Source organism: Brevundimonas aveniformis DSM 17977 (genome assembly GCF_000428765.1).
Lineage (GTDB): Bacteria > Pseudomonadota > Alphaproteobacteria > Caulobacterales > Caulobacteraceae > Brevundimonas > Brevundimonas aveniformis.
This window is the reverse complement of the sequence record NZ_KE386797.1, coordinates 101,628-155,333: the sequence shown is the minus strand read 5'-3', so window position 1 is coordinate 155,333 and position 53,706 is coordinate 101,628. Positions and strand designations below refer to the sequence as shown.

The window sequence follows — 53,706 nt, the reverse complement described above, 5'->3', positions numbered from 1 at the left end:
CGGCCAGAACGACGGCGCTGGTGATCACCTGACCGTTGTCGCCATTGGTCATGATGACCACGCCCTGGCCTCGGTCCGGTAGGCCAACGACGAGGGCGCGATAGCCTTCGTTGGCACCACCATGGCTGAACTCCAACTCGGGGGCATCCCTGACGACGAGGCCTAGTCCCTGGCCCCACGGGTCCCGGGTCAGCATGGCGCGCGCTGTCTCCCGTTCCAGGATGGCGTTGGAGCGGCCATTGAAGGCATCGCTTATCGCCAGCACCCATCGGGCGAGATCGGTCGGCGTGGTCCACAAGCCGGCTGCAGCCAACTCTGGATAAGTGTGGAAGCGTCCGGCCACTGGCTCTCCTCGGTCGTCGTAACCGGTGGCGGCCAGGGCGCGTCGGTCTTCAGCCAGCGGCTGATCGAAGGCGCTGGCGATCATTCCGGCCGGGCTGAGAACCCTTGTCTGAATAAGGGCGGGAAAGGCCAGGTTCTCGTGCTGGCTCATCAGCAGCTGGAGCACGGTAAAGCCCCCACCCGAGTAGCGCCTTGCGCTGCCCGGCGTCTGGTCGACCTCAACTCGAGGTGTGTTTGCGGGCGGAACACCGTCAAGGATTTGCTCCACATTCGGCACGGGCGCGTCCTCGGGATAGCCGGGGAAACCGCCGACGGTCAGGCCCGAGGTATGAGCCAGCAAATGGCGTAAGGTGACGGGATGGCCTTCGGTGAGGTCGTTCTCGGGAATCGTCCAGCCGCGAAGTGCGTCGTTGACTGGTGCATCGAGCGACAGTAGCCCGTCCTCGACCATGTCCAGTGCCGCCGTCGCCACCACTGCCTTGCTGATTGAGGCAGCCTGGAAAAGGGTGTCCGTTGTTGCGATCTGACCAGAGGCTGCATCGGCAAGGCCCCACGCTCGGGTCCACTCAATCCGGCCTTCATTGATGACGGCAATACTGACGGCCGGAACGCCCGTTTCAGCCATAAGGTCTTCGAGGGTCTGGGGCTCGTAGTCGCGACCGGCAACTCGCGTTGGGGGCAGCAGGCCCTCGGTGACGCGCTGGATGCGTGCGTTCGTCTCGGGCGACTGGGCCAAAGCCGGGCTGCCCATGGTCGACAACAGAAGGCAGAGTGCGACCGTCTTACAGACCAGGTTCATACGGCAGTCCCTTTTAGTCGGGAGCCTACCTGCCACCTGATGTGGCGTATTTCAACAGCTTGACCGTAACCTGGCGATCACCAGACCCCGATCTTCTCGGCCTGTTTGTGGGAGATCTGGTGGCCCTCGGCGGCGTGGTCCTGCTCGGCCAGGAAGCGGGCGGCTTCCAACGCCGCCATACAGCCCATGCCGGCGGCGGTGACAGCCTGGCGATAGACGTCGTCGGTGACGTCGCCGGCGGCGTAGACGCCGGGGATGGCGGTCTCGGTCTTGCCGGGAACGACCTTGAGGTAACCCGAGCCGTCCATCTCCAACTGGCCCTTGAACAGCTCTGACGCCGGGGCGTGGCCGATGGCGATGAAGACGCCGTGGACGTCAATGGTCTGGGTTTCGCCGCTCTCAGTGTTCTTCAGGCGCACGCCGGTCACGCCCAGCGGGTCCGTCTCACCGATGACCTCATCGATGGCCTGGTTCCACATGACCTTGACCTTGGGGTGGGCGAACAGGCGTTCCTGAAGGATCTTCTCGGCCCGCAGCTCGTCGCGGCGGTGGATCAGGATCACCTTCTCGGCGAAGTTGGTCAGGAACAGCGCCTCTTCGACCGCCGTATTGCCGCCGCCGACCACGGCGACCGTCTTGCCGCGATAGAAGAAGCCGTCGCAGGTGGCGCAGGCCGAGACGCCGAACCCTTGGAATTTGCTCTCGCTCTCCAGACCAAGCCACTTGGCCTGGGCCCCGGTGGAGATGATCACCGTCTCGGCCAGCATCTCAGCCCCGGAATCCAGCTTCAGCCGGAAGGGTCGCTGGGACAGGTCGGCCTCGATGACGATGTCGTGCAGGATCTCGGTTCCGACGTGTTCGGCCTGGGCCTTCATCTGGTCCATCAGCCACGGTCCCTGGATGACCTCGGCGAAGCCGGGATAGTTCTCGACATCGGTGGTGATGGTCAGCTGGCCTCCGGGCTGGAGCCCGGCGATGATCACGGGCTTCAGCATGGCGCGGGCGGCATAGATGGCGGCGGTCCAGCCGGCGGGACCGGAGCCGATGATAGCGACGCGGGTGGTTCTGGATTCGGACATGACGCTAATCTAGGGACGATTCCTCAGTTACGCGATGGGAGAGCAGTCGGATGAGCGAGCAAAAGAACGGACGCGCGGCATTCCTGCCGGTCGGCATGGGGGCCGGTATCGCTATCGGGGTGGCCCTGGGGCTGGCCCTGGACAATCTGGCGCTGGGGATCGCGCTCGGGGTCGCCATCGGCGGCGGCATGGGCGTGGCCGGCATGGGCCTGGCCGGAGCAAAGCGCGACGGGCAGTCAGGCGGCGAGGGCGCGGCACCCCACGTTGACGGCGGGCGTGACCGTGCCGACGACTCCTCGGACGGTGGCGATGCCGGCGGCGCGGACGGCGGGAGCTAGGCGCGCCGGATGACGGAGCTGCGCGTGCGCTGGGGCGAGGTGGACGGCCAGGAGGTCGTCTTCAACGCCAACTATCTGATGTACGCCGATGTCGCCGTGACCGAGTTCATGCGCGGCAACGGGATCATGGACCACTGTCGTGATGAATTCGGCCACACCTTCGTCGTGGACGCCCACCTGATTTTCAAAGGCTCGGCGCGGTTCGATGATGTGCTGGATCTGTCGGTGCGGTGCGAAAAGATCGGGACGTCGAGCTATGTGCTGAAGGTCGAGATGCGCCGAGACGGCGAGGTGCTGTGCGTGGCGGACATGACCTATGTGCGGGCGGTGGAAGGCAAGGCGGCGGCTCTCTCGGAGGGGTTCAAGGCGCGGTTAGGCCTCGGCGACACCTGACGTGGCGCTTGTCCGGGACAAGGGTTCGATCAGGCTGGATCGCGGGGACGAAGCGGGGTTGCCGGAACAGGGCGCAGCGGGCGGACCGCTTGTCCCGGATAGCCGCTGCGCGGCTCCCGGGATGACAACTTTAGAGAGCGGGTCGTCCCCGCTCTTCGTGCTACGCGCTTTGGCGGGATGACAAGGCAGGGGAAGAAACGTCACCGCGGATTGAGAATCGCGCCGGCCTAGCTGATCACGCCAGGCCGAGCGACATGGTCCCGCCGATCCATTCCACGCTCCCGGCGGCGCGGGCGCGAGCCGCCGCCTCTTGCTCGCCGAGGGCCGCATAGGCCTCGGCCAGGACGAAGTAGCTGTAGGGATCGCTGGGCCAGTCCTCGAGAAGTTCGAGAACCTTGTCACGCGCGCCTGCGGCATCGCCGGAGGCCAGGAGCGCCGCGGCCAGGCTTCGCCGGGTCGGGAACCAGATGATCGGCGGATCGCCGCCTTCCTCGCCTTCGCCCTGGAGGGCGGCGGCGCGGCCATAGGCCGCGATCGCAGCCGGGTAGTCGCCCCTGATCATGGCGGCGCGGCCCTCCAGCACCTTCTGGAAGACCTCGCTGAAGGTGCTCGAGAAGGTGTGATCGGCGTTCTGAGGCAGGGCCGCGCGCAGACGAGCGATTTCGGCGGCTTCGCGGTCCACCGCCTCGGCATCGCCGCGTCGGGCGGCGGCTTCGCCCCGGCCATAGCGCCAGCCGATCCGCATCAGGGGCCGGTTCTCGGGCGGTTCAGCCAGGGCCGCGATCTGCTCGTCCGAGCCGTAGCGACCGAAAAGGGCGTAGGCGTTGTTGGCCGTCGCCTGGCCCCAGGCGACGTCGGTTCGCGGATGGCGCGTGTAGATGCTGAGGAACCGCTCCGCCAGCCGCAGGCCTTCGTCCGCCCCGCCGGCCATCAGGGCCCCGCCCATGCCGAAATGGATGTTGTGGCCGTGCAGACGCACACCGCGAATGCCGCCGGGCGGCGACGCCAGGTCGACGTAGCGGGCATCCAGCGCCACGGCGTTGACGTTGGACATCATGGCGTCCCGGTAGCGCCCGACCCGGAAGAAGGTGTGCGACGGCATGTGCACCAGATGGCTGGCACCGGGTGCCAGGGCGGCCAGCCGCTCGCCGTAGGGAATGGCGCTTTGCGGGTCATCGGACCATTCCGTTAGGTGGATGTAGAGGTGGATGGCACCCGGGTCATCGGGCGTGTGGGCCAGCGTGCCCTCGAGGATCTGCATGGCTCGGGTGATCGCCGGATCGGTGGCCTGGCCCTCGTCGTCCCACCATTGCTCGACCTGCATCATCAAGGCGTCGGCCGTGATGTTGGCGATGGCAACATCAGCCGGATTGTCACGGGCGATGCGGTCCATGCGCTCGGCGAAGCGCCGGGCCCGGCTGCTCTCCCATCCCGAATAGCGCTGGATCAGGGCGTCGATCATTTGCCGCTGGATCGGGTCGGCGTCGCGGGCCATCCTGCGGGCCTCACGCGCGATGCGAAGGGCGGCGCGGCGGGTGTCCTCGCCGGTCCCGCCACCGTTCAGGTTCGGCCCCATGGCCCAGGCCTCGCCCCAGGCGCACATGCCGCACGACGGGTCCAGAAGACGCGCCCGCTGAAACGCCCGGACCGACTCGGTGTGCTCGAAGGCCCAGCGCAGACGGACGCCGTGATTGAACCACGCCTGGGCTTGCGGGTTGGTGGTGTCGACTGCAAAGCCGCCCGTGCCGAAGCCCTCGACCATGACCATTTCGGCGACGGGGGCGCCGGCGATGTCCGCCGCCTCGTCCGGCGAGGCGCAGATGACCGGGTTGTCGATGAGGTCCATCAGGGAGCCTTCGACGGTCGCGTCGGCCACGGCCGGGGCCGCTGCGGCCATCGCGATAGCAGCGACGGCAGTCATGGTCAGGCGCATGGCGGTTCCCCCCGGTTACCTGAGGGCAGTGTGCCCGTCGGAGCGACGTTCGCCAAGCCGCGGTTGATCCTTCTCCCGCTGCGGGAGCAGGTGGCAGCCGAAGCCTGACGGATGAGGGGTCGCGCCGACGTGTCCGAAGATCGCTTGCAAAAGCTGGCAAAGCGCATGCGTCGTCAGTCGACAACGACGGAGCGGAAGCTCGGGGCGATCCTGCGAGATCGGCGGCTGGAGGGCCTGAAGTTCCGCCGGCAGGTTGTCATTGGGGCTTATGTCGCGGATTTCGTCTGCATGCGACATCGCCTGATCGTCGAAGCGGACGGGCCGTTTCATGACGCGGAGCGGGACGCCGTTAGGGACGGTTGGCTCAAGTCGCAGGGGTTTCGCGTCTTGAGGTTCGAAAACCAGCAGATCGAACTGCGGGACTGGGAGGTCGTCGGGGCGATTGTGGAGGCGGTGGGTCCGAACGGCGGATAGGGCGGCGCGACCCCTCATCCGACCCGCTTCGCGGCCCACCTTCTCCCGCAAGGGGAGAAGGAAGACTAGACCGGATTGCACACGGGATAGGCCATTTGCCAGTTCGCCACTGAGAACGTAACGAAGGCCGACACCATCAGGAGAACCATGATCCATGTTGTCGGGGAGCGGGGCCGAGCTCGGGCGAAGCGGAAGGCAGCCCAGAGCCAGATGAGCATCAACACGGCTGGTATGATGGTGAAGCTCAGGCTCGCGAGGTCTTGCCCCATCAAAATGCCGTGGGACTCCCCGCCGACGACCTCGGGAAGATTCCGGACGGCTGCGTCCCTGTCCGCCCCAAAGACGTCGAGTTGCGCGAAGAATACCGCCGGCTCGGCGACAATGTTTCGGACTGCGCATCCAAACGTCACGCCCGCGCTCGCCATCAGCCCGGCCATGGCGAGGATGATGCCCTCAAGGACACGTTCACCGACCGGGCTGAGGCGGGGCAGCATCAGATCAGCTTGCTCATCGCCAGCGCGGTGTCGCTCATGCGGGTCGCGAAGCCCCACTCGTTGTCGTACCAGCTGAGGACGCGGACCAGCGAGCCGTCGATGACCTGGGTCTGGGGTAGGGCGACGGTCGAGGAGGCGGCGATGTGGTTCATGTCGGAGGACACGACCGGATCGGTGGTGGTGGCCAGGACGCCCTTCATCGGGCCGTCAGCGGCGGCCTGGAGGGCGGCGTTGACCTCTTCGACGGTGGTATCGCGACCGGCGACGATCTTGAGGTCGACGACCGAGACGTTCGGGGTCGGGACGCGGATCGAGGAACCGTCCAGCTTGCCCTTCAGCTCCGGCAGCACCAGGCCGACCGCCTTGGCCGCGCCGGTCGAGGTCGGGATCATGGAAAGGCCGGCGCCGCGGGCGCGGTAGAGGTCCTTGTGCATCGTATCCAGCGTCGGCTGGTCGCCGGTGTAGGCGTGGATCGTCGTCATGTAGCCGCGCTCGATGCCGACCAGATCGTTCAGGACCTTGGCGACCGGGGCCAGGCAGTTGGTCGTGCACGAGGCATTGGAGACGATGACGTCTTCGCTGGTCAGAACGCCGTCATTGACGCCGAAGACGATGGTCTTGTCGGCGTTCTCACCCGGCGCCGAGATCAGCACGCGCTTGGCGCCGGCCTTCAGGTGGGCCTCGGCCTTGTCGCGGGCGGTGAAGATGCCGGTGCACTCAAAGGCGATGTCGACGCCCAGATCCTTGTGCGGCAGGTTGGCCGGATCGCGCTCGGCGGTCACCTTGATCTTCCCCGTCCCGACGTCGATCCAGTCATCGCCCGCTTCGACCGTGCCGGGGAACCGGCCATGGACCGAATCGTAGCGCAGCAGGTGCGCATTGGTCGCCACGGGGCCCAGGTCGTTGATCGCCACCACCTCAATGTCGGTGCGGCCGTGTTCGGCGATCGAGCGAAGGACGAGGCGGCCGATGCGGCCAAAACCGTTGATGGCGACGCGGGTGGTCATAGATGAGGCTCCTGATGCGTAGGTCGAGCGCGCGGGGGAGCGCGCGGCGCGACCCGAGAAATAGGGATGGCGCGGTATCGGGGCCAGACCCGTTTTGGTCAACCCCCGGTCCGGTCACACGGGGTGAGGGGATGTTGCGGAGCTTGCGGCCTTCTCCCCACGGGAGAGGGATCAGGGCGAAAGAGGCAGCGTCAGCCGCGCCGCCAACCCACCCCCGTCACGATTGAACAGCACCACGTCGCCGCCATGGGCACGGGCGGCGCCGCGCGCGACGGCGAGGCCGAGGCCGGTTCCGCCGGTGTCACGGTTGCGGCTCTTTTCACCGCGGTGGAAGGGCTCGAAGACCGTCTCCAGCTCGTCGGGCGATAGACCGGGGCCGGTGTCGAAAACCGTAACGACGCCAAGGCCCGGTTCGGTCGTCACCGTGACCTGTGCGGACCCGGCGAACTTAACGGCGTTTTCGACCAGATTGGCCAGGGCGCGGCGCAGGTTGAGGCTCTCACCCATGACCCGAACGCCGGGGCTGGCCTCGACGGAGGCGTCGGCCCCCACTTCATTGAGGTCATGCACGACCGAGGCGGCCAGGGCCGACAGATCGAGCGGGACGCGGTCTTCGCGCACCGTCTCGCCGCGCACATACGATAGTGCCTGGGAGATCATGCCGTTCATCTGCTCGATGTCCTCGGCCATGCGGTCGCGGATCTCGGGGTCGGCCTGCTCGGCGCGGAAACGCAGGCGGGTCAGCGGTGTGCGCAGATCGTGGGCAATGGCGGCGACCATCTGGGTCCGGCCCTCGACATAGCGGTTGAGCTGGGTCTGCATATCGTTGAAGGCGTGGGCGGCGTTGCGGACCTCAGCCGGCCCGGTCACGTCAAGCGGCGGGGCATGGGGATCGGACCCGAGGCGTTCAGCCGCCTGGGCGAACAGGCGGATCGGCCGAGCCAGCCGTCGGGCCATCAACCACGCCAGCGGCAACAGCAGGGCCAAGGTTCCCAGGAAGGTCAGCAGCATCCGTGTATGCCACGGCGACCATAGACCGCTCGGCGGGCTGACCGTGGCCCAGCGGCCATCCTCCAGGCGGACGCTGGCAATGAAGGGCGGAAAGCGAAGCTCTTCGGTGAAGACCGTGATCTGCTGGCGGGCGTGGCCTTCTGAGGTGCCCCGGATGTCTTCCGTCAGGACCTGAACGCGAGATCCGGGCGGCGGTACGGTGGGCGGCGCTGCGTCTGTGGGTTGCTGCCCGCCGGGTCCCCGCCGGATGATGATGGTTTCGGTGCGACGCTGCTGGCCGAGCGAGAGGGTTCCGCCTCCGTCCTGCGGCGACCAGCGGCCCCCCAGTTCGTTGTGAATGCGGCGGTGTTCGGCTCCGTCGACGACAGGCACGCGGACCCGCACGGCGTCGGCTTCGAGATTGAGGCGTCTTTGGAGGGCCAGGGATATGACCCGCGCCAGGGGGTCCTGATCGGCCTGGGCGGCGACGGGTGCCGTATCGGAGACGGTTCGCTTGAGCGAGCGGCCCTCGGCGGTTCGAACCGTTTGACCTTCGAGTGCCGAAACGGCTTCGTCGATGGTAAAACCCGGCTGCGCCGGCGGCGGAGCGTGCAGGATGGCCGCGAAACAGATGGCCATGGCCAGGGCAATCGACACGGCGACCAGGGCTGCGATCTGAACAAAGATCGGGAGCGACAGACGCGGCGACGTCATGCCGGACGCACCTGAACAGCTAGGCGATAGCCTTCGCCGCGCACGGTTTCGATGACGTCGCGGCCCGTGCCGTCGTCGAGCTTTTTCCGTAGGCGGCTGATCTGAACGTCAACGGCCCGATCGAAGCTCTCGGCGGTGGGGCCATGGGCGAGGTCGAGCAGCTGATCGCGGGTCAGGATGCGGCCCGGCCGTTCCACGAAAACCTGCAACAGACGAAATTCACCCGATGACAAGGCGGTCATGGAGCCCTGGTTGTCGGTTAATTCGCGCCGAACCAGATCAAGTCTGAAGGCCCCTAGCCAGACGGCCTGGCCACCTGTTTGGGGCCGGTCGCCGCCCCGACGCAGGACGGCGCGGATACGGGCCAGAAGCTCTCGCGGATTGCAGGGCTTGGGCAGATAGTCTGCGGCCCCCAGTTCCAGTCCCACGATCCGATCCGTGTCTTCGCCCATGGCTGACAGCATGATGACCGGCGGTCCATCCTCGGCCAGGCGACGACAGACGGACAGGCCGTCTTCTCCCGGCATCATCAGATCGAGCACCACAATATCGGCAGAGGATCGGGCCAGCAGCCGGTCCATTTCACGCGCATCAGCGGCACCTTCGGCCTGAAAACCCTGGCGGATCAGATAGTCGGTCAGGACATCGCGGATGCCGGGGTCGTCGTCGACAACCAGGATCCGGGCCTGGGCGGGGGCGGGGGCTTTCATGTGACCAATCTGACCGGAGGGCTTGGCGAAAAGATTTCACCGCTGAAATATGCGCGCAAGACAGGCCTGTTGAAACTGCCGGGACAGGGCGGGATCGCCCGAGGGTCTTGAGGAGACATGAGATGAAAATTCTGTTCGCCGCCGCCAGCCTGCTCGCGCTCGTTCCCGCCGCCGCTCAGGCTCAGGAAAACGTCCGCCGGGAAGAGCGGGTCGTTGTCATGGCCGGGCCGGGTGGTCCGATGCAGATCGGGGACGAGGGCCTGAGCCGCGAGGCCTTCATGGCTCGCCACACCCAGATGTTTGACCGGATGGATGCCGACCACAACGGCACGGTCACGCGCGAAGAAATGGCGGCGATGCACGGCGCGATGGGCGGTATGGAGCACGGACCTGGCCATGGCCCCGCCATGGCTATGTTCACCGGAGATGACGGCGAACAGGTCGTTCTGAACGGCGACGGTGAATGGACCTCAGAGGACGGGTCACGCCGTATCGTCGTGCGTCGCCACGGCCCGGACGGTGCGCCGATGTCGATGGCGGGTGAAACGATCAATATCGAGGCTGATGCTCAGGGTGAGGGCGGCGAACGCCGCATCGTGATCCGTCGTCGCGGACCCGACGGTGAGACGGTGGATGTCCACGAAGGGCCGGGCGAGTGGATGTCAGAGGGGGGCGAGCGCCGCATCATCCTGGGCGGGCCTGGCGACGAAGGCGGTGAGCGCCACGTCATGGTCTTCCGCCACAGCGCCGAGGGCGGCATCGACGCCGATGGTGATGGTCGCTGGAGCTTCGAGGAAATGGTCGCGCCCATGCGCGAGCACTTCAACCAACTGGACGCCAACCACGATGGCTTCGTCGATGAGGCCGAGCGGGCGCACTAACCCCGACGCCAAAGCGCCCTTCTCCCCCTGTGGGGGAAGGGAACTATCGGCTCACCACGCGGACTTCGCCGGCGGCTTCTCGCGCGCGTTCGCGGGCCTGGTCGGTGTCGTTGCCGGTGGCGGTGGCGACGCCCATCCGGCGATGGCGGAAGGCTTCGGGCTTGCCGAAGAGGCGCAGGTCGGCGGTCGCGACCGATAGGGCGTCGGCCACGCCCTCATAGGCCACCCCGTGCGCCTCGATGCCGCCGTAGATGACGGCGCTGGCCCCGACGGCGCGGCGGGTCACATCGACCGGCAGGCCGAGAATGGCGCGGGCGTGGAGCGCAAACTCGGACTGGACCTGTGTGGCGAGAGTGACCAGGCCGGTGTCGTGCGGGCGCGGGCTGACCTCCGAGAACCAGACCTGATCGCTTTTCACGAATAGCTCAACACCGAAGACGCCCAAGCCCGCGAGATCATCGGTGACGGCGCGGGCGATGCGCTGTGCTTCTGTCAGGGCGGCGTCGGTCATGGGCTGGGGTTGCCAGCTCTCGACGTAGTCGCCCTTGTCCTGGCGATGGCCGATGGGGTCGCAGAAGTCGGTGACGACCTCGCCGTTCCTGAGCGAGCGCACGGTCAGGAGGGTGATCTCATAGTCGAAGTCGATCCGGCCCTCGACGATGACGCGCGCCGTCTCGACCCGGCCGCCGGACTGGGCGTAGGCCCAGGCGTCGGCGATCTGGTCGGGCGTCTCGACAAAGGATTGGCCTTTGCCCGACGAGGACATCACCGGCTTGACGAAACAGGGGAAGCCGACCGAAGCTGCGCCCTCGGCCAGTTCTTGTTCCGAGCCGGCGAAGGCGTAGGGGCTGGTCGGCAGGCCCAACTCTTCTGCGGCCAGGCGGCGGATGCCCTCACGGTTCATGGTCAGCTGCACGGCGCGGGCGGTCGGGATGACGCGGGCCAGCCCGGCCTGTTCGATCGCCACCAGGACTTCGGTCGCGATGGCTTCGATCTCGGGCACGATGATGTGCGGGGCCTCGGCCAGGATGACGCCGTTCAGCACCTGGGCGTCGGTCATGGGGACGACGTGGCTGCGGTGCGCGACCTGCATGGCCGGAGCGTTGGGATAGCGGTCCACCGCAATGACCTCGGCCCCGAGGCGTTGCAGCTCGATGGCCACTTCCTTGCCGAGTTCGCCGGCGCCCAGGAGCATGACTCGAACGGCCGTGTCGGAGAGCGGGGTGCCGAGGCGGGGGGAGGTCACTGGGCAGGTTCCGTCGGTGGGTAGGCCTGGCGCAGGAAGGCCGGGCCCATCTGGGCAAAGATGGTGGAATGGGTCAGGTCGTGGCGCGGCTCGTAGGTCCAGAGCAGACCCTCGGGCGGCGCTTCGGTCAACGCTTCGATGAGGGCGTCAAGACCCGCCTGCATCTCTCCGCCCTCGTCGCCGATGGTCAAAAGGAGCTGTCGGTCGCCAGTCGGGTGCTCAGCCAGAAGGGCGGCGGCGTCTGCACCGAGCGAAGCGTGGTCCCACCACATTGACGGGCTGACCGCGAGATACCGGTCGAACAGGTCCGGCGTGTTGAGGAAGGTTTCGACGATGAAGAGGGCGGCCGCGGATTCGCCCATTACGGCATCGTCGCCGCTGGTTCGGTAGTGGGCCTCGACCCACGGCTTCACCTCAAGTTCAAGGAAACGGCGGAAGCGGTCGGATTGGCCGTGGTTGGGCCATTGGCGAAGGATCCGCCGGTCGGTGGAGCGCCAGGTCAGCTCATTCTGGCGGTCCATGGAGGCGACGCCGACGAAGATGACGTCGGCCATCTCGCCATTCGCCATGAGGCCGGCTGCCGTGTTGGCGTAGGCGGGGAAGTCCTGGGTCTGCCCGCCATCCAGCAGATAGACGACCGGCCAGACCCGATCGGGCTGATCGGCGTAGCCTTGAGGCAGCAGGACGTTGAGTTCGCGGTCCATACCCATGAGGGGGCTGGCGAGGGTGAAGTTCTCGCCGATAGCGGCTGTGGCCTGAGGCGGGGCGTCGGCTATCGTCTGGGCTTGGGTCGGAGACGCCAGGGCCATGACAGCGGCGACGGCCAGAAGCAGACGGCGGATCGCCGTGTCAGAGTGGAGCGTGCCGAGTTTCATCTTCCTATCCTCCCATGTCGCGAAGCGACGGGGGGAGGGGACCGCGAAGCGGTGGAGGGGGCAAGCCCCGTGCACCCTGTCGGCCGTCGCCCGCTCCACCATCCTTCGGATGGTCCCCCTCCCCCGCTGTCGCGGTGGAGGATCAATCAGAGTCGCGCCTTCGCCGCAGCGACAACCGCCTCAGCCGTGACGCCGAACTTCTCGTACAGCACCTCAGCCGGAGCCGACGCCCCGAAGCCGGTCATGCCGACGAAGCCGCCGTCCTCACCGATGAAGCGGTCCCAGCCCTGGCGGATGGCGGCCTCGACAGCGACGCGGACGGTGCCACGCCCGAGAACCGAGGCCTGGTATTGGGCGTCCTGCTGTTCGAAAAGCTCGAAACACGGGACCGAGACGACGCGAGTCGGGACACCTTCGGATTCGAGCGTTTCGGCGGCCTTGAGCGCCAGCGCCAGCTCCGTGCCGGTGCCGAACAGGGTGACGCGGGCTTCGCCCGAGGCGGCCTTGATTTCATAGGCCCCTCTGGAAGAGAGGTTCTCCCGTGCGGCTGCGGTGCGAACGGCTGGGGTCTTCTGGCGCGAGAGGGCCATGGCCGAGGGCGTGGCCTTCGATTGCAGGGCGATCTGCCAGCATTCCATCGCCTCGATGGTATCGGCCGGGCGGAAGACGTTGAGGTTCGGAATGGCGCGCAGGGCCGCCAGGTGTTCGACCGGCTGGTGCGTTGGGCCGTCTTCGCCCAGACCGATCGAGTCGTGGGTCAGGACGTGGATGGCGCGCACGCCCATCAGGGCACCCAGGCGGATGGCCGGACGGCTGTAGTCCGAGAAGACCATGAAGGTGCCGCCATAGGGGATGACCCCGCCGTGCAGGGCCAGACCATTCATCGCCGCCGCCATGCCGAACTCACGGATGCCGTAGTTGACGTAGCGACCCGCGTAGTCGGGCGCGTCGAAGATCGGCGTGCCCTTGACGTAGGTGTTGTTCGAGCCGGTCAGATCGGCTGAGCCGCCGATCATTTCGGGGATGGCGGCAAACAACTGATCCAGAGCCGCGCCGGATGACTGGCGCGTGGCCTGGGCGGGTTGGGTCGTGACCAATTCGGCCATGGCGGCTTCGAGTTTGTCGAAGGCGTCGGCGGGCAGGTCACCCTTCATCGCGCGGGTGAACTCGGTGGCCTGGCCGGAGGCCGCAAGACGGGCTTCCCAGGCCTTGCGATGCTTGGTGCCCCGGCGACCGACGGACTTCCAGGCCCTTGCGATGTCTTCAGGCAGGTCGAACGGCTCATGCGTCCAGCCCAGGGCCTGACGGGTGGCCGCGATCTCGGCGGCACCCAGGGCCGCACCGTGGGTCTTGTGGCTACCCTCCATGGTGGCGGCACCCTTGCCGATCCGGGTCTTGCAGGCGATCAGAGTCGGCTTGTCCTGGCGGGTTGCCCAGCGCAGGGCGGCGGCGATGGCCTTGTGATCATGGCCGTCGATGGCCTTCACAGCCCAGCCGGCGGCTTTGAAACGCGCCGCCTGATTGGTGGTGTCGGACAGCGATACCTTGCCGTCGATGGTGATCTCGTTGTCGTCCCACAGCACGGTCAGCTTTGACAGCTTCAGGCGACCGGCCAGGGCGATGGCTTCCTGCGAGACGCCTTCCATCAAACAGCCGTCGCCGGCCACGACCCAGGTGCGATGGTCAACGAGGCCGTCGCCATATTTGGCGGCAAGGTGGCGCTCAGCCATGGCGAAGCCGACGGAGGTGGCCAGGCCCTGCCCCAGCGGGCCCGTCGTGACTTCGACCCCCGACATATGGCCAAACTCGGGATGGCCGGCGGTTCGTGATCCCCACTGGCGGAAGTTGGCCAGTTCGTCCCGGGTCGCGGCCTTGTACCCGGTCAGGTGCAGCAGGGCGTAGATCAGCATCGAGCCGTGGCCTGCCGACAGGATGAAGCGATCCCGGTCGGCCCAGTCAGGGCGCCCGGCTTCGAACTTGAGGAACCGGGAAAACAGGACCGTGGCAACATCCGCCATGCCCATGGGCATTCCGGGATGGCCCGACTTGGCCTTCTCGACCCCGTCCATGGCGAGCACGCGGATGGCGTCGGCCATTCGGACCGGAGATGGCTTGGATACGGTCGGGCTGGCGTCGGCCATGAGGCAGTCGCTCCGGGGTCAGATAGATTTCAAGGGCGCGGGCGCTTTACCCCGAAGGGCGCGTAGGTTCTATATGGATTCGAGACAAAAGGCGGACGGAGCACCCCATGTCCGACAATTTGACCACAGCGACCGACCGGCTGAGCCGGGCTCTGGCGACGCTGGAGGCCCGAACGCGTGACGTCAAGGCACGCGCGGCCGTCGGTGATGACGACCTGTTCGCAGGGCCGACACCGGCCATGGACGAGGCGTTGCGGGCGGCGGCTCAACAGGCCTCGGATGCTCTGGATCAGGCCGCCAGCGCGCTGCGCGACGCTATCGGCGAGGAGAACTAGGCATGGCCACGGTCACCGTCGAGATCAATGGTCGTCCCCATCAGGTGGGCTGTGCCGAAGGCCAGGAAAGGCGCGTCATGGCCCTCGCCGCCCAGTTTGACCAGCACGTCCGCCAGGTCGCGGGGGATGTCGGCCAGGTTGGGGATCTGCGGCTGTTCCTGATGGCCGGCCTTTTGCTGGCGGACGAGAACGCGGACCTCAAGTCCAATGTTCAGCTTCAGCCGACGGCGGACGATGCCGCAGTCGTAGAGGCCCTGAATATGGCGGCTGAGCGGATCGAAAAGCTGGCTGCGGGGCTTTAATTTGGCTTGGGCTGGGAAACCAGGCAGCCTGTTGATTGCGTCTACCGCAACAGGTTCAACAAGCTGACGTCACGAAGCTGGTTGATGACCTGGGCACTGGCCTGGATGGCAATCTGGGACAGGTTCAGGTCGGTCACCGCCTGGGACATGTCGGCATCGGTGCGGTTCCCGATAAGATCCCCGAGCTGGAGTTGCTGGGCTTCCTGGGCCGTCAGGAGCGCCTCCACCCGGTTTTGCAGGGCTCCGTTGCGGGCACTGGCAAGGACGGTGCCCTCGCGTGCGCTGTCAAAGGCGGCCAGCTGCTGTTGCAGGAACGCCTTTCCGGCGTCGTCCAGCCTGCCCGTGATCGGGCCATTCGGACCGGTGTGATAGGCCTGAACCGCGCGCAGGACCTCCATCAGCGGCCCCCCGATTTCGTTGGCGAGGAAGCCGGTGGACACCACCATGGTGTCGTCCAGCCGCGAGGATGAGACGAGCTGATCGTTGGAAAAGACGTCATCCAGCGTGGGTTCTGCGGCCAGGTCCGTCAGGGTGGACGCCTCGACCGGCATGTCGGTCGTGCGCGCGCCCGCGAACAAATAGGCCCCCTGGTGTTTCAGATTCAGGGCCCCCTGGGCGGACTGGAAAGCCCCTTCCAACTCGAGCATCAGGCCGTCAAAACGGCCGGCTGCCAGGGCATTGGCCACGGCCTCGCGGGCGATGTCGGTGGACTCGATGAGCCGATCGAAGGCGAGGGCCTGGGTGTCAAGCCGCGCCTTCACCGCTTCGCCTGTGGCGATGAAGCCGGAGAGCCGTGCATCGGCGGCCTTCAGCGCCGTCAGGGTTTCTGCGCCGCGCCCGAAGCCGCTGAGGTCGGTCGCCACCTTGCCGGTGGCGATCCGGTTCTGGGCGTCCTGCTGACGCGACTGGGCGCGCTGGAGGTCAAGCAGGGCCGACTGGAAGTTCGAGTTGGTCGCTACGCGGGTCATTGAACCATCCCAAGAAGGACGTCGTACAGATCCTTGGCCGCCTGGATCATCCGGGCGGAGGCGTTGAAGGCCTGCTGGTAGGTGGTCAGATTGACCAGTTCCTCATCCAGATTGACGCCCTCGTGGGACGCCTGACGCTGGCGGGCCTCGGTGCGAACGGCGGTTGCCGCGTCGGCACGCGATTGATTGGCGGCAGCGCGCCCACCAATGTCACCCGCCAATTCCGATACATAGCGGGTGATCGACATGGACGAGGCCCCAACGCTGCCCGCGGCATCGAAGGTGGCTGTGCGCTCTCCGGCGTCCGCCAGGGTCAGCGCACCACGACCGTCGCCGGCCGACAGGGCCGGTGTGCCGGGGGCGGCGTTCAGATCAAGCCTGGCCAGGGCAAGGCGGCTGGGTTGCGCCAGAATATCGCTGCGTACCGAAAAACCATCCAGCCGCGAGGATCGCACGCCGCGACCCAGGCCGAACAGTTCGCTCAGCGAGACACTGGACGTGGTCTGGGTGGTGGTGTCGCCGACCACCGAATAGCTGACGCTTGAGCCGGGCAGGGGTGTGAAGCCCATGCGGCCCTGGGCATCCAGGGCAAAGGTCCCCATGCGGCCTACGCCTGTCATGGGATCGTTCAGGGCGCTGACCAGATCGGCCATGGTGGCACCCGGCGGGATCTGCACCGTAATGTCACGCAGACGGGCACCCGAAGCGCCGGCAAAGCGGAAGCTGATGGTTTCACCCGCGGTGAAGCCGTGGGGCGATGCCGCTGTCAGGCCCGTGTCATACAGGGCCGGGCGATCCGACCGGATCAGGTCGTTCAGCCCGAAGAAGTGTGAGAACCCGCGGTCGGTCTTGCTGGACGGACTGGCAGGGTCGTCTGCGATGACGACGCCGTTGGCCGTGTTGGTCGCCTGGAACGACAGGACACCATTGTTGAAGGTCGCGGTGGCCGCGCCGCCCAGTTCGGCATTGAGCACGCTGAGAAAATTGGCCGGCGTCGCCGCCGTTCCGTTGACCGTCATGGTGCCACCGGAGAAGACGACTTCGGCCCGGGCGACGATCGCGCCCGAACCATTGGTCACGGCAACGTTGGTGGTGCCCGAGAAGCCGGCAATCGCAGCTTCGAAGCTGGTGCCGACATTGCGACCCGTCAGACTGGTCGGGGCGGGAACCGAGGTCGAGGCGTTGTGCGCGCGGTTCAACTCGTCGGCGATGCGAGTGACCAGTTCCGAAAGGCGTTGAGAGGCGGCGGGAGCTTCCTGATCACGCAGCTCGACGAGGCCGCGCAACTCTCCTGAGCCCAGATGATCCAGCAGCGAACGTTTGGCCCCGCGTGGCTCGGTCAGCCAGATGTCGTCAAAGGCTGTCTCGGCATTGACGGCTCCGGCGCGCTGATACTCCAGCGTTGCATGGCCGTCGCCGGCCAGCAGCATGCCGGTGCCGGTGCGGATCTGGACCCCGCCGACCGGACGCACCGATACGCGGATATCCATGATGCCGGACAGTTGGTCGATCAGACTGGCCTGGGCGGCCTCGGCCCCGGTCGTATCGCCGCCGGCCACCGAGGCGCGCGAGATTTCGACGTTCATCGCCTCGATCTGGCTGAGCAGCTCATTGGCCCGAGCGACCCCGGCGGAAATGCGGGCGTCGGCATCTTCGCGGACCGCCTGAATCTGGCCGGCGATGCGTGTCGCCTCGTCGAACAGCACCTGGGTCTGGCTCAGCGCCTGCTGGCGATAGGGCCCCGAGATGGCGTTGTCGGACAGAGTGGAAAAAGCAGAAAAGAGCGAATTGACCTGACCCAGAATGCCGCCCGAGCCACCGGGATCTCCCATCAGGGACTGGATGCGGTCATAGAGTTCGGCGCGGACCCCGTACCGCCCGGCGTCGGCCTCGGCGTTCAGGCTGGCGGCCTGAAGGAAACGGTCGGTGGCCAGACGGATACGCGCAACCTCAACGCCGGCCCCGATTCCATTGGAGGCATAGGCGACCTGATCGGCGATCTTGCGGACATAGCCCGGCGTGTTGACGTTCGAGACATTGTCCGAAACCACGCGCAACTGCGTCTGGGCCGTCATCAGGCCCGACGTCGCGGTGTTCATGATCAGGTTCAGGCTCATGGCGTGAACGCGTACCGGCAGGCTTTGCGCCGACCCGGCGAATTCTGCCGGGTTCTGACTGCGGATTTACACGCCAAGTCTTTGAAAGGCGTAACACTTCTTCAGGCTCGACACCGGGCCCGACAAGGTTAACCGCAAGAAGGGGGCCAAGACCGCCTAGGAGGTCATCCCCGCTGTCGTTCACGGCCTGATACTGTCGGAATGACCGTCCCGATCCGCGCCCGGATTTTGCACGATTTGCACGATTTGCACTGTGTTTTCACAGTGCAAAACTGGCAGCGAATAGACCTAGGCTTTCATCATTTTCGCAAAGCGATCAAATAGATAGAGGCTGTCCGTCGGCCCCGGCGAGGCCTCCGGGTGGTGTTGAACGCTGAATACGGGGCGGTCCTTCAGGGCGATGCCGCAGTTGGTGCCGTCGAACAGGCTGACGTGGGTTTCTTGCACCGTGTCGGGCAGGCTGTCGCGATCGACGGTGAAGCCGTGGTTCATCGACACGATCTCGACCTTGCCGGTGGTCAGATCCTTGACCGGATGATTGGCCCCGTGGTGGCCCTGATCCATCTTGATGGTGCGCGCGCCCAGCGCGATCGCCAGCATCTGGTGACCCAGACAGATGCCGAAGATCGGCTTGCCGCTGTCGACCAGCTTGATGATCTCGGGCACGGCATAGTCGCCGGTCGCCGCCGGGTCGCCCGGGCCGTTGGACAGGACCACGCCGTCCGGGTTGCGGGCCAGGATGTCTTCCGCCGCCGTGTCCGCCGGCACCACAGTGATCTTCGCGCCGGTCGAGGCCAGGGCGCGCAGGATGTTGCGCTTGACCCCATAGTCGATGACCACGACGGACTTGTCCGTGGCATCCACGCGCGGATAGCCCTCCGGCCAATCCCAAAGCCCCTGATCCCAGTCGAAGGCCTGGAGCGTCGAGGCGGGCTTGGCCAGGTCCAGGCCGACCAGGCCGGTCCAGGCCTTCGCCTGCTGGACCAGTGCCGGAATGTCGAACACGCCCGCCGGGTTGTGAGCGATGACGCCGTGGGGTGCGCCGCCATCGCGGATGCGGGCGGTCAGGGCGCGGGTGTCGATCCCGGCCAGGCCGACGACGTTGCGCCGCTTCATCCAGCCGTCCAGATCGCCATCACTGCGCCAGTTGGCCGGGGCGGTTGGGACATCACGGAACACCGCGCCGACCGCAGCCGTCGTCGAGCCGGTATCGGCCACCTGTTCGACGTCCTCGTCATTCACGCCGACATTGCCGACGTGCGGAAAGGTAAAGGCCAGAATTTGCTGCATATAGGACGGGTCGGTCAGGATCTCCTGATAGCCGGTCATGGCGGTGTTGAAGACGACCTCGCCCAGGGCCGCGCCCTCGGCCCCGCAGCCGAGGCCCTGCAGCACCGTCCCGTCCGCCAGAACCAGAACCCCGGTCACGCCTTTGATCAATTCGGTCATGGGGCTCTCCTTACACCGAATCCCGGCGGACAAACGGCGGCGTCACTAACGGGAGAGGCGGCGGGGGTCAACGGAGCTGCGGCACCCGACCGGTCACCAGACTGCTTCGCCGTAGGCGTTCGCGCCTTCCTCGCCCTTGGCGGCGCACAGGAACAGGGCCCAAACCCAGCCGATCAGGGGGATCAGGCCGACCGTCGCCCACCAGCCGGACTTGCCGGTGTCATGCAGGCGTCGGATGGTCACGGCGACCATCGGGACCAGCGAGATCAGGGCGAAGATGCTGGTCAGGGGCTGAAATCCGTCGGTCACCGACCAGCCCGGTCCCCCGGCAACGCCACCCGGCCCACCGAAGAACATGTTGTCGAGGATCGACAGCACGCCGGCGGTGACCAGATAGAAGACGAAGAAGATCCAGTACTCGCGGCGACCCGCGCGCCCCTGGAACTCAACGTAGCGCCGATAGACGTTGAGGATGTCGTTCATGCAGAGGCCTCCACAGGGCGCGATCGACCGATACCGAAGGCAAACCAGATCAGGGTCGTCAGGACGAAAAAGCCGATGGCGATGCCCAAAAGGGTCCAGCCCGACATCGCCACCGCCCAGATGCTGAACGCCAGGCCACCGAGGGCCGAGATCCAGTCCCAGGGACGGCGGCTGAACCGCATCAGGGCGACCGCGCAGAGGGAATAGACCACCAGAAACAGAACTGTCGTGGCTCCGATCAACAGGCCGAACTGATCGGCCAGGCGGGGCTGGGCACTGAGCAAGGCGATGACAGTCATCAAGCCGGCATGGACCAGCGGATTGGCCGGCGGCGTGATGGCACCCCGACCGAACACGCGCGGCAGGAAGCCCTGACTGGCCCCGGCGCGGGCCGTTTCACCGGTCAGCATCATCCAGCCTCCGAGGGTGCCCAGTGTCTTGGCCACGGCGCAGACGGCCACCAGGCCGGCGGCGCTCGCTCCGATCACGCGCACGGCCAGATCGGCGAACGGGCTGGTCGATTCGGCCAGGGCGCTGGCCGGAATGACGCCGAAGACCGCCGCTGTGACGGCGATGTAGACGACCGCCGACAAGGCTACCCCGGCATAGGTCGCCCGCCCGACATCGCGCTCGGGATTGCGCAGTCGAAGCGCGATCACCCCGGCCGACTCGAACCCGAGAAAGGCCCAGAAGATCAGCGCCATCGAGGCGGGGACGCTCTGGCTAAGCGGCGCGCCGTCAGGGCTCCAGGATGCGGTGAAGACCTCGGCGTCGAAGGCCATGGCTCCGGCGATGATGGCGATGGCCAACGGGATCAGGCCGATCAACAGGGTCAAACCCCCGAACCGGGCCACCGCGCGCGGCCCGGCCATGTAGATGAACGTCGTCAGCCAGATCAGGCCGATGGTGCAAAGGGCACCGGGCCACTGGTCCTTCAGAACCGGAAAGAAGTGCGCCAGATAGCCGGTTGCGGCCAGTGCGATGGCGACATTGCCGACCCAGTTCCCGGCCCAGTAGGCCAGCGAGGTCTGGTAGCCGAAGAAGCGCCCCAGGCTCTGACCCGTGTATTCTGTGGGCCCGTCGTCACGGGGGCGCAGCCGCCCCAGCCCGGCAAACACGCCGGCCAGCAACAGCGCCCCGATGGTGGCCACGATCCAGCCGATCAGGGTCGATGAGCCGATCGGTGCCAGGGTTGCCGGCAGGAGATAGACTCCCGACCCAATCATGTTGCCCGTCACCAGGAGTGCCGCGAGTCCCCAGCCGATCTTCTTTTCATTGGCGGTCATGGATGAACCTCCGCGATGCGTGACTGGAACCAGGTCACGCCCGCCTCGTGGGTGGGGCTGAGGATGCCGGTGTCATAGGCCCCCGCGCTCAGATTGGCCTGAACGGCCATGCAGATATCGGCGTCCTCAGCCGTGATCCGATCTGAGGCCTCCAGAGCGTCTTTCAACGCCTCAGGCCCGTCGTCGCGCAGGAACAGATAGTCCAGCCGGGTCCGGCCCGGGCCTTCTGGGACCATGCGCTCGATCATGGCCCCGTCGCGATAGATGTTCACCGCCAGATTGGGCCACAGCCAGCCCCATAGGCCGGCTTGCGGGCCGTCGCCCTGGGCCAGGCTCTCCTGAATGACCAGATCTCCCTCGACCGTCACGCGATAGTCGGCTCCCAGCTCCTGGGTCAGGGCAGGATGGACCGAGGCGATGTGGTAACTCTCCAGATAATTCTCGACATAGACCTTCCAGTCGCAGGCGATCTGGTGGCTGCGGCGCAAGGCGGGGCCTGGGATGCAAAGACCGCGTTCGTCGATCAGGCGTGCCAGCGGGGCGATGAAGGTGTCGAAGGCTTGCGGGGTATCGGCCATAGAGACGAAGACCAGGCCGCGCCACACCGTCAGCTTGAGGCTGAACAGGCCAAACTCGCGCGGATCAAATCCCTCGGCCGGACCAAAGCCGACCGCCGAGCGCAGCCGACCGTCGAGGGTGTAGCGCCAGCCGTGATAGGCGCAGGTCAGCTCGCCGGGGCACGACCCGCGCTCACCCTGGACCAGCGGTCCGGCGCGGTGACGACAGACGTTGTGAAAGGCCCGCAATAGCCCGTCCTTGCCCCGCACGGCGAACAGGCGATGACCGGCGATGTCCGTGGCGATCCAGTCGCCGGGGGCGAGGGCCTCGGCCTCATGGCCCAGGAACAGCCAGGCGTTGCCGAACACGGCCTGACGCTCGCGGGCGTAGGCGTCCGGGTTGCTGTAGAGGCGGGCGGGCAGGGTGCGCTGCATGGCCGATGCTTGGCCGTAGTGGCGGGCGGCGTCAATGCGGACTTGGCGACGGGGCCGACCTCCCTTATTCCCCTCGTTTTGACGGAGCCTCCCATGCCCATCACCACCGTCGGCCTCGATGCTGACGATACCCTCTGGCACAATGAGACGATCTTTCGGCTGACCCACGACCGGTTCGCCGAGATGCTGGCCGAGCATGGCGACCGCGAAGTGATCGAAGCGCGCCTGGCGGCGACCGAGCAGCGAAATCTTCGGCTCTATGGCTACGGCATCAAGGGCTTCACCCTGTCGATGATCGAGACGGCGATGGAGCTGACCGGCGGCAACGCGCCGGCGGGCGTCATCCGTGAGATCCTGGCGTGTGGGCGCGAGATGCTGGGTCATCCGGTCGAGCCGCTGCCGGGCGTGGACGACGCGCTGGCGCGCCTGTCGGAACGCTATCGGCTGGTGCTGATCACCAAAGGCGACCTGATGGATCAGGAGCGTAAGCTGGCGGCCTCTGAACTGGGCGACCTGTTCGCCGGAGTCGAGATCGTCTCGGAGAAGACCGTCGACACCTATCGCACCGTCTTTGCCCGCCACGGTACCGGGGCTGAGCAGGCGGTGATGGCGGGCAATTCGATGAAGTCCGACGTCCTGCCCGCCATCGCGGCAGGCGCGTGGGCGGCGCATATTCCGTACGTCATCACCTGGGCCCACGAACTGGCCGACGCGCCGGTCGGCGAGGCGCGGTTCGTTGCGCTGGAGAGCATCAGCGAGCTGCCGGGCTGGGTCGAGGGGATCGGCTGAGGGGTGGAATTCCACCGTGGACGGAAAAGCTGAAAAGTAGACGGTTTGGGCGGGGATGAACGCGCGTCTCGGCTCCATCGCGAAGGGGACGGGGAGGTCGCTTGAGGCAAGGTCGCGAGACGGCGAGGACGTGGGCCGACCTGTATCTCGGTCCCACCGTGGATCGCATCCCTGTTGCGTCGCCGACCGTGCTGGCACGGTCAAACGCCGAGTGCGCGCGACGTTAGGAAGCGCTAGGATCGGGCCATGCTGTATCTGGTGATCAAGGCAGTTCTGTCGGGTGTCATCATCGCGGTGGTGTCCGAGCTGGCGAAACGGTACCCGGGCCTGGGGGCCTTGGTCGCCTCCCTGCCGTTGGTGTCGATTCTGGGCATGATCTGGCTGTGGCGAGACACGGCTGATCCGCAGCGTATGGCGGCGCACGCGGGGGCAACCTTCTGGTTTGTCCTGCCGTCGCTTCCGATGTTCCTGGTGATTCCGGCCCTGTTGAACCGGGGGCTGGGTTTCTACCCCTCGCTGCTGGCCGGATGCGCTTTGACGGTGATGCTGTATCTGTTGATGGTCTGGCTGGGGCCGAGGTTCGGGCTGGCTCTCTAGCCGACGCCTGGTGGAGCGCCCGGCCCCGCGATGGAGCGGCGACGCCGCGTGCCTAGACATCGTCTCCTGCCTTCTCCTCCGTTGCGGCGCGTCCGGCGTGGAAGCGTTCGACCATGACGTCGTACCGGGGATCGAGCGGCTCGCCGCGGTGGAGTTGGAGGGCCAGTTCGACGGCGTGCTCCTGGATGAAGTCGCGCATCATGTCACCGCGCGCGGCGGCAGCGTCGGGATCATGCCGGTCCTCAATCCAGGGCAGGAGGTCGTCGAGATCGGCGATGGTGCGCGCCGCATCGGCGAAGCGGCGGGCATCGAGCGCCCGGCCCTGACGCAGGGCCTGATCGGCAAGAGCCAGGGCCTTGCGCGCCAACACCCCGGCCTTGAGATCCGGGATCGGCCACAGGTTGCGGACAAAGGCGGCCTCGGCGTCGGTGGGTGGCCGGACCAGAGGATCGCCCGCGGCGCCGGGCAGGGCGGCGGCCTCGGCCAGGGCCGCGCCGCTTTCGTCGCGCGCCGGGTCCCAGGCGGTGGACGGCGGCTGGGACTGGGACCGGCACCAGTCCCGCTTGGTCCAGCCCTCGGCGGCGGCGCGCTTCCTCAGGGCCGAGACCGACACGCCGTAGCGCGCGGCGACCGTGGGGGCCGACGCGCCCGACAGATAGGCGTGGCGGATGAGATGCCAGGTCGTCAGGCCGACGTGGCGATAGCTGGTTCTGGGCTTGGGCTGCATGGGGTCCTCTGAAATTTACTGAAGCTTCGAGGATAAGGGCGGCCCGGAGGACGGGGGTTTGGAGGGTGCGGGAAGGGCGGGATTACACTGTCGAAGGCAGAGAGGATTGGTGGTTGGGGGAATTTTGGGGAGGGATTAGCGCGGAGTCCCGCGCAGTTTCTGCAAATTGACAGCTATCTAGATATGCCCGAACAGGATTCTCTGGGAGGTGCGCATGACAAAAACGTTGATCAGGTGGGTCGTGCTCGCGCTCGGGGCAGCGGCCTTCGTGGCGTTGCTGACAAACGCCCTTACATCTGATCGCGGGCCAGACCCGGTTACGGACATTGGAGCGTGGATCACTTGGGCCGGGCGAGACCCGATCAATGCCTTCGTGATGCTCGTCTCGGCTTTCATGGCTGGCATCGGCGCATGGGGCGCCATCGTCGGCTTCCTGAAGCCACCGGCGGCGAGCCGCAGCGATCTGGAGGCGGCATCGGCTAGAACGGAAGAGGTCGTGCGCTCGGCGGCGGATCAAGCCGCCGAACGGGATGCGGACCTGTCGGAAAGCATCGCGCGGATCGCCCAAAAATTGGCGGCCGATGCGCCAGAGGCGGCCTCCGAGGATGCGAAAAAAAACGCCGAGGAAGAAACCGTCAGTCTGCTGCAAGAGATCGCTGGAGTCCAAAGCTTCGACAGAGGGGCCTTGAGGCAAGCAATCCGCCAAGGAAAACTTCGGTCGCTCTACGATCAGTTGATGGCATCAACGGGTGCGGATAGACGCGAGCACTTTCTCCTCGCCGAACGGTTGGCATGGCGTTTCGACAATAGTCTTCGGTTGCCCGCGCTTACTGCGGCAGCGGCCGTCGATCCCGATGATTATGAGTTGCAAAGGTTGATCGCCGCTCTCTCCAGAACAGAGGCTGAGCGCTTAAGCGCCATACAACACGCCGCCGTATTGGCGGACGAAGGACCGGCGGAACTGAAACAGCGCCGATTCATCAGCCTCTCTCGCATGAGCGATCTAGAATGGCCGATGCGAGAATCGTTCGCAAATGCTGCGATCGCGGCGGCGCGCACACCGCCTGAACGCGCCGAGGGGCTGGCGAACCTCGTCTATGTGGCGAACCGGGCGAGTCAGGCGAGTGTCGCCAACGGCGCGCAGTTTGAGCGCCTACGGATTCTAGAGGACCTGTCCAGAGCGTCGCCCGAAGATGTCGATGTGCTGAAAGCGCTCGGCGAGGCCTATCGCGATGAGAGCGAACGTAGCGAAGAAGCCGGCGATTTGTCGAAGAGCCATGAAGCGGACCTAAGCAGCTTAAGGGTCTTTGAACGAGCCATGCAAGTCGCCCCAGACAACGGGGAAGTCATTGCCGACTTGATAATCGCTGTGGAGCGGTTGGGGGAATGGTTTGAACGCAAGGAAGATTTCGTAAAAGCGCGATCGCATTTCGAGCGGTGCGTGGATCTTCAGGTTTATAAGATCGAAACGCTCGGCCAGTCTGAAAATTCCTTTAGAGGTTTGGCGCACTCTTGTAGACGCCTTAGCCTATTCCTTAAAGGTCAAGGTGATCTGAAGGGCGCAATGGAAGCGATGTGGCGCGCCGTTCAAGCCAAGGCGGAAGTGGTGCGCCTCAATAAATCGGACTTTCACTACTCAGGTGTCGCCGGACTGGGGTGGACTCGGGCGGACCTGGTAAAACTTCTTGTGGCGTCCGGAGATATGCAGGCCGCCCAAATCGAGGCCGCGAGTTCGATTACCGAGCTTCAGCATGGGCTGGCGGAGGGGGCGGACGCGAAAATCCGGTTGGTCCTCGCCGAGGTGAGATGCGATTTCGCAGTTGCGCTCGAATCATTGGGTGAGCTTGCCGCAGCCAAGGGTCAGTACGCCGCAGCGGCTCATGATGCCGAAATGTCAATCATACTATGTCGTCAGACAGAGCAAGAGCTTCTGGAAGAGGATTTGGAGTTGGAGCTAGATGACGACGGCGCGAGGGCTGCTTGGTCGAACGCGAGGGCTGCTTGGTCGAAGATGAGGAAAGAGGCCGAAGCAATCAGCGCGCGCGCGGCACGCGGTGCCGAGCAAGCTGGTGGCAAACTCCAAACCGGCTAACTCGATAAATGTTCGGGGAAAAGGAAACACCGCCCCACACCCTTTCCACCTCCCCCCATCCTCCTTGCCTCCCCATCCCCGCCCGCTAATCTCCCGCCAGACCGGGGGGGGGGGGAGAGCGGGTTCGCCGCGCTGTTCGTGGGCGGGAGTCTGATCTTTCCCGCGTCGCTGCTGGTGTCGCGGCTGGTGTTGCGGGCGCCGCCGGCGGCGAAGGGCAATCCGCTGGCGCGGCTGGCGCTGGAAAGCACGTTCACGCTCTTCGCCGGCATCCTGCTGGCCTGGTTTTTCCTGCGGGTCGCGCCGGAGCTGGCCTTTCCGGCGATGGCCGTGGCGATCGGGGTCCGGTACTTCGTGTTCCGCACGGTCTACGGCAACGTCGTTTACTGGCTTCTGGGCGGGGCGCTCGCGGCCCTGGGGGCGGCGGCGGCGTTCTCAGTGCTGCCCCTGCCGGTCAATCTGGCGCTGGTCGTGGGGGCGGTGGAGGTCGGGTTTTCGGTCGTGGTGTATCTGACCGGGAAGCCGGGCAGGAGCGTGGGGGTGGTTCAGGGCTGATGAGGCCCTTTACTCCGCTCACCCCGGCGAAGGCCGGGGCCCAGATCATATGGCTCGGTGAGGGCCGAGAGGGCACAGGGTCGTACTGGATATGCGCTGGCGTCATTTCATCTGGGCCCCGGCCTTCGCCGGGGTGAGCGGTAGAAGGGACCCTACAGCACCCCAATCATGCTCGCCACCAACGGATGCCGCACGATGTCCTGTTCGGCCAGGCGGACGACCGAGATCTCCGGCACGGCCTCGAGCTTTTCGGCGATGTCGGAGAGGCCGGAGACGCCGGGCAGGAGGTCGGACTGGTGGGGGTCGCCGGTGACGACCATGGTGGAGTGCCAGCCCAGGCGCGTCAGCAGCATCTTGAGCTGGACGTAGGTGCAGTTCTGGGCCTCGTCGACCACGACGAAGGCGTTGTTGAGGGTGCGGCCGCGCATGTAGCCGATGGGGGCGATCTCGATCAGGCCTTCGGCCATCAGGTGGCCGACGCGCTTCATGCTGAGGCGGTCGGACAGGGCGTCGTAGAGGGGCCGCAGATAAGGGGCCAGCTTGTCCTCCATGGCACCGGGCAGGAAGCCGATGGATTCTCCAGCCTCGACGGCGGGGCGGGACAGGACGATGCGACCGACCTTGCCGGCCTCGAGCGCCTCGACCGCCTTGGCCACGGCCAGATAGGTCTTGCCGGTGCCCGCCGGGCCCAGCGCCATGACCAGGCTGCGGCTGTTGATGGCCTCGAGCAGCTTGGCCTGGCCGTCGGATTTGGGTTTGATCGTCTTCAGATAGCCCTGGTCGCGGGCCTCGTCATTGGCGCCCAGCGGCGACCAGCCGCCGCGATCCACCGGCAGGCGGCGGACCTTTCCGTCGTCATAGGATTCACGGTTCTGACGCTTGGCGGCACGCTTGGTCATCTGAGACTCCAGACATGAAAAAAGGGCGACGCCGGAAGTGGCTCGCCCTCGACAAGGTGGATGAAAATGACTCGAACGGACGAGGGCCATCGGCCTCGACGCCAGGATCAGTCGGCGGGCATCCCCGCCGGCGAACTGAACGCAACACCCCGTTCTCCTCGCCTGGCCGAAGCAGTAGGCTCCGGCTACGGACCCGAAGGCCTTGGCCCTCGAATCGTTCAATGACTTTGATGCTATCGTGGTTTACAGGTCGTTAAAGTCGTTTCGTCTGATGAAACGCCAAATAAAACGTGGATGTGATGGGAATATATCAGCTCGGTGACAAGCAACCCCAGCTTCCCCTCGAGGGCGAATACTGGATTGCACCAAACGCAACAGTCCTAGGCGACGTGATTCTGTTGAAGGATGCAAGTGTCTGGTTTGGGGTGGTGGTGCGTGGGGACAATGATCCGATCACCATCGGCGAGCGGTCCAATATTCAGGACAACTCGGTCCTGCATACGGACGAGGGCGTGCCCCTGACCATCGGGGCGGATGTGACGGTGGGGCACAAGGCGATGCTGCATGGGTGTACGGTCGGCGACGGCTCGCTGATCGGCATCGGGGCGACGGTGCTGAACCGGGCGGTCATCGGCAAGAACTGCATCATCGGGGCGCACGCCCTGATCCCGGAGGGCAAGGTGATCCCGGACAACAGCCTGGTGGTCGGTGCGCCGGGGCGGGTGATCCGCGAGCTGGGTCAGACGGAGGCGATGTTCCTCAAGGCCTCGGCGGATCACTATGTGGCGAACTGGAAGCGGTACGCCCGGGATCTGAAGGTGATCTAGGCGATCTGCTGGCCGTCGATGGCCACCAGGCGAAGTCCGGGACGCTGCGGGCCGGTTCCGGCTGTGGCGGCCATTCGCACCGTGACCTCATCGACGGGCTCGCCGTCCAGAAGAACCAGGCTGGCGGTCGGTTGGATCATGCCAATCAGGCGGTCGGTGGTGCCGTCTGCGCCGCGCAGCGGGGCCAGGACGACTTCCATCGGCACCTGACCGCCGCCTCTGGCGCGTCCGGTGGACACCAGAACCATGGGAAGGCCATCGCGGACGGCTTGCAGGGCCGTGCGCCGCGCCAGGGGCTGGGCCGTCGGCGCAAAGAGCTGGAAAATATCGCTGCCCTTGAGAGGCCGAGCGAAAAGATCCCTGAGATTTTCGCCGGCGATCCGCAGGGCCAGGCGGTCACCCTCGCGAGCCAGCAGGAACATCTGAGGCAACAGATCGTGCACTGCAAGCGGGTCGAACTGGGCACGCGCGGGCACCCCTCCGGCGGCAAGGCCGGCCCAGCAAGCGATTAAACGCGACGTTCCAGGATGAAACACGTCGGCCTCCTTGCAGGGGTCCGACGCAAGGGGCGGGCCGATATCGTGCCGGTTTGGCTAACGGAAAGGAAACGCTTTGCCTGTCGAATGCTGAGTCGAGCGGCCCGCGTCCTGAGCGAGGCCGAGCAGAACGGAGTCGGCGATGACGCTGCGCCTGTTGATCAAATGGGGCCTGCCGGTCGTGGCGGCGGTCACGATGATGTCCGTGGCCGACCAGGCTGCGGCCCAGCAGTCCTGTCCGGGGACCTGCCCCCCGCCGGACCCCTGTGACACGGGTTGTCCGCCGCCGCCGCCGCCGCCTCCCCCGCCGCCGCCGGACCCATGCGATACGGGATGTCCGCCGCCGCCGTGCGAAGATGACTGTCCGCCGCCGCCCTGCGACGACCCGGACGATTGTGACAATCCCGACCGCCCTGACATCAATATCAATATCGATCTAGACAGTCGCTCACGGGCCGACGCCTCGGCCCGGGCCCAGGGTCGGGTTGAGAGCTTCTCAGTGTCGCGCGGCGAGCGTTCGACCATCGGCTATGGCCGTGGCTATGGCGGCAACTCAGTGGCCTATGCCGCCCCGACGATGATGGGCAATGTCGTGGTTCAGGGTCCGGCGCGCGTGGTGCGGGTGCCGTATCAGGAGCGCCGCCGGATGGAACGCCGTGTCGTGATCCGGGCGGTGTGCATGGACGCGCGCAGTGTGCCGCATCCGGCCTCCCGCATTCGACCTGATCGCGACATTCGCGATGACTATGAGGGTGAGCTGTATCGGTGCATCGCCGGGTCGTCCTTGCTGGTGACCTATGCCGATTATGAGGGCGGGGCGTTCAACTTCGACGGTGGCCAGACGATTTCCTGCCGCGCCGGCGAGGCTCTGTATCACAGCTCTGGCGGCATGGTGGAATGTCGTCCGCAAACCCAGGAACGCGACTGTTTCGAACGCAGCCTGCTGCGCCGGTTTGGGGCCGGGGAGTTCGTCCTGACGATGATCCGCGAGGAGCTCTATGAGGAGTACCGCGAGGAGACGGTGGTTGAGACGTACTCGGGCATGAGCCTGGTGTTCGACGGCGGCGTCGGTGGCCGGGTTCACTGACCACAGGCTGCGTGCCCCGTTCAGCCTGACGACAGGCGGAATTTGAGAAACAAGGGCGTCGGCACTCCGTCGACAACCTGAGCGCCTTGACCCCCGAGCCTTGCGGCCCGGGGGTCATTTTTCATCAGGGGCTATTCCGTCGCTTCGGGAACGACGCGGATGCGCCAGACGCGCTGAGGGGTCAGATACTCACGCGCCGCCGCCTGTAGGTCTTCGGGGGTAACCCGCTCGAAGTCAGTGACCAGCGACCGGATCGCGCTCAGGCGCGTCGGCTCGGTCTGGATGCCCGAGAGATTGCCCAGCCAGTATTCGTTGCCGGCCCGGCCCCGCTGGATCGATTCGACGATGGGGCGGCGCGCGCGCTCCAGCTCGTCGGCCGAAACGGGTGTGTCACGCAGTTGGGCAGCAATCATCTCGACGTCGCTGAAGAAGCCGTCCAGGCGCTCGGGCGGAGCCTCGATCGCCGCAGACAGATAGCCATAGCCGGGGATGTCCCAGCTCGGGCTCGACCCGGCCGACGGCGAGTAGGTCACCGCCTGACCCTCGCGGAGTTCTTCAACCAGACGCAGGCGCAACACCGCCGCCAGGACATTCAGCACACGCGACCGGTAGACGTCCGAGGTTGCGTCCGTGGTGGACCAGGCCATGAAGCCCAACGCCTGATCGGCGCGACCCGCATGGGTCAGGGCGACCGGCGGCTCACCGGCGGGGAAGCGAACGGCGGTGTTGGCGACGGCAGGTGCCGCCCGCTGGGGCAGGCCACCGAAGGTCGCAGCGACCGCCTGGATGACCGTGTCCACCTCAACGTCGCCGACGACGACGATCTCGATCGGTGCGCGGTCGAGGACGGGCCGGATGATGCCTTCGAGATCCCCGATGTTTGCGGCACCGACCTCTTCAAGGGAGGGCACGGCCCAACGTTGATCACCGCCGTGCATCAGCTCGGAGGCTTCGAGGCCGAACGCTCCGGACGGCGTCGAGCGAACCTGGGGCAGGGCGGCCTGATAGGCGGTGCGGACACGTTCAAACGCCTGAGGCCGGAAGGCCGGGTCAGACACATAGGCAGCCAGAGCTTGAAGCTGAACGGTCAGATCCTGCGGCCGCGTGGAGCCGCTGAGGGTCCAGTCGTCGTCCGACAAGCCGAACTGGGTGGAGACGACGTTCGACGCCAGCACGGCTTCCATGTCTTCGCGACTGATCTGACCGAGGCCGCCTTCGATCAGGGCCGAGGACGCCCCCCAGACCGGCAGGACGCGATCGTTGGACAGAGTCAGGCGTCCGCCGTCGAGATTCACGGCCACCAGAACCTCGTCGTCGCGGAAATCGGTCGGCTTGATGATCAGACGCACGCCGTTAGCAAAGCGCAGCGAGGTGACGCCGATGTCTTCAATCTGGGTCTGTTCGACCACCGGTGCTGACGGCCCGAACCCGGTATAGGGCCAGCTATGACCCTCGGTCTGGGCTGCCGCTTCGACAGCGACGCCCTGGGACGCGGCCAGGGCGGCCATGACGGCGTCGGTGCCCCCCTCGATAGCCGTCGGCGAGGACACGAAGACCAGCGGACCATCGCCGGCCATCCCGCTGCGAAGCTCGGCCATCACCCTGTCCGGTGTCAGCCCATCGACCGCGGCATTGAAGCGATCCAGGCCGGTCTGGGGCGATGAATAGACCTCCTGATCGTTGACCGAACTGGCGATGCCGTCGGCGAGGGCCGGGGTGGTTCGGGTTGAGGCCCCTGCGACATAGGATTCATAGCTGGTGCGATACTCGGTGATCTCGCGGGTCAGTTCTTCGACGGTGATGCCGTGCTCGAGAATGCGGCGGCGCTCTTGGTCGAGCATGGCCAGGGCGCGCTGCCACTCGCCCGGACGATAGCTGGCGGTCAGGGACACCTGATCCTGACTGTCGAACAGGGTGCTTCGCGAGGCCGAGGCCGAGACAAAGGCTGGGTTGTCCTGACGCCCGAGGCGCTGAAGGCGGCGGTTGAGCACCGCGAAGCCGAGCGACCGGATCAGCTCGCGTCGGCGGTTCTCGATGGTATCGGGCGTGAGCTCGGGCGGTGCCACCCAGGCCAGCTCGATCATCAGGGGCGCGCCGGCCTCGCTGAAGATAAAGGCCTCCGGGGTCCGTGGCGCGACCGCGCCCAGATCGGGTTCGGCCCCGTTTGGATGGGCGTTGGACCAGTCCGAGAACTGACCCTGAATGCGGGCCTCCATAGCCTCGACATCGAAATCACCGACGGCGACCAGGGTTGTGCGTTCGGGGCGGTAGTAGGCGTCATAGAAGGCTGTGAACCGATCCCGCGGGGCGTTCGACAATACGTCCGTGTCGCCGATCGGGAACCTCTGGGGCGCGCGCTGACCCCGCATCAGGAAATCAAAATTGGCCTGAGCCAGCCGCAGCCCCGGGCTGGCGCGGGTACGTTCTTCCGACAGGACGATGCCACGTTCACGATCAATGGCGTCGGCGGCCAGGGTGGCCCCGCCCACCATGTCACGCATGATCATCAGCGCGGTGCTGACCGTCTCGGTGTCGGTCTGTGGCAGATCGAGCTGATAGACGGTCTGGTCAAAGCTGGTGAAGGCGTTGGTATCCGGCCCAAAGGCCAGTCCCAGTCGCTCCAGGATCGGCAGGAGCTCACCTTCGGGAACGTTCGTCGTTCCGTTGAAGGCCATGTGCTCCATGAAGTGAGCCAGGCCGCGTTGGTCATCGGCCTCCATCAGCGAGCCGGCGTCGACGCGCAGGCGCAGCGACGCCTGACCCGGCGGGGTCGCATTGTGCATGATGGCGTAGCGCATCCCGTTCGACAGGGTGCCGAAGCGGATCGCCGGATCAGCCGGAATGTCGCTGTTCGCCTGAGCCCACTGGGTGCGGGACGCCCGCACGGTCGAGCCCGTTGCCGGGGCCTCTGATTGTACCGTCTGTGCGGGCGGCTGGATGGTCTGGGCGCTGGGGGTTCCCGCACAGGCGGCCAGGACCAGGAAGGAGGCGGAGGCGAGGGCTTGGGTCAGACGCATTTGAATCTCGATCAGTTGCTGAAGACCAGCCTGACCAGAAACCTGCCGAATGCAACCGTTGGGTGGTCGTTTAGCCGGTAAGGATGATCTCGGCCCCGTTCAGACGGCAGACATCGACGGCGAACAGGCGGGCGTCGTCGCCGCTCGCGAAGGTAGCCTTCATGTCATACAGGCAGCCGCCGAGGCTGGGCTGGATGACGATGACCCTGCTTTGACCGGGCGCGATACGCTGTCCGGCCAGGCGGTCCTGGCCCCAGGCCTCTGATGTGGGGCGCGACAGGCTGAAGGCCCGAAGGTCGGTTCCCCCGCCGTTCTCGATGGTAAATCGGACTTCACCGACCGGCCGGGCCATGACAGCCGCGGCAAAGGAAGCGGACACGGCCCCCACCAGAGCCAAAACGATGTAACGTTTTCTCACGGCGGCACCCCCCGGCTCGGCCATGTCCTGAGCGCAGCCTGAACCCCGACGAGGGGGGCTGTCCACTCAGGGCGCGTGAGAGGCGAATCTCTGGTAGCCCATTGCGAGAATTCGACGCGTCTCGGACCAGTCGACCCGCGCCAGGGCTTCCTGGATGGGCACGAAGGCGGCTTCGGCTGCATCGTCGCCCGCGACCGGATCGCCGGACACCCACCGCGCGGCATAGTCGATGAGGACATAGTGGTGGTCGGGGAACAGGCCGTCGACCACCTCGATCAGGCCGAGGATGTCGGCCTCAACGCCCGTTTCCTCGCGCAGTTCGCGCAAGGCGGCGTCAACAGCGCGCTCGCCAGGTTCGATGCGACCGCCGGGCAGGCTCCACTGGCCGGCGCGGGGCGGGCGACCGCGCTGGATCAGCAACACCTCCTCGCCGCGAAAACAGACCACGCCGACGGCGGGAACGGGCGTCATTGCCTTTGGCGCGGGGATAAGGTCAGACATGGGCCATGGATAGCGCCGCCCTCGCCGAGCTGAAAGCCGCCGTCGGAACCGATGGGTGGACGGACGATGCTGAGCGCATCGGGCCGCATCTGGTGGAATGGCGCGGGGCCTGGTCGGGCCGGACGCCGATCATGCTGACGCCGGGGTCGACGGAGCAGGTTGCGGCGGCGGTCAGGGTGTGCGCCAAGCATGGGCTGGCGATCACGCCACAGGGGGGCAACACCGGCCTGGTCGGCGGCCAGATCCCGCAGGGCGAGGTCCTGCTGAGCCTGACACGGATGCGGGCGGTGCGGCGCATCGAACCGCTGGAAGACGTGATGGTGGTCGAGGCGGGCCTGACCCTGCTGGAGGCGCAACAGGTCGCCGCCGGGGCCGACCGGCTGTTCCCCTTGAGCCTCGCCGCCGAAGGGACGGCGACCATCGGCGGGGTGATCTCGACCAACGCTGGCGGGACGGCGGTGCTGAGATACGGGGTCACGCGCGATCTGGTGCTGGGGCTGGAGGCGGTGCTGGCGGACGGGTCGGTGTTCCATGGGCTGAAGCGCCTTCGGAAGGACAATACGGGGTATGATCTCAAACAGCTGCTGATCGGGGCGGAGGGGACGCTGGGCGTGGTCACGGCGGCGGCGCTGAAGCTGTTTCCGATGATGCGGTCGCGGGCGACGGCGATCGTGGGGGTCGAGACGGTCGAGGCGGCGCTGTCGCTCCTGGCCACGGCCAAGGACGAGACCGGCGGGGGCGTGGAGGCGTTCGAGCTGATGAACCGGCAGGGGCTGGAGCTGGTGCTGGCCCATATTCCCGACACGCGCGCACCGCTGGAGACGGAGACGCCGTGGTCTGTGTTGATCGAGCTGGTGAGCGGCGAGCCGGGCGGGGCGGAGCGGGGGATGGAGCGGCTGCTGGAGGCGGCGTTCGAGGCCGGGCTGATCGTCGATGCGGCGGTGGCCCAGACGGCGGGGCAGGCGGCCCAGTTCTGGCGCCTGCGCGAGGATATGTCGGCGGCGCAGAAGGCGGCGGGCGGCGGCTGGAAGCACGATATCTCGCTGCCCCTGACCGAGATCCCCAACTTCATCGCCGAGACCGATGCCGCCTTGCAAATGGAGTTTCCCGGCATCCGCCAGGTGACCTTTGGCCATCTGGGAGACGGCAATCTGCACTACAATGTGGTGCCGCCGGTGGGCGAAGACCCCACAGCCTTCGCCGCGCGGCGCGACGAGGGGGCGAGGATCGTCCACGACCGCGTTGCCGCCCGCGAAGGCTCCATCTCGGCCGAACATGGCCTGGGCGTGCTGAAGACCGACGAGGCCCTCCGTTACAAGGACCCGGCCCAGGTGGCGGCGATGCGGGCGGTGCGGCAGGCGCTCGACCCGCAGCGGGTGATGAACCCTCGGGTGTTGTTCTGAAAAGGGGCGGATTTCGGCGAGGCCCGGCCCGCCGTGTCGCGGTTGAAACACAGCGACAAAGCGACAAGGCGACAGCCTGGATTATGGAAATTCAGATACTTAGCTGAGCCAGCCCTGTCACTCTCGCCGGATTGTGAGAAATGCGATGGCCTGGCGCGGGAGCGCCGACGGTCGCGCCGGCCCACGGCGCGGGATCAACCCGAACCGCTTAAACGCGGCGTGCGAACAATCGGACAATATCAAAGACCGGCGGTGAGTCTGGGCGCGGATAGGGCGGCGGGGAGACGGTGGGGCCAAATCTCACCCGACCTTGGGCCGGCAACGGTTAGAGATCGCGAATTGTGGGGATAGGGGGCGAGCGGGAGAGAAAACGCAGCGCAATGGTTGGGGCTGCGCGTAGATCGGCTCGGGAGAACGAAGATTGGGTGTGCATCCCTCTTTTCGCGTCCCTATTCTCGGACCATGTGTCTGCGTTCCGATTCTCCCCAAGTCGCCGCTATCCAATTAGCCTGGACCGTGCATGTTGGATGGACAGCCGCATTGCCGGCATTCCCTGAATCTGGTTTCGGAACATGCATAGGGGTTCCCGTTCGCGGTGCAGTTGCGGCAACAAATGTTGCCGCATTTGCCGCAGCGCGTATTCGCGAACAAAGCAAAGTCTGTCAGTTTCAGCTTCTTTTCTTCATTAGTAAGATCGTCATTTTCTGCGACGCCCTTATGAACCCATTCCTCTTCGGACAACTTTGATGCTCCCATTGAAGATTTAGATGCGTAGGAAGTCTGCCCAGTGATCGCAAATAGTGCAAGGGGCGGGAATGTAGCTGTACCCGAGAAGGATTCATTCGGTCAATGACGGCCTGGGCGTGCTGAAGAGCGGGGAGGCTCTCCGTTACAAGGACCCGGTCCAGGTGGCGGCGATGCGGGCGGTGCGGGAGGCGCTCGACCCGCAGCGGGTGATGAACCCTCGGGTGTTGTTCTAGGCTCCTGGCCACCGCAGGCCATCACGCGTGATTGATCGCCTGGGGCCGACAAGGGTTATCGACGGCCCGATCAAGGCGTGCTCGATTGCGATGCTGATCAGGGAGGGAACATGGCGGACGCGAACAAGGTTCAAACCGGCTCAACCGAGAGCGACCCGACGGTCTTCATCGAGGTGCAGAGGAACGGCCCCTATGTCGTGCATGGCGTGATCCCGATGCACGTCCAGTCGATCACCCCCAATGAGACCGGCCATTCCTGGTCCTACACCCAGGGACAGGCGTTCGAGGTCAAGGACGGGACGCGGCTGTGCCGGTGCGGGATGTCCAGAACCAAGCCGTTCTGCGACGGGTCGCATCTGAGGGCGGATGTGGACCTGGCGGAAACCGCGACGATGGAGCCGATGCTGCAACAGCGCGACACCACCGAGATGGACGGGCCGGACTATAGCCTGACGGACAATGAGAAATACTGCGCCTATGGCCGGTTCTGCGACAACGGCGACCGGTTCTGGAACGAGGTGATGGAGGGCGGCGAGGCGCACGACAAGCTGGCCATCTATATGGCGCACCAGTGCCCGTCGGGGCGGCTGCTGGTGTGGGACCGGGACAAGCGCGAGCCGATCGAGACGGCGCAGGCCGCCGAGCTGGCGCTGATCGAGGACACGGCCCTGGGGATCAGTGGCCCCTTGCAGTTGCGCGGCGGCATCCGGGTGCAGAGCGCGTCGGGCGAGAGGTATGAGGTGCGCAACCGCCAGACCCTGTGCCGGTGCGGCCAGTCATCGAACAAGCCGTTCTGCGACGGGACCCACGCCTCGATGAAGTTCAAGGACGGGTTGGGGGGATAGGGGCTAGGCCGCGACCTCCTTCATGCCGACGGACGGGTCGGCGAGTTTGGCGGGGTCGATGGGGGTCTGTCTGGCGATCAGCAGGCGGCCGGCCATGAACTCGGGCGGGGCGTTGACGGCCTCGACACAGCGGATGAGGTCGCCCTTGAGGTGGAAGACGGCGAAACGCTCGCTGTCGGGGTCGCCGCGCAGGATCTGGCGGTCGGCGTCGGTGGCAAGGCCGGCCATCTGGAGCTTGAGATCGTACTGGTCGGACCAGAACCAGGGGACTTCGGGCGGTGGCTGATCGCGACCGGCGATGGCGGAGGCGGCCTGCTTGGCCTGTTCCAGAGCGTTAGGGACGCTTTCGAAACGGATGTCGCCGCCGTAGAGGCCGCCGGGGCGGCGGGTAACGTCGCCGACGGCCCAGATCGCGGGATCGCCGGTGCGGGCGGACGCGTCGACGAGGACGCCGTCGCGGCAGTCCAGGCCGGCGCTTTCCGCCAACTCAGTATTGGCGATGGCCCCGACGCCGACGAGGGCGACGTCGCAGGCGATGCGGCGGCCATCGGCCAGGACCACGGCGCTGACCGCGCCATCGCCTTCGAGGCCGGTGACGGAGGCGTTGGTCAGGACCTCGACGCCGCGCCGGGCGTGGGCGGCCTGGTAGAAGGCCGACACGGGCGCTGAGGCCACGCGGGCGAGGACACGGGGCTCGCGCTCGATGATGGTGGCCGCGCCACCCAGCGCCATGGCGGAGGCGGCGGCCTCCAGCCCGACATAGCCGCCGCCGATGACGGCGAGGCGCGTGCCGGAGCCGAGGTGGGCCTTCAGATGTTCGGCGTCGGCGGCGGTGCGCAGGGACAGGACGCCGTCGAGATCAGCGCCGGGGAGGGGCAGGGCGCGGGCGCGCGAGCCGGTCGCCAGCACCAGGGCGTCGTAAGGGATGGTCTTGCCGCCGACCGTCACGGTTTTCGCCTCGCGGTCGATGGCGGTGACGGTCTGGCCAAGGCGCAGGTCACAGCCGTTGTCGGCCCACCAGGCGGGGTCTTTCAGTTGCAGGCTGTCGGCGTCGGCCTCGCCCTTGAGCCAGGCCTTGGACAGGGGCGGGCGCTGATAGGGCGGGATCGGCTCGTCGCCGATCAGGGTGATCGGGCCGTCGAAACCGTATTGGCGCAGGAACCCCGCGACCGAGCCGCCGGCGTGGCCGGCCCCGATGATGACGACGCGCGTGGCATGACTTTCCATGGTGAGGCTTACATCGGGCAGGGCAGGGACCGGCGCAAGGCCGCAGATTCGGCGACTGTTCGACGGAGCAGGACCGGGCTAGGTTCTTTCGGCTTGGGGGAGATCTGAATGCGGCGATTGGCGGTTATGGCGGGTGCCTGGCTGGCTCTGGTGGCACCGGCCTGGGGGCAGGTTCGTCCGGCCGTCGAACTGCGTCCCGATTTTTCCGACATGAGCCGGGCTGAGATTCGGGCTGTGACCCGGGCCATGCCCAAGGGCGGCGACCTGCATGTCCATCTGTCCGGCGTGCCCTATGCCGAGACGTATCTTAACTGGGCGGCCGAAGACGGGCTGTGCGTCGACACGGTGCGGTGGGCGCTGACCGACCCGTGCACGCCCGCGGGTGATCTGGTGCTGGCGTCGGCCCTGACCCCGGATCAGCGATCCCTGATGATGGACAGTCTGTCGACGCGCCTGCCTGCGTTCGCAGGACGGAATGGGCACGACCAGTTTTTCACGGCCTTCGACCGGTTCGGCTGGACCCGGGATTTTCGGCGCGGCGACATGCTGGCCGACCTGATGACCACCCTGGCGTTGCAGAACACCCTCTACGTCGAGGTGATGTGGATGCCGCAGTCACGCGCCTCGCGTGACGCAGGTGCCGCGGCGGGTGACGGGCATGATCTTGCGGCCATGGACGCGGCCCTGGCGGACGACCTGCCGGCCCTGGTGCAGGCCGCCATGGCCGAGACGGAAGAGATGCAGACGCGCGCGCGTCAGTTGCTGCGCTGCGACCGGCCCGACGGCTTGCCCGATGATTATGTGTGGAGCAGCTCAATCGGCTGCGGGGTCGCTGTTCGTTTCCTGATCCAGGCCAATCGGCTGGTCCCGCCGGCCCAGACCTATGGCCAGCTGGCCCTGGGCGAGGCGCTGATCGCGGCGGACCCGCGGTGGGTGGGGTTGCAACTGGTGGCACCCGAAGACCACCCCAATGCCCTAGCCAACTATGACGCCCACATGGAGATGTTCCGGCATCTGAGCGACCGGGGGGTTCCGGCATCGCTCCATGCCGGTGAGTTGACCCTGGATTATGCCACGCCCGTCGAGATCAGCGACCATGTCACACAGGCGGTTCAGGCCGGCGCGCGCCGTATCGGTCACGGGGTCGCTGTCCCCCATGAGCGGGACGCCCACGCCCTGGTCGGGCGCATGGCCTCAGACGGCATCGCGGTCGAGGTCAATCTGACGTCCAACGCCACCATTCTGGGTGTCGAGGGGGAGGATCATCCGGTGATCTGGCTGCGGCAGGCCGGGGTTCCGGTGGTCTATACGACGGACGATCCCGGCATCTCGCGATCAGACCTGTCGAACGAGTACGCCCGGGCGGTTCTGGACACCGGCGCGACCTACGAGGATCTGGTGACATCCGCGCGCAACGCCCTGGCCTTCAGCTTCCTGCCGGGGGAGGGGATCTGGCGCGATCCGGGCCGCTATGCGCAGCCGGTTGAAGCCTGTGCAGACTATCTGGCCACGGGCCGGACCTCGGAAGCCTGTGATCGCTTGCGCGACGCCAGCCCGCGGGCCCTTGAACAGCTGAGGTTCGAGATCGCCCTGTCTGAGTTCGAGCGCGACTGGACCGAGAGACGCGCGGTGAACCGGTAGGCTTTCATTCACCATCTCGGTGAACCGTGTCGAAACACCAACTCGGTAACGTGGGCCCAAAGAGAAGGGCCCATGAATCTCAAGGTAGACCTGATCCGCGCCGATGAACTGGGCGATGGCGAGCGTGCCGTGTGGCGCAGTTTCGTCGCGGCCGACAAGGCCTATGACTCGCCCTTCTTCTGGCCCGACTTTACGGAGATCGCCGGCCAGGTCGTTCCCGACGCCCGTGTGGCGGTGTTCCATCGCGACGGTCAGATCGTCGGCTTTTTCCCGTATCAGATGCGGGGTCGGGCGGCGCAGCCGCTGGCGGCTCCGATGAATGACTATCATGGTCTGATCCTGGCCCCCGGCCAGCAGCGCCCCTTGCTGGCTGCTATTCCCGGATTCCTTGAGGCCGAAACGCTGAGGGTGAACGGCTGGGTGCCGGCGGACTACGGCGGGCCGAATGCCCAGGTGCTGATGGCCAGCCTGCCCGATGGTTGGGACGCCTATTTCGCCGAGCGGATGCAGTCCCATACCAAGTTCTTCAAGGACAAAGAGCGGGCAAGGCGTTCGCTGGCCCGCGACCGGGGTGGCGAGGTGTGGACCGAGGTGGACGTTCGCGACCCCGCGCGCCTGGATGAATTGATCGCCTGGAAGCGGGACCAGTACCAGCGTACCGGTCGCCATGACGTCTTTGCCTGCGGCTGGACGGTCGATGTGCTCAAGGCACTGATGGCGGCGGATCGCCCGGATTTCGGTGCCGCCCTGGCCATTCTGTGGGCGGGGGATCGCCCCGCCGCCCTGGAGTTCAGCCTGTACGGCGGCTCGCGCTACCATTTCTGGTTCCCGTCCTATGCGGCGGACGCGGCGCGGTGCTCGCCGGGGATCTTGCTGAGCCAGGACACCATGCGGCTCAAGGCTCCGGAAGGCTTCAGCGTCTTCGACTTCGGCTTCGCCGGGGAATTCTACAAGAAGTACTTCTGCAACAAGGAAGACTGGGTCACCGAAAAAGTCGTGTACCGGTCAGCCTGGCGCAAGATGGCGCACACGGCCCTGGACCGTGTCTCGGTTGGCCCTGCCAAGGCGTTGACGGGCAGCTTGCGCCGACGCTGGGCGGTGGTCGAAGCGTGTGAGACGACCACTGTGGGGCGACTGCGAGGCGCGGCCTCATCGGCTGCGGCGGGACTGGATCGCCTCGCCTCCCATTCCCAATCAGGGGCTGCTTGAAATGACCACCCGCTATCCCGGTCCGATCTTCGAACCCCGCGTCTTCGACCATCGCATTGCTGACAGCGGCCTGGTCACCGACGCGGCCCTGGCTGAGCTCCTGGACCGCTATCCAGCCGAGCTGTTCGACATCAACCTGTATGATTATGACGATGCCGGTCAGGTGTCCCTGCGGACAGGTGCGCGCGGGGCTTCGTCAGGCGCTGATTTGCTGGAGGCTATCCAGAAGGGTCGCCTGTGGGTCAATCTGCGCGAGGTCGAGACGGGCCATCCGGCGCTCTGGGCCGAGGTGATGAAGGCCTTTGATCCGATCAAGGCCAGCTACCCGGGCCTGCGCCCGACCACCTTGTCCGGGCAGTTGATCCTGTCATCACCCAAGGCGCGGGTGCCCTACCATTTCGACCCGGCGGGCGTGGTGCTGTTCCACATGCGGGGCCGCAAGCGTTTGTGGGTCTATCCCGGCGACGAAGCCCACCTGCCGGAGCGGTCGATGGAACAGGTGGTCATGCGCCAGACGACCGAAGAGATTCCCTACAGCCAGGCCTTTGACGCCGATGCGACGGTGGTTGATCTGGAGCCGGGGCAGGCCCTGACCTGGCCCCTGTATGCGCCGCACCGGGTTGAGAACCTGTCGGCCTTCTGTGTGTCGCTGTCGATGGATTTCCAGACCTGGGGGTCGCGGTTCCGCAACGGGGCGCTGTTCACCCACGGGACGATGCGCGCGCGCGGCTTCAAGCCGGGAGCCACCGATCAACTGTCCACGCCCGGCCTGGCGGCCAGATGGGCCGCCTCGGTGGCCTTGAAGCGCACCGGCATGGTCAAGAGCCGCCTGATGGATTTCGAGCGCAGCTTCGAGCCGGATGCCAGGTCGGCTGACGGGGCCGGTTCACTGGCCTGACCGCCGCACGCCGGTGCCTAGATGACAGAGATGTCATGACCTCGATTTAAAGTGACTCGAGGCACAGGCACCCCCAGGGTTCGGCAACACAGTCCGCACCCTGGGGAGCCACCATGATCAAACCCGCCATTTTCGTCGCACTCGGCGCGCTGACGACCACGATAATCCTGGCCTCGGCGGCCCAGGCACAGGAGGTCCAGATCCGCAATACGGTGGCGCGGGTCGTGGTCATCCCGGAAGAGCGAACCGATATCCAGGTGTCGGTGGACGCGGGCTCTTCCACCCTGCCGGCCATCGAGGTGCGTCGGCGGGGCCGCGATGTGCTGATCGAGGGTGGGCTCCGTCGTCGGATCGGAAACTGTCGTTCCAGTGACTTCGTGGTGGACCCGACCCAGATGCCGGCGGGGGTCCAGGTGACTGTCCGCGATCACGGCACCATCGAAATGGCTGACGCCCCCTTGATCGTTATCCGTACGCCCATGGAGGTGAACCTGAATGCCGAAGGCGCCATCTGGGGAGCTATCGGGCGCTCTGCCGGCACCGAGCTGGGCGCAGGGGGCTGTGGGGACTGGTCGGTGGCCAATACGTCCGGCGAGCTGTCGATCGCGATAGGCGGGTCAGGAGACGTTCGCGCGGGAACCGCCCGCTCGGCTGAGGTTGCCATCGGCGGTTCCGGCAGCGCGTCTGTCGCGGCCATCAGCGGGGCCGCCGAGGTCGCCATTGGAGGATCGGGTGACGTGTCGCTGATGTCCGTCAACGGCAATACCGATATTGCCATCGGTGGGTCGGGCACGGTCCGCGTCCGCAGTGGACAAGCACCTCAGCTGGATGTGGCAGTGGCCGGCTCCGGCGATGTGGTCTTTGAGGGCGAGGTCGGGAACCTCGATGTGTCGATCGTCGGCTCGGGGGATGTCACGGTCCGGCGTGTCACGGGGGCCGTGGATCGGACAATCCTCGGCTCGGGAGATCTGAACGTCGGATCATAGATCAGGACTGGAGGGGTTGCCCTGATAGGTGGCGTTGGCGATCCTTGTCGACGTCAGTTGGAGAAGTTGCCATGCCCCGCCGTCTTGTCTGCGCCCTTGCCGCCCTGCTCGCCGCCGGCTGTGGGTCGGGCGCGGCGGATGCCAACGAAGACGGCGGCGGAGCCGTCCGGGCTGCGGGTGAGGCCATGCAGTCGGCCGGCGCGGCGGCCGGGGCAGGACACGAAGTCCCCGAGGGCCTTACCTGGATCGCTGTGCGCGACATCAACCGTGTCTATGACGACGACAACAACCCAACCAATCGCCCACCCCTGATCGACCAAGCCCCGCAGGACATGATCCGGTTGGTCGACGTCAGCCCGGATGGCCGGGAGGACTGGCTGCTGGACTACACCGAGGCCGGGTCCACCCAGTGGTGCGGAACCGGCGGATGTCGCCACCGCCTCTTCGCCTCAACGCCCGACGGGCTGGTCCAGGTGTTTGACGCCAATGCAAACGAGGTCGTGGCTGAAGGGGACGGTCGGGTGCGCGCCCGCGTTCATCACACCTATTGTGAGGGACAGTCCGGTCCCGGCGACTGCGAGATCGAAATGACCTATGATGCGGCGGCCAGGCGTCTGGTCGTCGTCTCGGGCGACGAGGATTTCAATCCGATGGGCTGGACCAGTTCGCAGTGAGAATTCGCGCCGGACGCGCTTGACGGAAACGGAATCGAACGGCATAAGCGCGCCTCTTGTTGGATCGGCTGTGTCCCTTCGGGGGCAGACGCGGTTCGCAGGAACGACCTAAGTCACTGTTCTTTGCAGCTTCTTGGGATTTCTACGGCCTTCGCGGCTTCCGCGTGGGCCGATCGTTTTTGCGGAAAGCGTGTCTGAGGGCTTCGGCCTGAGGGCTCCGGTCTTTGAAAAGTCTAGAGGACGCGGTCCGCCGCATCTGGGAACACAACCGATATGGATCAGAGCATCCGCATCAGGCTGAAGGCCTTCGATCACCGCGTCTTGGATTTTTCCACGCGCGAGATCGTCAACACGGCCAAGAGAACGGGCGCCCAGGTGCGCGGCCCGATTCCGCTGCCTACGCTGATTGAAAAATTCACCGTCAACCGCTCGCCGCACGTCGATAAGAAGTCGCGCGAGCAGTTCGAGATGCGCACGCACAAGCGCGTGCTGGACATCATCGACCCGACCCCGCAGACCGTCGACGCGCTGATGAAGCTCGACCTCTCGGCCGGCGTCGACATCTCGATCAAGCTGGGGGGCTAGGCCGATGCGTACCGGTCTGATCGCCAAGAAAGTGGGCATGACCCGCATTTTCGCAGACGACGGCCAGCAGGTCGGCGTCACTGTGCTTTCGCTCGATGGCTGCCAGGTCGTCGGTCAGCGCACCAAGGATCGTGACGGCTACGTCGCGCTTCAGCTCGGTGCCGGCTCTAAGAAGGCCAAGAACACCACCAAGGCTGAGCGCGCCAACTTCGCCAAGGCTGAAGTCGAGCCCAAGCGCGTCGTTCGCGAGTTCCGCGTCGCCGAGGGCAACCTCATCGACGTCGGTGCCGAGCTGACTGCTGACCACTTCGTCGAAGGCCAGCTGGTCGACATCCAGGGTGAAACCATCGGTAAGGGTTTCGCCGGGGCCATGAAGCGCTGGAACTTCGGCGGCCTGCGCGCCACGCACGGCGTGTCGGTGTCGCACCGCTCGCACGGTTCGACGGGTAACCGCCAGGATCCGGGCCGGACCTTCCCGGGCAAGAAGATGGCCGGTCACTACGGGACCGAGACTGTCACCACCCAGAACCTCACCATCGTTCGTGTTGACGCCGAGCGTGGCCTGATCCTGGTCAAGGGCGCTGTCCCCGGCCATGACGGCACCTACGTCAACGTCCGCGACGCCGTGAAGGGCAAGCTGCCCGAGGGCGCGCCGGTTCCGGGTGCCTTCAAGACGTCGGGCGCTGCTCCGAAGGCCGCTGCGGAAACGCCGGCCGAAGAAGCTCCGGCCGCTGAAACCAACGGGGACGAAGCCTGATGAAACTCTCCGTCACCAAGCTGGACGGCAAGGCCGCCGGCGACATCGAGCTGAACGACGACGTCTTCGGGATCAAGGAGATCCGCGCGGACATCCTGCAGCGTTGTGTCGTGTGGCAGCTGGCCAAGCGCCGCGCCGGAACCCACAAGGTTCAGACGCGTAACGAGAACAGCCGCACCGGCAAGAAGATGTACAAGCAGAAGGGGACCGGCGGCGCTCGTCACGGTTCGCGTCGGGCCCCGCAGTTCGTCGGTGGTTCGCGCGCCTTCGGTCCGGTTGTTCGCTCGCATGCGACCGACCTGCCCAAGAAGATCCGCGCCCTGGCTCTCAAGCACGCGCTCAGCGCCAAGGCGCAGTCGGGTGATCTGGTGATCCTGGACGCCGCTACGCTGAAGGATCCGAAGACCGCCGCCCTGCGTACCACGCTCGGCAAGCTGGGCTGGACCAAGGCGCTGATCATCGCCGGTACCGAAGTCGACAAGAACTTCGGCCTGGCGGCTCGCAACATCCCGCACATCGACGTGCTGCCGAACGCCGGCTTGAACGTCTATGACATCCTGCGGGCCGAAAAGCTGGTCCTGACCAAGGAAGCGGTGGACGCCGTCCACGCGCGTTTCTCGGGCGAGGCCAAGTCTGAGAAGGAAGCCGCGTAATGGCCGCCAAGCAGACCAAATCGGCGGCGACTGCCCGCCACTACGACACCGTCCTGGCGCCGGTGATCACCGAGAAGTCGACCGTGCTGTCCGAGCACAACAAGGTTGTCTTCAAGGTGGCCGACGACGCCTCCAAGGACGAGATCGCCGCTGCCGTTGAGGCGCTGTTCAAGGTCCAGGTCACCAAGGTCAATACCCTGGTGCAGAAGGGCAAGACCAAGCGTTTCCGTGGCATCAAGGGACGCCGCAAGGACGTCAAGAAGGCGATCGTCACCCTGGCCGAAGGCCAGTCCATTGACGTGACCACGGGGCTCTAGGACCATGGCTCTGAAGACCTACAATCCGACTTCGCCGGGCCGTCGCGCCCTGGTGTTGATCGACCGCTCCGAGCTCCACAAGGGCCGCCCGGAAAAGAGCCTCGTCGAGGGTCTGACCAAGTCGGGTGGGCGTGGCGCCGGCGGCCGTATCGCCGTCCGCTTCCGCGGCGGCGGGGCCAAGCGCCTGTACCGCAAGATCGACTTCAAGCGTCGCAAGTGGGACGCGGTCGGCACAGTCGAGCGTCTGGAGTACGATCCGAACCGGACCGCCTTCATCGCGCTGATCACCTATGAGGATGGCGAAAAGGCCTACATCCTGGCTCCGCAACGCCTCAAGGCCGGTGATCAGGTGATCGCGGCCGAGAAGGCCGACGTGAAGCCGGGCAATGCCATGCCGCTGCGCTCGATGCCGATCGGTACGATCATCCACAACATCGAGATGAAGCCCGAGAAGGGCGGCCAGATGGCCCGCTCGGCCGGCTCTTACGCCCAGCTGGTCGGCCGCGACGCTGGCTACGCTCAGATCCGTTTGGGTTCGGGCGAGCTGCGGATGGTTCTGGATGGCTGCATGGCCACGGTCGGTGCCGTGTCCAACTCGGACCACATGAACCAGAACCTGGGCAAGGCTGGTCGCAAGCGTCACATGGGCTTCCGCCCGCACGTTCGCGGCGTGGCCATGAACCCGATCGACCACCCGCACGGCGGCGGTGAAGGCCGCACCTCGGGTGGCCGCCACCCGGTTAGCCCGACGGGCCAGCCGACCAAGGGCCGCAAGACCCGCAAGAACAAGGCGACGGACAAGTTCATCATCCGCTCGCGTCACAAAGCGAAGAAGGCTCGGTAAGCGATGACCCGTTCCGCCTGGAAAGGCCCCTTCGTCGACGGCTACCTTCTCAAGAAGGCTGATGCCGCGTCGTCTTCGGGCCGCAAGGACGTGATCAAGACCTGGTCGCGTCGTTCAACCATCCTGCCGCAGTTCGTCGGCCTGACCTTTGGTGTCCACAACGGCCAAAAGCACGTTCCCGTGCTGGTCAGCGAGGACATGGTCGGCATGAAGTTCGGCGAGTTCGCCCCGACCCGGAACTTCCCGGGCCACGCGGCGGACAAGAAGGCCAAGAGGAAGTAACCGATGGCCAAGACCAAGAACCCCCGTCGCGTCGGTGCGACCGAGGCCCGCGCCAAGGTCGTCAACGTCCGCATCAGCCCTCAGAAGCTGAACCTGGTCGCTCAGTCGATCCGCGGTCTGCCGGTGCAGAAGGCGCTCAACGAGCTCGAGTTCAGCCGCAAGCGCATCGCCAAGGATGTTCGCAAGGCGCTGTATTCGGCCGTCTCGAATGCCGAAAACAACCACAACCTCGACATCGACTCCCTGGTGGTCGCCGAGGCCTTCGTGGGCAAGAATCTGGTGATGAAGCGTTTCGCCGCCCGCGCACGCGGTCGGGCTTCGCGCATCGAAAAGCCGTTCAGCGAGATCACCATCGTTGTGCGCGAGCTGGGTGAGGCCGCCTGATGGGTCAGAAAGTTAATCCGGTCGGGCTGCGGCTCGGCATCAACCGTACCTGGGACAGCCGCTGGTTCGCCGGTGGCCAGGACTACGCACGCCTCCTGCATCAGGACCTGAAGCTGCGCGAGTGGCTCAAGGAACGCCTGTCGGGTGCCGGCGTGTCGCGCATCATCATCGAGCGTCCGCACAAGAAGTGCCGTATCACCATCTACGCTGCCCGTCCGGGCGTCGTGATCGGCAAGAAGGGCGCTGACATCGAGAAACTCCGCAAGGAGATCTCGGCGATGACCGAAGGTGAAGTGTTCCTGAACCTGGTCGAAGTTCGCAAGCCCGAAGTCGATGCCCAGCTCGTCGCTGAGAACATCGCTCAGCAGCTCGAGCGCCGTATCGCCTTCCGTCGCGCCATGAAGCGCGCGATGCAGTCGGCTATTCGTCTGGGTGCCAAGGGTATTCGGATCAATGTGTCGGGTCGTCTGGGCGGTGCTGAAATCGCTCGTATGGAGTGGTACCGCGAAGGCCGTGTGCCGCTGCACACCCTGCGCGCCGACATCGACTATGGCTTCACCGAAGCCAAGACGACCTACGGCATCATCGGCGTGAAGGTCTGGGTGTTCAAAGGTGAAGTGCTCGAGCACGATCCGATGGCCCAGGACAAGCGTTGGGCCCAGGAAGCCTCGGGTCCGTCGTCGAATGAAGGCCGTGAGCGCGGTGGTCCCCGTGGGGATCGTGGCCCGCGTCGCGACCGGGGACGTGAGAACTAGGTCATGCTGTCACCCAAGAAAACCAAGTACCGCAAGGCGTTCAAGGGCCGTATCCACGGCTCGGCCAAGGGCGGCTTCTCGCTGAACTTCGGCTCCTACGGCCTGAAGTCGATGGAACCCGAGCGCATCACGGCGCGCCAGATCGAAGCGGCCCGCCGCGCGATCACCCGCCAGATGAAGCGTCAGGGCCGTGTCTGGATCCGCATCTTCCCGGACGTGCCGGTTTCCGGCAAGCCGGCTGAAGTCCGCATGGGTAAGGGCAAGGGCGCTGTTGATTTCTGGGCCGCTCGCGTGGCTCCGGGTCGCATCATGTTTGAGATCGACGGCGTGCCGGACGATGTCGCGCGTGAGGCCCTGCGTCTGGGCGCGGCCAAGCTGCCGGTTCGTACCAAGGTCGTCACCCGCCTCGACGCCGGCGTCGCGGTCGAGCACTAGGAAAGGATCGGACCATGACCAAGATCACCGATCTTCGCGGCAAGACCGCCGATCAGCTGCAGGAAGAGCTCCTGTCGCTGAAGAAGGAACAGTTCAATCTCCGTTTCCAGGCCGCCACCGGCCAGATGGAGAAGACCCACCGTGTGGGCGAGGTCAAGAAGACCATCGCGCGCATCAAGACGCTGCAACGCCAGCAGCGCCAGGCCTAAGGAAAACCCGATGCCCAAGAGAATTCTGGAAGGCGTGGTCGTTTCCGACAAGGGCGACAAGACTGTCGTCGTCAAGGTCGAGCGCACCCTGCTGCACCCGCTGTTCAAGAAGACTGTTCGTCAGTCCAAGAAGTATCACGCCCATGATGAGGCCAACTCGCTGAAGGTCGGCGATGTGGCTCGCATTCGTGAGTGTGCCCCGAAGTCGAAGCTGAAGCGCTGGGAAGTCTATTCCGGCGACGATGCCAAGGCCTCGGCCTGAACGAGTTAGAGAAGGTCTGATCCCATGATCCAGATGCAAACTAACCTGGACGTTGCCGACAATTCGGGCGCGCGCCGGGTCATGTGCATCAAGGTGCTCGGCGGCTCCAAGCGCCGCTACGCCTCGGTGGGCGACACGATCGTCGTGTCCGTCAAAGAAGCCATCCCGCGCGGTCGCGTGAAGAAGGGGGACGTGCTGCGCGCCGTCGTCGTTCGCACCGCCAAGGACATCCAGCGCAAGGACGGTTCGGTCATCCGTTTCGACACCTCGGCCGCCGTCATCGTCAACAAGCAGAATGAGCCGGTGGGAACCCGGATCTTCGGACCGGTTCCGCGCGAGCTGCGCGCCAAGAACCACATGAAGATCATCTCGCTCGCTCCGGAGGTCCTGTAATGGCCGCCAAGATCAAGAAGGGGGACGATGTCGTCGTCCTCACCGGCAAGGACAAGGGCCGCACCGGCAAGGTGCTGCGCGTGATCCCGTCGGACAACCGCGTGGTTGTCCAGGGCATCCAGGTCGTCCAGCGCCACACGCGTCCGTCGGCGGGTAACCCGCAGGGCGGCATCGTCAACAAGGAAGCCTCGATCCACCTGTCGAACGTCGCCCTGGTCGACGCCAAGGGCAAGCCGACCCGCGTCGGCTTCCGCATGGACGGTGACAAGAAGGTCCGCTTCGCCAAGACCACGGGGGACGCCATCAATGGCTGACGCTCAATACACCCCGCGCCTGAAGGGCGACTATCAGGCCCGCATTCGCCAGGCGATGACCGAGAAGTTCGGTTACACCAACGAGATGCAGGTGCCCAAGCTGGACAAGATCGTCCTGAACATGGGCATCGGTGAAGCTGTGGCGGACTCCAAGAAGGCCGCCGCCGCCATGAAGGACCTGGAAGCCATCGCCGGCCAGAAGCCGGTGGCCACCAAGGCCCGTAACTCCATCGCCGGCTTCAAGCTGCGCGAAGGCATGGTCATCGGTGCCAAGGTCACCCTGCGTCAGGACCGCATGTATGAGTTTCTGGACCGTCTGATCACGATCGCCCTGCCGCGCGTGAAGGATTTCCGGGGCCTGAAGGGCACGTCCTTCGACGGTCGTGGCAACTACGCCATGGGCCTGAAGGAGCACATCGTGTTCCCCGAGATCAACTACGACCAGATCGATCAGATGTGGGGCATGGACATCATTGTCTGCACCACGGCCAAGACCGACGAGGAAGCCAAGGCTCTCCTCGCCGAGTTCAAGTTCCCGTTCAATAACTAGGGCGGGAAGGGAAGAGATCCATGGCTAAGAAGTCCGCCATCAACCGTAACGAAGCCGTCAAGGCCCTCGTCGCCAGGCAAGCCGACAAGCGCGCCGAGCTGAAGGCCATCGCCAACGACGAATCGCGTCCGCTGGAAGAGCGTTTTGAGGCCCGCCTCAAACTCGCCGCCCTGCCGCGCAACGGCTCCGCCACCCGCATCCGCAACCGCTGTGAAGTCACCGGTCGTCCGCGCGCCTACTATCGCAAGCTCCACATGAGCCGCGTGGCGCTGCGCGAACTGGCCTCGCTGGGCCAGATCCCCGGCATGACCAAGTCGAGCTGGTAAGAGGAGATCCGACCATGATGATCAACGATCCCCTCAGCGACATGATCGCCCGCATCAAGAACGCTGCGACCCGCAAGCGTTCATCGGTGCTCACCCCGGCGTCGAAGCTGCGTCAGCGCGTCCTGGATGTGCTGGCCGATGAAGGCTACATCCGCGGTTACAAGATCGTGGAAAACCCCGGCGAATTCCCGCAGTTCGAAATCGAGCTGAAGTATTTCGACGGCCAGCCGGTCATTGCCGAAATCAGCCGCGTCTCCAAGCCGGGCCGCCGCGTCTATTCGTCGATCTCGGATCTCAAGCCGATTAAGAACGGCCTGGGCATTTCGATCCTGTCGACGTCCAAGGGCGTGATGTCCGACGCCGCCGCCCGCGAAGCCAATGTCGGCGGCGAAGTGCTCTGCAAGGTGTACTAAGATGTCCCGTATCGGAAAACAGCCGATCGTCGTGCCGAACGGCACCACGGTCACCCTCGACGGCCAGACCGTCAAGGTGAAGGGTCCCAAGGGCGAACTGACCTGGTCGGTCGCACCTGAGATCGAACTCAAGCTCGAGAACGGCGAACTTACGCTGGCTCCGCGTGACGACACCCCGCGTGCCCGTTCGATGTGGGGCCTGTCGCGTTCGCTGGTCGGCAACATGGTCACCGGCGTCTCCGAGGGCTTCGAGCGCACGCTCGAACTGGTCGGGGTGGGCTATCGTGCCGCGATGAAGGGCAATGCCCTGTCGCTGCAACTGGGCCTGTCGCATGACGTCGATGTCGACCCGCCCGCCGGTGTCAGCTTCGCCGTGCCGAAGCAAACCGAGATCAAGATCTCGGGCATCGACAAGCAGGTCGTCGGTGAGGTCGCCGCCAAGATCCGCAAGTACCGTCCGCCGGAGCCCTACAAGGGCAAGGGCATCCGCTACGCCGGTGAAACCGTGCGTCGCAAGGAAGGCAAGAAGAAGTAGGTCATGGCTCTTTCCGCTCTTCAAATCGCCAAGCGCCGCGCCGAGCGCAATCGTCGCCGCCTGAAGTCTCTGGCGAACGGTCGTCCGCGTCTGTCGGTCTACCGCTCGGACAAGAACATCTCGGCCCAGATCATCGATGACGCCGAGGGCAAGACTCTGGCGTCGGCCTCTTCGCTGGAAGGCGAAAAGGGCAAGAAGCAAAAAGGTTCGGACGTCGATGCGGCGGCCCGGATCGGCAAACTGATCGCCGAGCGCGCCGTCAAGGCGGGCGTCACCGAGGTGGTGTTCGACCGCGGTGGCTACATCTATCACGGTCGGGTCAAGGCCCTGGCCGACGCCGCGCGCGAAGCCGGCCTCAAGTTCTAAGGATCGATCATGGCTCGTGAACCCCAACGTGGTGATCGCCGCGACCGTCGCACCCCGGAAGCCGAAGGCCCCGAAAGCGACATCGTCGAGAAGCTGGTCCACATCAACCGCGTCGCCGCCACCGTGAAGGGTGGTCGTCGCTTCTCGTTTGCCGCCCTGATGGTGGTCGGTGATCAGAAGGGCCGCGTCGGCTTCGGTCACGGCAAGGCCCGTGAAGTGCCGGAAGCTATCCGCAAGGCCACCGAAGAAGCCAAGAAGTCCATGATCCGCGTTCCCCTGCGGGAATCGCGCACCCTGCACCACGACGGCGAAGGCCGCTGGGGTGCCGGCAAGATCATGATCCGTTCGGCCCCTCCGGGCACCGGCGTGATCGCCGGCGGTCCGATGCGTGCCGTCCTTGAAACCCTGGGCGTCCAGGACGTGGTCGGCAAGTCCAAGGGCTCGTCGAACCCGTACAACATGGTGCGCGCCACCTTCGAGGCCCTGAAGGGTCAGTCGTCGCCGCGCCAGGTCGCCAACAAGCGTGGCAAGAAGGTTGCCGACATCATGGGCCGTCGCGCCGATGGTGCCTCGTCGCCGGAAGCCGCGACTGAAGCCGCGGAGTCCTGATCATGGCCAAGAAAGAAACCGTCACGGTGACCGTCCGTCAGACAGGCAGCCCGATCCGCCGCAGACCGGATCAGCGCGCCACCCTGATCGGGTTGGGCCTGAACCGGATGGGCCGGGAATCGACTCTTGAGGACACGCCGTCTGTGCGCGGCATGATCGCCAAGGTCGCCCACCTGACCGAGATCGTCGAAAAGTAAGCCCCGCTCGTTGAGCGGGAGTGGCGAGTGGTTAGTGGCGAGTGGCGAGTAGGGAGAGGCCGGTCCGGTCGTTTTTCCTTGACTCGCCACTAACCACTCGCCACTCGCCACTTTCGTTTTCCAAACGCCGAGTCCGGCCATCGCCGGGCGCTAGAGACCGAAAGGACCAGGCAGATGAAACTGAATGAACTGCGCGACAACGAAGGCGCTCACAAAAAGCGCATGCGCGTCGGCCGTGGCCCGGGTTCGGGCAAAGGCAAGACCTCG

General features: G+C 65.8%; 64 protein-coding genes and 1 pseudogene (2 of these 65 running past the window's edge). 42 read left to right on the top strand and 23 right to left on the bottom strand.

The annotated features are described in order from the left end of the window. Together G391_RS14900 and trxB are read right to left on the bottom strand one after the other, a co-directional pair. Positions 1–1,141, bottom strand: partial view of a serine hydrolase domain-containing protein gene (locus tag G391_RS14900; protein ID WP_051257389.1) — the 5' portion only. 317 nt of this gene lie to the left of the window's left edge; only the first 1,141 of its 1,458 coding nucleotides appear in the window; its start codon is at positions 1,139–1,141; the stop codon falls past the left edge of the window. 77 nt (positions 1,142–1,218) lie between these two features. Beyond that, positions 1,219–2,220, bottom strand: a complete 1,002-nt coding sequence (gene trxB / locus G391_RS0112890) for a thioredoxin-disulfide reductase (RefSeq protein ID WP_029087883.1) — start codon at positions 2,218–2,220, stop codon at positions 1,219–1,221. 50 nt (positions 2,221–2,270) lie between these two features. Between trxB and G391_RS15960 the strand changes: the two genes are divergently transcribed. Then, entirely contained in the window at positions 2,271–2,558 is a 288-nt protein-coding gene (locus tag G391_RS15960) for a hypothetical protein (RefSeq protein ID WP_029087882.1), read from the top strand. Positions 2,559–2,567: 9 nt separating this feature from the next. After that, positions 2,568–2,951, top strand: a complete 384-nt coding sequence (locus tag G391_RS0112880; RefSeq protein WP_029087881.1) for an acyl-CoA thioesterase — start codon at positions 2,568–2,570, stop codon at positions 2,949–2,951. A 235-nt stretch (positions 2,952–3,186) separates the two neighbouring features. Here G391_RS0112880 and G391_RS0112875 read toward each other — a convergent pair whose 3' ends face one another. Then, positions 3,187–4,884 (bottom strand): hypothetical protein, encoded by a 1,698-nt coding sequence (locus G391_RS0112875; RefSeq protein ID WP_029087880.1) that lies wholly within the window; start codon positions 4,882–4,884, stop codon positions 3,187–3,189. Between the two features lie 111 nt (positions 4,885–4,995). On the opposite strand from G391_RS0112875, the gene G391_RS15505 reads away from it, so the two are divergent. Continuing rightward, positions 4,996–5,358 (top strand): endonuclease domain-containing protein, encoded by a 363-nt coding sequence (locus tag G391_RS15505; protein WP_035304549.1) that lies wholly within the window; start codon positions 4,996–4,998, stop codon positions 5,356–5,358. 65 nt (positions 5,359–5,423) lie between these two features. Here G391_RS15505 and G391_RS0112865 read toward each other — a convergent pair whose 3' ends face one another. From G391_RS0112865 to G391_RS0112850, 4 genes are all read right to left on the bottom strand, one after another. Beyond that, positions 5,424–5,852, bottom strand: a complete 429-nt coding sequence (locus G391_RS0112865) for a hypothetical protein (RefSeq protein ID WP_029087878.1) — start codon at positions 5,850–5,852, stop codon at positions 5,424–5,426. Further along, positions 5,852–6,859 (bottom strand): type I glyceraldehyde-3-phosphate dehydrogenase, encoded by a 1,008-nt coding sequence (gene gap / locus G391_RS0112860; protein ID WP_029087877.1) that lies wholly within the window; start codon positions 6,857–6,859, stop codon positions 5,852–5,854. The genes G391_RS0112865 and gap overlap by 1 nt, the downstream gene beginning before the upstream one ends. A 171-nt stretch (positions 6,860–7,030) precedes the next feature. Then, on the bottom strand, positions 7,031–8,563 hold the full coding sequence (locus G391_RS0112855; protein WP_029087876.1) for an ATP-binding protein: 1,533 nt from the start codon (positions 8,561–8,563) through the stop codon (positions 7,031–7,033). Next, positions 8,560–9,273 carry a response regulator gene (locus G391_RS0112850; protein WP_051257388.1) on the bottom strand — a complete coding sequence of 238 codons (714 nt, stop codon included), beginning with the start codon at positions 9,271–9,273 and terminating at the stop codon, positions 8,560–8,562. Before G391_RS0112850 ends, G391_RS0112855 begins: the two co-directional genes overlap by 4 nt. Positions 9,274–9,395: 122 nt before the next feature. Between G391_RS0112850 and G391_RS0112845 the strand changes: the two genes are divergently transcribed. Continuing rightward, complete coding sequence (locus G391_RS0112845) at positions 9,396–10,154, top strand: EF-hand domain-containing protein (protein ID WP_029087874.1); 759 nt, start codon at positions 9,396–9,398, stop codon at positions 10,152–10,154. A 43-nt stretch (positions 10,155–10,197) separates the two neighbouring features. On the opposite strand, the gene purT is transcribed toward G391_RS0112845, so the two are convergent. The 3 genes from purT to tkt all read right to left on the bottom strand — a co-directional run bounded on the left by purT (position 10,198) and on the right by tkt (position 14,416). Then, positions 10,198–11,400, bottom strand: coding sequence for a formate-dependent phosphoribosylglycinamide formyltransferase (gene purT, locus G391_RS0112840; protein WP_029087873.1), 1,203 nt, complete (start codon positions 11,398–11,400; stop codon positions 10,198–10,200). Further along, entirely contained in the window at positions 11,397–12,275 is an 879-nt protein-coding gene (locus G391_RS14895) for an alpha/beta hydrolase (RefSeq protein ID WP_051257387.1), read from the bottom strand. The genes purT and G391_RS14895 overlap by 4 nt, the downstream gene beginning before the upstream one ends. A 146-nt stretch (positions 12,276–12,421) precedes the next feature. Then, a complete protein-coding gene (gene tkt, locus G391_RS0112830) occupies positions 12,422–14,416 on the bottom strand; it encodes a transketolase (protein ID WP_029087872.1) in 1,995 nt (664 codons plus the stop codon). Between the two features lie 107 nt (positions 14,417–14,523). Between tkt and G391_RS0112825 the strand changes: the two genes are divergently transcribed. Together G391_RS0112825 and G391_RS0112820 are read left to right on the top strand one after the other, a co-directional pair. Next, on the top strand, positions 14,524–14,751 hold the full coding sequence (locus G391_RS0112825) for a hypothetical protein (RefSeq protein WP_029087871.1): 228 nt from the start codon (positions 14,524–14,526) through the stop codon (positions 14,749–14,751). 2 nt (positions 14,752–14,753) lie between these two features. Further along, entirely contained in the window at positions 14,754–15,053 is a 300-nt protein-coding gene (locus G391_RS0112820) for a cell division protein ZapA (protein WP_029087870.1), read from the top strand. A 41-nt stretch (positions 15,054–15,094) separates the two neighbouring features. On the opposite strand, the gene G391_RS0112815 is transcribed toward G391_RS0112820, so the two are convergent. The 6 genes from G391_RS0112815 to G391_RS0112790 form a co-directional block, all read right to left on the bottom strand. Continuing rightward, positions 15,095–16,021 carry a flagellin gene (locus G391_RS0112815; protein ID WP_029087869.1) on the bottom strand — a complete coding sequence of 309 codons (927 nt, stop codon included), beginning with the start codon at positions 16,019–16,021 and terminating at the stop codon, positions 15,095–15,097. Continuing rightward, complete coding sequence (gene flgK, locus G391_RS0112810; protein WP_029087868.1) at positions 16,018–18,138, bottom strand: flagellar hook-associated protein FlgK; 2,121 nt, start codon at positions 18,136–18,138, stop codon at positions 16,018–16,020. Before flgK ends, G391_RS0112815 begins: the two co-directional genes overlap by 4 nt. 288 nt (positions 18,139–18,426) lie before the next feature. After that, positions 18,427–19,587 (bottom strand): glutamine-hydrolyzing carbamoyl-phosphate synthase small subunit, encoded by a 1,161-nt coding sequence (carA, locus tag G391_RS0112805; protein ID WP_029087867.1) that lies wholly within the window; start codon positions 19,585–19,587, stop codon positions 18,427–18,429. A gap of 93 nt (positions 19,588–19,680) precedes the next feature. Further along, positions 19,681–20,070 carry a DUF805 domain-containing protein gene (locus G391_RS0112800; protein ID WP_029087866.1) on the bottom strand — a complete coding sequence of 130 codons (390 nt, stop codon included), beginning with the start codon at positions 20,068–20,070 and terminating at the stop codon, positions 19,681–19,683. Continuing rightward, entirely contained in the window at positions 20,067–21,356 is a 1,290-nt protein-coding gene (locus tag G391_RS14890; protein ID WP_051257386.1) for an amino acid permease, read from the bottom strand. The genes G391_RS0112800 and G391_RS14890 overlap by 4 nt, the downstream gene beginning before the upstream one ends. After that, positions 21,353–22,348, bottom strand: a complete 996-nt coding sequence (locus G391_RS0112790; RefSeq protein WP_029087865.1) for an aromatic ring-hydroxylating oxygenase subunit alpha — start codon at positions 22,346–22,348, stop codon at positions 21,353–21,355. The genes G391_RS14890 and G391_RS0112790 overlap by 4 nt, the downstream gene beginning before the upstream one ends. A 93-nt stretch (positions 22,349–22,441) precedes the next feature. On the opposite strand from G391_RS0112790, the gene G391_RS0112785 reads away from it, so the two are divergent. After that, positions 22,442–23,137 carry an HAD family hydrolase gene (locus G391_RS0112785; protein ID WP_029087864.1) on the top strand — a complete coding sequence of 232 codons (696 nt, stop codon included), beginning with the start codon at positions 22,442–22,444 and terminating at the stop codon, positions 23,135–23,137. Between the two features lie 246 nt (positions 23,138–23,383). Then, positions 23,384–23,734 (top strand): DUF3147 family protein, encoded by a 351-nt coding sequence (locus G391_RS0112780; RefSeq protein ID WP_029087863.1) that lies wholly within the window; start codon positions 23,384–23,386, stop codon positions 23,732–23,734. A 52-nt stretch (positions 23,735–23,786) separates the two neighbouring features. Here G391_RS0112780 and G391_RS15670 read toward each other — a convergent pair whose 3' ends face one another. Beyond that, positions 23,787–24,461 (bottom strand): hypothetical protein, encoded by a 675-nt coding sequence (locus tag G391_RS15670; RefSeq protein WP_029087862.1) that lies wholly within the window; start codon positions 24,459–24,461, stop codon positions 23,787–23,789. Positions 24,462–24,675: 214 nt separating this feature from the next. On the opposite strand from G391_RS15670, the gene G391_RS0112770 reads away from it, so the two are divergent. Together G391_RS0112770 and G391_RS14885 are read left to right on the top strand one after the other, a co-directional pair. Further along, positions 24,676–26,553 (top strand): tetratricopeptide repeat protein, encoded by a 1,878-nt coding sequence (locus G391_RS0112770; RefSeq protein ID WP_029087861.1) that lies wholly within the window; start codon positions 24,676–24,678, stop codon positions 26,551–26,553. Positions 26,554–26,691: 138 nt separating this feature from the next. Further along, on the top strand, positions 26,692–27,105 hold the full coding sequence (locus G391_RS14885) for a DUF7010 family protein (protein ID WP_051257385.1): 414 nt from the start codon (positions 26,692–26,694) through the stop codon (positions 27,103–27,105). Between the two features lie 152 nt (positions 27,106–27,257). Here G391_RS14885 and G391_RS0112760 read toward each other — a convergent pair whose 3' ends face one another. Further along, on the bottom strand, positions 27,258–28,016 hold the full coding sequence (locus G391_RS0112760) for a PhoH family protein (protein WP_156893966.1): 759 nt from the start codon (positions 28,014–28,016) through the stop codon (positions 27,258–27,260). A gap of 287 nt (positions 28,017–28,303) precedes the next feature. Here G391_RS0112760 and G391_RS0112755 point away from each other — a divergent pair, with 287 nt between their 5' ends. Next, complete coding sequence (locus G391_RS0112755; protein WP_029087859.1) at positions 28,304–28,831, top strand: gamma carbonic anhydrase family protein; 528 nt, start codon at positions 28,304–28,306, stop codon at positions 28,829–28,831. On the opposite strand, the gene G391_RS0112750 is transcribed toward G391_RS0112755, so the two are convergent. Then, a complete protein-coding gene (locus G391_RS0112750) occupies positions 28,828–29,367 on the bottom strand; it encodes a PAS domain-containing protein (protein WP_029087858.1) in 540 nt (179 codons plus the stop codon). The two genes, G391_RS0112755 and G391_RS0112750, sit on opposite strands and share 4 nt — an antisense overlap. Positions 29,368–29,509: 142 nt before the next feature. On the opposite strand from G391_RS0112750, the gene G391_RS14880 reads away from it, so the two are divergent. Next, positions 29,510–30,454: a hypothetical protein gene (locus tag G391_RS14880; protein ID WP_051257383.1), complete on the top strand. Its 945-nt coding sequence runs from the start codon at positions 29,510–29,512 to the stop codon at positions 30,452–30,454. Positions 30,455–30,585: 131 nt separating this feature from the next. Here the strand turns inward: G391_RS14880 and G391_RS0112740 are convergent, their stop codons facing one another. The 3 genes from G391_RS0112740 to G391_RS0112730 form a co-directional block, all read right to left on the bottom strand. Next, a complete protein-coding gene (locus G391_RS0112740; RefSeq protein ID WP_029087856.1) occupies positions 30,586–33,471 on the bottom strand; it encodes a M16 family metallopeptidase in 2,886 nt (961 codons plus the stop codon). A 70-nt stretch (positions 33,472–33,541) separates the two neighbouring features. Continuing rightward, positions 33,542–33,889 (bottom strand): hypothetical protein, encoded by a 348-nt coding sequence (locus tag G391_RS0112735; RefSeq protein ID WP_156893958.1) that lies wholly within the window; start codon positions 33,887–33,889, stop codon positions 33,542–33,544. A gap of 66 nt (positions 33,890–33,955) precedes the next feature. Continuing rightward, entirely contained in the window at positions 33,956–34,390 is a 435-nt protein-coding gene (locus G391_RS0112730; protein ID WP_425393397.1) for an NUDIX hydrolase, read from the bottom strand. Between the two features lie 5 nt (positions 34,391–34,395). Between G391_RS0112730 and G391_RS0112725 the strand changes: the two genes are divergently transcribed. From G391_RS0112725 to G391_RS0112715, 4 genes and pseudogenes are all read left to right on the top strand, one after another. Beyond that, positions 34,396–35,793 carry an FAD-binding oxidoreductase gene (locus tag G391_RS0112725; RefSeq protein ID WP_029087853.1) on the top strand — a complete coding sequence of 466 codons (1,398 nt, stop codon included), beginning with the start codon at positions 34,396–34,398 and terminating at the stop codon, positions 35,791–35,793. A 462-nt stretch (positions 35,794–36,255) separates the two neighbouring features. Then, a complete protein-coding gene (locus G391_RS15665; protein WP_156893957.1) occupies positions 36,256–36,540 on the top strand; it encodes a hypothetical protein in 285 nt (94 codons plus the stop codon). Between the two features lie 95 nt (positions 36,541–36,635). Then, positions 36,636–36,773 (top strand): annotated as a pseudogene (locus G391_RS15490) (FAD-linked oxidase C-terminal domain-containing protein); the annotation flags it as partial. A gap of 110 nt (positions 36,774–36,883) precedes the next feature. After that, positions 36,884–37,618, top strand: coding sequence for a CDGSH iron-sulfur domain-containing protein (locus G391_RS0112715; RefSeq protein WP_029087852.1), 735 nt, complete (start codon positions 36,884–36,886; stop codon positions 37,616–37,618). A gap of 3 nt (positions 37,619–37,621) precedes the next feature. Here G391_RS0112715 and G391_RS0112710 read toward each other — a convergent pair whose 3' ends face one another. Next, positions 37,622–38,845, bottom strand: a complete 1,224-nt coding sequence (locus G391_RS0112710; RefSeq protein ID WP_029087851.1) for an NAD(P)/FAD-dependent oxidoreductase — start codon at positions 38,843–38,845, stop codon at positions 37,622–37,624. A 108-nt stretch (positions 38,846–38,953) separates the two neighbouring features. On the opposite strand from G391_RS0112710, the gene G391_RS0112705 reads away from it, so the two are divergent. From G391_RS0112705 to rplO, 26 genes are all read left to right on the top strand, one after another. Further along, positions 38,954–40,486 (top strand): amidohydrolase family protein, encoded by a 1,533-nt coding sequence (locus G391_RS0112705; protein ID WP_084169249.1) that lies wholly within the window; start codon positions 38,954–38,956, stop codon positions 40,484–40,486. A gap of 72 nt (positions 40,487–40,558) precedes the next feature. After that, a complete protein-coding gene (locus G391_RS0112700; protein WP_029087849.1) occupies positions 40,559–41,695 on the top strand; it encodes a GNAT family N-acetyltransferase in 1,137 nt (378 codons plus the stop codon). Between the two features lies 1 nt (position 41,696). Then, entirely contained in the window at positions 41,697–42,593 is an 897-nt protein-coding gene (locus G391_RS0112695) for a cupin-like domain-containing protein (RefSeq protein WP_035304544.1), read from the top strand. A gap of 113 nt (positions 42,594–42,706) precedes the next feature. Continuing rightward, entirely contained in the window at positions 42,707–43,579 is an 873-nt protein-coding gene (locus G391_RS0112690) for a GIN domain-containing protein (protein ID WP_156893956.1), read from the top strand. Positions 43,580–43,650: 71 nt separating this feature from the next. Beyond that, the gene (locus tag G391_RS0112685; protein WP_029087846.1) at positions 43,651–44,253 is read left to right on the top strand and encodes a hypothetical protein; all 603 of its coding nucleotides are present in this window, start codon (positions 43,651–43,653) and stop codon (positions 44,251–44,253) included. A 273-nt stretch (positions 44,254–44,526) separates the two neighbouring features. Further along, positions 44,527–44,838 (top strand): 30S ribosomal protein S10, encoded by a 312-nt coding sequence (gene rpsJ / locus G391_RS0112680; protein WP_029087845.1) that lies wholly within the window; start codon positions 44,527–44,529, stop codon positions 44,836–44,838. 4 nt (positions 44,839–44,842) lie between these two features. Then, positions 44,843–45,595 (top strand): 50S ribosomal protein L3, encoded by a 753-nt coding sequence (gene rplC, locus G391_RS0112675; RefSeq protein ID WP_029087844.1) that lies wholly within the window; start codon positions 44,843–44,845, stop codon positions 45,593–45,595. Next, positions 45,595–46,248, top strand: a complete 654-nt coding sequence (gene rplD, locus G391_RS0112670) for a 50S ribosomal protein L4 (protein ID WP_029087843.1) — start codon at positions 45,595–45,597, stop codon at positions 46,246–46,248. The genes rplC and rplD overlap by 1 nt, the downstream gene beginning before the upstream one ends. Then, entirely contained in the window at positions 46,248–46,565 is a 318-nt protein-coding gene (locus G391_RS0112665; RefSeq protein WP_029087842.1) for a 50S ribosomal protein L23, read from the top strand. The genes rplD and G391_RS0112665 overlap by 1 nt, the downstream gene beginning before the upstream one ends. A gap of 4 nt (positions 46,566–46,569) precedes the next feature. Further along, positions 46,570–47,409, top strand: a complete 840-nt coding sequence (rplB, locus tag G391_RS0112660; protein ID WP_029087841.1) for a 50S ribosomal protein L2 — start codon at positions 46,570–46,572, stop codon at positions 47,407–47,409. A gap of 3 nt (positions 47,410–47,412) precedes the next feature. Then, positions 47,413–47,691, top strand: coding sequence for a 30S ribosomal protein S19 (gene rpsS, locus G391_RS0112655; RefSeq protein ID WP_029087840.1), 279 nt, complete (start codon positions 47,413–47,415; stop codon positions 47,689–47,691). 3 nt (positions 47,692–47,694) lie between these two features. Next, positions 47,695–48,075 (top strand): 50S ribosomal protein L22, encoded by a 381-nt coding sequence (gene rplV / locus G391_RS0112650; protein ID WP_035304542.1) that lies wholly within the window; start codon positions 47,695–47,697, stop codon positions 48,073–48,075. Then, a complete protein-coding gene (rpsC, locus tag G391_RS0112645; RefSeq protein ID WP_029087838.1) occupies positions 48,075–48,830 on the top strand; it encodes a 30S ribosomal protein S3 in 756 nt (251 codons plus the stop codon). Before rplV ends, rpsC begins: the two co-directional genes overlap by 1 nt. Before the next feature lie 3 nt (positions 48,831–48,833). Further along, entirely contained in the window at positions 48,834–49,265 is a 432-nt protein-coding gene (rplP, locus tag G391_RS0112640; RefSeq protein ID WP_029087837.1) for a 50S ribosomal protein L16, read from the top strand. 14 nt (positions 49,266–49,279) lie between these two features. Further along, complete coding sequence (gene rpmC / locus G391_RS0112635; RefSeq protein WP_029087836.1) at positions 49,280–49,474, top strand: 50S ribosomal protein L29; 195 nt, start codon at positions 49,280–49,282, stop codon at positions 49,472–49,474. A gap of 10 nt (positions 49,475–49,484) precedes the next feature. Then, positions 49,485–49,736, top strand: a complete 252-nt coding sequence (gene rpsQ / locus G391_RS0112630; RefSeq protein WP_029087835.1) for a 30S ribosomal protein S17 — start codon at positions 49,485–49,487, stop codon at positions 49,734–49,736. Positions 49,737–49,760: 24 nt separating this feature from the next. Continuing rightward, complete coding sequence (gene rplN / locus G391_RS0112625; protein ID WP_029087834.1) at positions 49,761–50,129, top strand: 50S ribosomal protein L14; 369 nt, start codon at positions 49,761–49,763, stop codon at positions 50,127–50,129. Next, positions 50,129–50,443 (top strand): 50S ribosomal protein L24, encoded by a 315-nt coding sequence (gene rplX, locus G391_RS0112620; protein WP_029087833.1) that lies wholly within the window; start codon positions 50,129–50,131, stop codon positions 50,441–50,443. Before rplN ends, rplX begins: the two co-directional genes overlap by 1 nt. Continuing rightward, positions 50,436–50,993: a 50S ribosomal protein L5 gene (rplE, locus tag G391_RS0112615; RefSeq protein ID WP_029087832.1), complete on the top strand. Its 558-nt coding sequence runs from the start codon at positions 50,436–50,438 to the stop codon at positions 50,991–50,993. Before rplX ends, rplE begins: the two co-directional genes overlap by 8 nt. Positions 50,994–51,013: 20 nt before the next feature. Further along, the gene (gene rpsN / locus G391_RS0112610) at positions 51,014–51,319 is read left to right on the top strand and encodes a 30S ribosomal protein S14 (RefSeq protein ID WP_029087831.1); all 306 of its coding nucleotides are present in this window, start codon (positions 51,014–51,016) and stop codon (positions 51,317–51,319) included. A 14-nt stretch (positions 51,320–51,333) separates the two neighbouring features. Continuing rightward, the gene (gene rpsH / locus G391_RS0112605; RefSeq protein ID WP_029087830.1) at positions 51,334–51,732 is read left to right on the top strand and encodes a 30S ribosomal protein S8; all 399 of its coding nucleotides are present in this window, start codon (positions 51,334–51,336) and stop codon (positions 51,730–51,732) included. A 1-nt stretch (position 51,733) separates the two neighbouring features. Further along, positions 51,734–52,267 carry a 50S ribosomal protein L6 gene (gene rplF / locus G391_RS0112600; RefSeq protein WP_029087829.1) on the top strand — a complete coding sequence of 178 codons (534 nt, stop codon included), beginning with the start codon at positions 51,734–51,736 and terminating at the stop codon, positions 52,265–52,267. 3 nt (positions 52,268–52,270) lie between these two features. Then, on the top strand, positions 52,271–52,633 hold the full coding sequence (gene rplR / locus G391_RS0112595; protein WP_029087828.1) for a 50S ribosomal protein L18: 363 nt from the start codon (positions 52,271–52,273) through the stop codon (positions 52,631–52,633). 9 nt (positions 52,634–52,642) lie between these two features. Further along, positions 52,643–53,242, top strand: coding sequence for a 30S ribosomal protein S5 (rpsE, locus tag G391_RS0112590; protein WP_029087827.1), 600 nt, complete (start codon positions 52,643–52,645; stop codon positions 53,240–53,242). A 2-nt stretch (positions 53,243–53,244) separates the two neighbouring features. Next, the gene (gene rpmD / locus G391_RS0112585; protein ID WP_029087826.1) at positions 53,245–53,439 is read left to right on the top strand and encodes a 50S ribosomal protein L30; all 195 of its coding nucleotides are present in this window, start codon (positions 53,245–53,247) and stop codon (positions 53,437–53,439) included. A gap of 174 nt (positions 53,440–53,613) precedes the next feature. Next, positions 53,614–53,706, top strand: partial view of a 50S ribosomal protein L15 gene (rplO, locus tag G391_RS0112580; protein WP_029087825.1) — the 5' end (the start) only. 387 nt of this gene lie beyond the right edge of the window; only the first 93 of its 480 coding nucleotides appear in the window; the start codon lies at positions 53,614–53,616; its stop codon lies off the right edge, out of view.

Bases quoted from the DNA above. Each gene is read 5' to 3' on its own strand.
- rplV (WP_035304542.1), top strand. From the start codon at position 47,695: ATGGCCAAGACCAAGAACCCCCGTCGCGTCGGTGCGACCGAGGCCCGC.
- G391_RS14880 (WP_051257383.1), top strand. From the start codon at position 29,510: ATGACGCTGCGCCTGTTGATCAAATGGGGCCTGCCGGTCGTGGCGGCG.
- G391_RS0112730 (WP_425393397.1), bottom strand. From the start codon at position 34,390: ATGTCTGACCTTATCCCCGCGCCAAAGGCAATGACGCCCGTTCCCGCC.
- rpmD (WP_029087826.1), top strand. From the start codon at position 53,245: ATGGCCAAGAAAGAAACCGTCACGGTGACCGTCCGTCAGACAGGCAGC.
- G391_RS14890 (WP_051257386.1), bottom strand. From the start codon at position 21,356: ATGACCGCCAATGAAAAGAAGATCGGCTGGGGACTCGCGGCACTCCTG.
- rplP (WP_029087837.1), top strand. From the start codon at position 48,834: ATGCTGTCACCCAAGAAAACCAAGTACCGCAAGGCGTTCAAGGGCCGT.
- G391_RS0112875 (WP_029087880.1), bottom strand. From the start codon at position 4,884: ATGCGCCTGACCATGACTGCCGTCGCTGCTATCGCGATGGCCGCAGCG.
- carA (WP_029087867.1), bottom strand. From the start codon at position 19,587: ATGACCGAATTGATCAAAGGCGTGACCGGGGTTCTGGTTCTGGCGGAC.
- rplE (WP_029087832.1), top strand. From the start codon at position 50,436: ATGGCTGACGCTCAATACACCCCGCGCCTGAAGGGCGACTATCAGGCC.
- rpsQ (WP_029087835.1), top strand. From the start codon at position 49,485: ATGCCCAAGAGAATTCTGGAAGGCGTGGTCGTTTCCGACAAGGGCGAC.
- tkt (WP_029087872.1), bottom strand. From the start codon at position 14,416: ATGGCCGACGCCAGCCCGACCGTATCCAAGCCATCTCCGGTCCGAATG.
- G391_RS0112865 (WP_029087878.1), bottom strand. From the start codon at position 5,852: ATGCTGCCCCGCCTCAGCCCGGTCGGTGAACGTGTCCTTGAGGGCATC.
- flgK (WP_029087868.1), bottom strand. From the start codon at position 18,138: ATGAGCCTGAACCTGATCATGAACACCGCGACGTCGGGCCTGATGACG.
- rpsH (WP_029087830.1), top strand. From the start codon at position 51,334: ATGATGATCAACGATCCCCTCAGCGACATGATCGCCCGCATCAAGAAC.
- G391_RS0112825 (WP_029087871.1), top strand. From the start codon at position 14,524: ATGTCCGACAATTTGACCACAGCGACCGACCGGCTGAGCCGGGCTCTG.
- G391_RS0112665 (WP_029087842.1), top strand. From the start codon at position 46,248: ATGGCCGCCAAGCAGACCAAATCGGCGGCGACTGCCCGCCACTACGAC.
- G391_RS0112790 (WP_029087865.1), bottom strand. From the start codon at position 22,348: ATGCAGCGCACCCTGCCCGCCCGCCTCTACAGCAACCCGGACGCCTAC.
- rpsJ (WP_029087845.1), top strand. From the start codon at position 44,527: ATGGATCAGAGCATCCGCATCAGGCTGAAGGCCTTCGATCACCGCGTC.
- G391_RS0112770 (WP_029087861.1), top strand. From the start codon at position 24,676: ATGACAAAAACGTTGATCAGGTGGGTCGTGCTCGCGCTCGGGGCAGCG.
- G391_RS0112780 (WP_029087863.1), top strand. From the start codon at position 23,384: ATGCTGTATCTGGTGATCAAGGCAGTTCTGTCGGGTGTCATCATCGCG.
- rpsE (WP_029087827.1), top strand. From the start codon at position 52,643: ATGGCTCGTGAACCCCAACGTGGTGATCGCCGCGACCGTCGCACCCCG.
- rplX (WP_029087833.1), top strand. From the start codon at position 50,129: ATGGCCGCCAAGATCAAGAAGGGGGACGATGTCGTCGTCCTCACCGGC.
- rpmC (WP_029087836.1), top strand. From the start codon at position 49,280: ATGACCAAGATCACCGATCTTCGCGGCAAGACCGCCGATCAGCTGCAG.
- G391_RS0112755 (WP_029087859.1), top strand. From the start codon at position 28,304: ATGGGAATATATCAGCTCGGTGACAAGCAACCCCAGCTTCCCCTCGAG.
- G391_RS0112740 (WP_029087856.1), bottom strand. From the start codon at position 33,471: ATGCGTCTGACCCAAGCCCTCGCCTCCGCCTCCTTCCTGGTCCTGGCC.
- G391_RS0112785 (WP_029087864.1), top strand. From the start codon at position 22,442: ATGCCCATCACCACCGTCGGCCTCGATGCTGACGATACCCTCTGGCAC.
- G391_RS0112855 (WP_029087876.1), bottom strand. From the start codon at position 8,563: ATGACGTCGCCGCGTCTGTCGCTCCCGATCTTTGTTCAGATCGCAGCC.
- rplD (WP_029087843.1), top strand. From the start codon at position 45,595: ATGAAACTCTCCGTCACCAAGCTGGACGGCAAGGCCGCCGGCGACATC.
- G391_RS0112705 (WP_084169249.1), top strand. From the start codon at position 38,954: ATGCGGCGATTGGCGGTTATGGCGGGTGCCTGGCTGGCTCTGGTGGCA.
- rpsS (WP_029087840.1), top strand. From the start codon at position 47,413: ATGACCCGTTCCGCCTGGAAAGGCCCCTTCGTCGACGGCTACCTTCTC.
- rplF (WP_029087829.1), top strand. From the start codon at position 51,734: ATGTCCCGTATCGGAAAACAGCCGATCGTCGTGCCGAACGGCACCACG.
- G391_RS0112690 (WP_156893956.1), top strand. From the start codon at position 42,707: ATGATCAAACCCGCCATTTTCGTCGCACTCGGCGCGCTGACGACCACG.
- G391_RS0112850 (WP_051257388.1), bottom strand. From the start codon at position 9,273: ATGAAAGCCCCCGCCCCCGCCCAGGCCCGGATCCTGGTTGTCGACGAC.
- G391_RS0112820 (WP_029087870.1), top strand. From the start codon at position 14,754: ATGGCCACGGTCACCGTCGAGATCAATGGTCGTCCCCATCAGGTGGGC.
- rplN (WP_029087834.1), top strand. From the start codon at position 49,761: ATGATCCAGATGCAAACTAACCTGGACGTTGCCGACAATTCGGGCGCG.
- gap (WP_029087877.1), bottom strand. From the start codon at position 6,859: ATGACCACCCGCGTCGCCATCAACGGTTTTGGCCGCATCGGCCGCCTC.
- rpsC (WP_029087838.1), top strand. From the start codon at position 48,075: ATGGGTCAGAAAGTTAATCCGGTCGGGCTGCGGCTCGGCATCAACCGT.
- rplB (WP_029087841.1), top strand. From the start codon at position 46,570: ATGGCTCTGAAGACCTACAATCCGACTTCGCCGGGCCGTCGCGCCCTG.
- G391_RS0112800 (WP_029087866.1), bottom strand. From the start codon at position 20,070: ATGAACGACATCCTCAACGTCTATCGGCGCTACGTTGAGTTCCAGGGG.
- G391_RS0112715 (WP_029087852.1), top strand. From the start codon at position 36,884: ATGGCGGACGCGAACAAGGTTCAAACCGGCTCAACCGAGAGCGACCCG.
- G391_RS0112710 (WP_029087851.1), bottom strand. From the start codon at position 38,845: ATGGAAAGTCATGCCACGCGCGTCGTCATCATCGGGGCCGGCCACGCC.
- G391_RS15960 (WP_029087882.1), top strand. From the start codon at position 2,271: ATGAGCGAGCAAAAGAACGGACGCGCGGCATTCCTGCCGGTCGGCATG.
- G391_RS0112700 (WP_029087849.1), top strand. From the start codon at position 40,559: ATGAATCTCAAGGTAGACCTGATCCGCGCCGATGAACTGGGCGATGGC.
- trxB (WP_029087883.1), bottom strand. From the start codon at position 2,220: ATGTCCGAATCCAGAACCACCCGCGTCGCTATCATCGGCTCCGGTCCC.
- rplC (WP_029087844.1), top strand. From the start codon at position 44,843: ATGCGTACCGGTCTGATCGCCAAGAAAGTGGGCATGACCCGCATTTTC.
- rpsN (WP_029087831.1), top strand. From the start codon at position 51,014: ATGGCTAAGAAGTCCGCCATCAACCGTAACGAAGCCGTCAAGGCCCTC.
- G391_RS15505 (WP_035304549.1), top strand. From the start codon at position 4,996: ATGAGGGGTCGCGCCGACGTGTCCGAAGATCGCTTGCAAAAGCTGGCA.
- G391_RS0112685 (WP_029087846.1), top strand. From the start codon at position 43,651: ATGCCCCGCCGTCTTGTCTGCGCCCTTGCCGCCCTGCTCGCCGCCGGC.
- G391_RS15665 (WP_156893957.1), top strand. From the start codon at position 36,256: ATGTGTCTGCGTTCCGATTCTCCCCAAGTCGCCGCTATCCAATTAGCC.
- rplR (WP_029087828.1), top strand. From the start codon at position 52,271: ATGGCTCTTTCCGCTCTTCAAATCGCCAAGCGCCGCGCCGAGCGCAAT.
- G391_RS0112695 (WP_035304544.1), top strand. From the start codon at position 41,697: ATGACCACCCGCTATCCCGGTCCGATCTTCGAACCCCGCGTCTTCGAC.
- G391_RS0112845 (WP_029087874.1), top strand. From the start codon at position 9,396: ATGAAAATTCTGTTCGCCGCCGCCAGCCTGCTCGCGCTCGTTCCCGCC.
- G391_RS0112815 (WP_029087869.1), bottom strand. From the start codon at position 16,021: ATGACCCGCGTAGCGACCAACTCGAACTTCCAGTCGGCCCTGCTTGAC.
- G391_RS14895 (WP_051257387.1), bottom strand. From the start codon at position 12,275: ATGAAACTCGGCACGCTCCACTCTGACACGGCGATCCGCCGTCTGCTT.
- G391_RS0112880 (WP_029087881.1), top strand. From the start codon at position 2,568: ATGACGGAGCTGCGCGTGCGCTGGGGCGAGGTGGACGGCCAGGAGGTC.
- G391_RS0112725 (WP_029087853.1), top strand. From the start codon at position 34,396: ATGGATAGCGCCGCCCTCGCCGAGCTGAAAGCCGCCGTCGGAACCGAT.
- G391_RS15670 (WP_029087862.1), bottom strand. From the start codon at position 24,461: ATGCAGCCCAAGCCCAGAACCAGCTATCGCCACGTCGGCCTGACGACC.